At 57.7% G+C, this 56,087-nt stretch carries 57 protein-coding genes, 1 tRNA gene and 1 pseudogene (1 of these 59 running past the window's edge); 30 read left to right on the top strand and 29 right to left on the bottom strand.

Going from position 1 to position 56,087, the window contains the following annotated elements; genetic code table 11:
* The 5 genes in view from B9P63_RS07570 to trpE are tightly spaced (at most 54 nt apart) and all read left to right on the top strand, a layout consistent with a single transcriptional unit that may run on beyond the window.
* Window positions 1-332, top strand: the 3' portion of a protein-coding gene (locus tag B9P63_RS07570; RefSeq protein ID WP_085307966.1) for a LysE family translocator. It extends 271 nt beyond the left edge of the window; 332 of the gene's 603 nt are visible here — the last part of the coding sequence; its start codon lies beyond the left edge, outside the window; the stop codon is at window positions 330-332.
* Window positions 333-365: 33 nt separating this feature from the next.
* The gene (gene gpt, locus B9P63_RS07565) at window positions 366-884 is read left to right on the top strand and encodes a xanthine phosphoribosyltransferase (RefSeq protein WP_085307965.1); all 519 of its coding nucleotides are present in this window, start codon (window positions 366-368) and stop codon (window positions 882-884) included.
* Between the two features lie 4 nt (window positions 885-888).
* Window positions 889-2,088: an aminotransferase gene (locus B9P63_RS07560; RefSeq protein ID WP_085308302.1), complete on the top strand. Its 1,200-nt coding sequence runs from the start codon at window positions 889-891 to the stop codon at window positions 2,086-2,088.
* Window positions 2,089-2,142: 54 nt separating this feature from the next.
* A complete protein-coding gene (locus B9P63_RS07555; RefSeq protein ID WP_085307964.1) occupies window positions 2,143-3,990 on the top strand; it encodes a SurA N-terminal domain-containing protein in 1,848 nt (615 codons plus the stop codon).
* Window positions 3,991-4,002: 12 nt separating this feature from the next.
* Window positions 4,003-5,514 carry an anthranilate synthase component I gene (gene trpE, locus B9P63_RS07550; RefSeq protein ID WP_085307963.1) on the top strand — a complete coding sequence of 504 codons (1,512 nt, stop codon included), beginning with the start codon at window positions 4,003-4,005 and terminating at the stop codon, window positions 5,512-5,514.
* Between the two features lie 30 nt (window positions 5,515-5,544).
* On the opposite strand, the gene B9P63_RS07545 is transcribed toward trpE, so the two are convergent.
* A complete protein-coding gene (locus B9P63_RS07545) occupies window positions 5,545-5,913 on the bottom strand; it encodes a hypothetical protein (protein WP_217806499.1) in 369 nt (122 codons plus the stop codon).
* Window positions 5,914-6,173: 260 nt separating this feature from the next.
* On the opposite strand from B9P63_RS07545, the gene B9P63_RS07540 reads away from it, so the two are divergent.
* Window positions 6,174-7,094 (top strand): tetratricopeptide repeat protein, encoded by a 921-nt coding sequence (locus B9P63_RS07540; protein ID WP_176219119.1) that lies wholly within the window; start codon window positions 6,174-6,176, stop codon window positions 7,092-7,094.
* Window positions 7,095-7,106: 12 nt separating this feature from the next.
* Here the strand turns inward: B9P63_RS07540 and B9P63_RS07535 are convergent, their stop codons facing one another.
* Window positions 7,107-8,558: a divergent polysaccharide deacetylase family protein gene (locus B9P63_RS07535; RefSeq protein ID WP_085307960.1), complete on the bottom strand. Its 1,452-nt coding sequence runs from the start codon at window positions 8,556-8,558 to the stop codon at window positions 7,107-7,109.
* A gap of 123 nt (window positions 8,559-8,681) precedes the next feature.
* On the opposite strand from B9P63_RS07535, the gene B9P63_RS07530 reads away from it, so the two are divergent.
* The 6 genes from B9P63_RS07530 (at window position 8,682) to lexA (ending at window position 13,572) form a co-directional block, all read left to right on the top strand.
* Entirely contained in the window at window positions 8,682-9,263 is a 582-nt protein-coding gene (locus B9P63_RS07530) for an anthranilate synthase component II (RefSeq protein ID WP_085307959.1), read from the top strand.
* A complete protein-coding gene (gene trpD / locus B9P63_RS07525; RefSeq protein WP_085307958.1) occupies window positions 9,260-10,279 on the top strand; it encodes an anthranilate phosphoribosyltransferase in 1,020 nt (339 codons plus the stop codon). The genes B9P63_RS07530 and trpD overlap by 4 nt, the downstream gene beginning before the upstream one ends.
* 62 nt (window positions 10,280-10,341) lie before the next feature.
* Entirely contained in the window at window positions 10,342-11,160 is an 819-nt protein-coding gene (trpC, locus tag B9P63_RS07520; RefSeq protein WP_085307957.1) for an indole-3-glycerol phosphate synthase TrpC, read from the top strand.
* The gene (moaC, locus tag B9P63_RS07515; RefSeq protein ID WP_085307956.1) at window positions 11,157-11,633 is read left to right on the top strand and encodes a cyclic pyranopterin monophosphate synthase MoaC; all 477 of its coding nucleotides are present in this window, start codon (window positions 11,157-11,159) and stop codon (window positions 11,631-11,633) included. The genes trpC and moaC overlap by 4 nt, the downstream gene beginning before the upstream one ends.
* Entirely contained in the window at window positions 11,630-12,802 is a 1,173-nt protein-coding gene (locus B9P63_RS07510; RefSeq protein WP_085307955.1) for a molybdopterin molybdotransferase MoeA, read from the top strand. Before moaC ends, B9P63_RS07510 begins: the two co-directional genes overlap by 4 nt.
* Window positions 12,803-12,873: 71 nt before the next feature.
* Window positions 12,874-13,572 carry a transcriptional repressor LexA gene (gene lexA / locus B9P63_RS07505; RefSeq protein ID WP_085307954.1) on the top strand — a complete coding sequence of 233 codons (699 nt, stop codon included), beginning with the start codon at window positions 12,874-12,876 and terminating at the stop codon, window positions 13,570-13,572.
* On the opposite strand, the gene B9P63_RS07500 is transcribed toward lexA, so the two are convergent.
* Window positions 13,569-15,605 (bottom strand): ComEC/Rec2 family competence protein, encoded by a 2,037-nt coding sequence (locus B9P63_RS07500; protein ID WP_085307953.1) that lies wholly within the window; start codon window positions 15,603-15,605, stop codon window positions 13,569-13,571. The genes lexA and B9P63_RS07500 overlap by 4 nt on opposite strands.
* 84 nt (window positions 15,606-15,689) lie before the next feature.
* Between B9P63_RS07500 and gltX the strand changes: the two genes are divergently transcribed.
* On the top strand, window positions 15,690-17,099 hold the full coding sequence (gene gltX, locus B9P63_RS07495; RefSeq protein WP_085307952.1) for a glutamate--tRNA ligase: 1,410 nt from the start codon (window positions 15,690-15,692) through the stop codon (window positions 17,097-17,099).
* A gap of 75 nt (window positions 17,100-17,174) precedes the next feature.
* Window positions 17,175-18,473, top strand: a complete 1,299-nt coding sequence (gltA, locus tag B9P63_RS07490) for a citrate synthase (RefSeq protein ID WP_085307951.1) — start codon at window positions 17,175-17,177, stop codon at window positions 18,471-18,473.
* 77 nt (window positions 18,474-18,550) lie between these two features.
* On the opposite strand, the gene B9P63_RS07485 is transcribed toward gltA, so the two are convergent.
* Window positions 18,551-19,870, bottom strand: coding sequence for an ATP-binding protein (locus B9P63_RS07485; RefSeq protein ID WP_085307950.1), 1,320 nt, complete (start codon window positions 19,868-19,870; stop codon window positions 18,551-18,553).
* Between the two features lie 40 nt (window positions 19,871-19,910).
* Here B9P63_RS07485 and B9P63_RS07480 point away from each other — a divergent pair, with 40 nt between their 5' ends.
* Together B9P63_RS07480 and B9P63_RS07475 are read left to right on the top strand one after the other, a co-directional pair.
* Window positions 19,911-20,819, top strand: a complete 909-nt coding sequence (locus tag B9P63_RS07480; protein WP_085307949.1) for an MBL fold metallo-hydrolase — start codon at window positions 19,911-19,913, stop codon at window positions 20,817-20,819.
* A gap of 81 nt (window positions 20,820-20,900) precedes the next feature.
* A tRNA-Asn gene (locus B9P63_RS07475) sits at window positions 20,901-20,975 on the top strand.
* 108 nt (window positions 20,976-21,083) lie between these two features.
* Here the strand turns inward: B9P63_RS07475 and B9P63_RS07470 are convergent.
* The 8 genes from B9P63_RS07470 to B9P63_RS07430 all read right to left on the bottom strand — a co-directional run bounded on the left by B9P63_RS07470 (window position 21,084) and on the right by B9P63_RS07430 (window position 27,682).
* Window positions 21,084-21,431, bottom strand: a complete 348-nt coding sequence (locus tag B9P63_RS07470; RefSeq protein ID WP_085307948.1) for a hypothetical protein — start codon at window positions 21,429-21,431, stop codon at window positions 21,084-21,086.
* Window positions 21,432-21,912: 481 nt separating this feature from the next.
* Window positions 21,913-22,362: a hypothetical protein gene (locus B9P63_RS07460; RefSeq protein ID WP_139816221.1), complete on the bottom strand. Its 450-nt coding sequence runs from the start codon at window positions 22,360-22,362 to the stop codon at window positions 21,913-21,915.
* Between the two features lie 3 nt (window positions 22,363-22,365).
* Window positions 22,366-23,418, bottom strand: a complete 1,053-nt coding sequence (locus tag B9P63_RS07455) for a phage portal protein (RefSeq protein ID WP_085307945.1) — start codon at window positions 23,416-23,418, stop codon at window positions 22,366-22,368.
* Between the two features lie 2 nt (window positions 23,419-23,420).
* The gene (locus B9P63_RS07450) at window positions 23,421-23,954 is read right to left on the bottom strand and encodes a hypothetical protein (RefSeq protein ID WP_085307944.1); all 534 of its coding nucleotides are present in this window, start codon (window positions 23,952-23,954) and stop codon (window positions 23,421-23,423) included.
* Window position 23,955: 1 nt separating this feature from the next.
* Window positions 23,956-24,600, bottom strand: a complete 645-nt coding sequence (locus tag B9P63_RS07445) for an HK97 family phage prohead protease (protein ID WP_085307943.1) — start codon at window positions 24,598-24,600, stop codon at window positions 23,956-23,958.
* A gap of 1 nt (window position 24,601) precedes the next feature.
* Entirely contained in the window at window positions 24,602-25,855 is a 1,254-nt protein-coding gene (locus tag B9P63_RS07440) for a phage major capsid protein (protein ID WP_085307942.1), read from the bottom strand.
* On the bottom strand, window positions 25,842-26,177 hold the full coding sequence (locus B9P63_RS07435; RefSeq protein WP_085307941.1) for an HNH endonuclease: 336 nt from the start codon (window positions 26,175-26,177) through the stop codon (window positions 25,842-25,844). The genes B9P63_RS07440 and B9P63_RS07435 overlap by 14 nt, the downstream gene beginning before the upstream one ends.
* Complete coding sequence (locus B9P63_RS07430; protein WP_176219118.1) at window positions 26,168-27,682, bottom strand: terminase large subunit domain-containing protein; 1,515 nt, start codon at window positions 27,680-27,682, stop codon at window positions 26,168-26,170. The genes B9P63_RS07435 and B9P63_RS07430 overlap by 10 nt, the downstream gene beginning before the upstream one ends.
* A gap of 62 nt (window positions 27,683-27,744) precedes the next feature.
* On the opposite strand from B9P63_RS07430, the gene B9P63_RS07425 reads away from it, so the two are divergent.
* Window positions 27,745-28,215 carry a hypothetical protein gene (locus tag B9P63_RS07425; RefSeq protein ID WP_085307940.1) on the top strand — a complete coding sequence of 157 codons (471 nt, stop codon included), beginning with the start codon at window positions 27,745-27,747 and terminating at the stop codon, window positions 28,213-28,215.
* 92 nt (window positions 28,216-28,307) lie between these two features.
* On the opposite strand, the gene B9P63_RS07420 is transcribed toward B9P63_RS07425, so the two are convergent.
* The 9 genes and pseudogenes from B9P63_RS07420 to B9P63_RS07380 all read right to left on the bottom strand — a co-directional run bounded on the left by B9P63_RS07420 (window position 28,308) and on the right by B9P63_RS07380 (window position 38,338).
* Window positions 28,308-28,895, bottom strand: a complete 588-nt coding sequence (locus B9P63_RS07420; protein ID WP_085307939.1) for a hypothetical protein — start codon at window positions 28,893-28,895, stop codon at window positions 28,308-28,310.
* Between the two features lie 383 nt (window positions 28,896-29,278).
* Complete coding sequence (locus B9P63_RS07415; protein ID WP_085308300.1) at window positions 29,279-29,521, bottom strand: helix-turn-helix transcriptional regulator; 243 nt, start codon at window positions 29,519-29,521, stop codon at window positions 29,279-29,281.
* Between the two features lie 105 nt (window positions 29,522-29,626).
* Window positions 29,627-30,109, bottom strand: coding sequence for a hypothetical protein (locus B9P63_RS07410; RefSeq protein ID WP_085307938.1), 483 nt, complete (start codon window positions 30,107-30,109; stop codon window positions 29,627-29,629).
* Window positions 30,106-31,362: a tyrosine-type recombinase/integrase gene (locus tag B9P63_RS07405; RefSeq protein ID WP_085307937.1), complete on the bottom strand. Its 1,257-nt coding sequence runs from the start codon at window positions 31,360-31,362 to the stop codon at window positions 30,106-30,108. Before B9P63_RS07405 ends, B9P63_RS07410 begins: the two co-directional genes overlap by 4 nt.
* Window positions 31,363-31,900: 538 nt before the next feature.
* Window positions 31,901-33,208: an HlyD family type I secretion periplasmic adaptor subunit gene (locus B9P63_RS07400; protein ID WP_085307936.1), complete on the bottom strand. Its 1,308-nt coding sequence runs from the start codon at window positions 33,206-33,208 to the stop codon at window positions 31,901-31,903.
* Window positions 33,198-34,964, bottom strand: a complete 1,767-nt coding sequence (locus B9P63_RS07395) for a type I secretion system permease/ATPase (protein WP_085307935.1) — start codon at window positions 34,962-34,964, stop codon at window positions 33,198-33,200. Before B9P63_RS07395 ends, B9P63_RS07400 begins: the two co-directional genes overlap by 11 nt.
* A 110-nt stretch (window positions 34,965-35,074) precedes the next feature.
* Window positions 35,075-35,878: a cyclase family protein gene (locus B9P63_RS07390; protein WP_085308299.1), complete on the bottom strand. Its 804-nt coding sequence runs from the start codon at window positions 35,876-35,878 to the stop codon at window positions 35,075-35,077.
* Between the two features lie 174 nt (window positions 35,879-36,052).
* Window positions 36,053-37,027: pseudogene (locus tag B9P63_RS07385) on the bottom strand (aminotransferase class V-fold PLP-dependent enzyme); the annotation flags it as partial.
* Between the two features lie 129 nt (window positions 37,028-37,156).
* Window positions 37,157-38,338 (bottom strand): ABC transporter substrate-binding protein, encoded by a 1,182-nt coding sequence (locus tag B9P63_RS07380; RefSeq protein WP_085307934.1) that lies wholly within the window; start codon window positions 38,336-38,338, stop codon window positions 37,157-37,159.
* Between the two features lie 137 nt (window positions 38,339-38,475).
* Here B9P63_RS07380 and B9P63_RS07375 point away from each other — a divergent pair, with 137 nt between their 5' ends.
* Window positions 38,476-39,210 (top strand): SDR family NAD(P)-dependent oxidoreductase, encoded by a 735-nt coding sequence (locus B9P63_RS07375; RefSeq protein WP_085307933.1) that lies wholly within the window; start codon window positions 38,476-38,478, stop codon window positions 39,208-39,210.
* 18 nt (window positions 39,211-39,228) lie between these two features.
* On the opposite strand, the gene B9P63_RS07370 is transcribed toward B9P63_RS07375, so the two are convergent.
* A complete protein-coding gene (locus tag B9P63_RS07370) occupies window positions 39,229-39,987 on the bottom strand; it encodes an N-acyl homoserine lactonase family protein (protein WP_085307932.1) in 759 nt (252 codons plus the stop codon).
* 39 nt (window positions 39,988-40,026) lie between these two features.
* Between B9P63_RS07370 and B9P63_RS07365 the strand changes: the two genes are divergently transcribed.
* The 6 genes from B9P63_RS07365 to B9P63_RS07340 all read left to right on the top strand — a co-directional run bounded on the left by B9P63_RS07365 (window position 40,027) and on the right by B9P63_RS07340 (window position 45,781).
* Window positions 40,027-41,148, top strand: a complete 1,122-nt coding sequence (locus B9P63_RS07365) for an aminotransferase class I/II-fold pyridoxal phosphate-dependent enzyme (protein ID WP_085307931.1) — start codon at window positions 40,027-40,029, stop codon at window positions 41,146-41,148.
* A 169-nt stretch (window positions 41,149-41,317) separates the two neighbouring features.
* Window positions 41,318-42,382 carry a hypothetical protein gene (locus tag B9P63_RS07360; protein WP_085307930.1) on the top strand — a complete coding sequence of 355 codons (1,065 nt, stop codon included), beginning with the start codon at window positions 41,318-41,320 and terminating at the stop codon, window positions 42,380-42,382.
* A gap of 34 nt (window positions 42,383-42,416) precedes the next feature.
* A complete protein-coding gene (locus B9P63_RS07355) occupies window positions 42,417-43,808 on the top strand; it encodes a surface lipoprotein assembly modifier (RefSeq protein ID WP_139816220.1) in 1,392 nt (463 codons plus the stop codon).
* Between the two features lie 91 nt (window positions 43,809-43,899).
* Window positions 43,900-44,328, top strand: coding sequence for a VOC family protein (locus tag B9P63_RS07350; protein WP_085307928.1), 429 nt, complete (start codon window positions 43,900-43,902; stop codon window positions 44,326-44,328).
* Window positions 44,325-45,050, top strand: a complete 726-nt coding sequence (locus B9P63_RS07345) for a DUF1194 domain-containing protein (protein ID WP_342743570.1) — start codon at window positions 44,325-44,327, stop codon at window positions 45,048-45,050. The genes B9P63_RS07350 and B9P63_RS07345 overlap by 4 nt, the downstream gene beginning before the upstream one ends.
* Before the next feature lie 8 nt (window positions 45,051-45,058).
* Window positions 45,059-45,781, top strand: coding sequence for a DUF1194 domain-containing protein (locus B9P63_RS07340; RefSeq protein ID WP_245830581.1), 723 nt, complete (start codon window positions 45,059-45,061; stop codon window positions 45,779-45,781).
* Here the strand turns inward: B9P63_RS07340 and B9P63_RS07335 are convergent.
* From B9P63_RS07335 to B9P63_RS07325, 3 genes are all read right to left on the bottom strand, one after another.
* Window positions 45,775-46,284: a MarR family winged helix-turn-helix transcriptional regulator gene (locus B9P63_RS07335; protein ID WP_085307925.1), complete on the bottom strand. Its 510-nt coding sequence runs from the start codon at window positions 46,282-46,284 to the stop codon at window positions 45,775-45,777. The genes B9P63_RS07340 and B9P63_RS07335 overlap by 7 nt on opposite strands.
* A 73-nt stretch (window positions 46,285-46,357) precedes the next feature.
* The gene (locus tag B9P63_RS07330) at window positions 46,358-46,615 is read right to left on the bottom strand and encodes a succinate dehydrogenase assembly factor 2 (protein ID WP_085308298.1); all 258 of its coding nucleotides are present in this window, start codon (window positions 46,613-46,615) and stop codon (window positions 46,358-46,360) included.
* 13 nt (window positions 46,616-46,628) lie between these two features.
* Window positions 46,629-47,066, bottom strand: coding sequence for a helix-turn-helix domain-containing protein (locus tag B9P63_RS07325; protein ID WP_245830580.1), 438 nt, complete (start codon window positions 47,064-47,066; stop codon window positions 46,629-46,631).
* A 96-nt stretch (window positions 47,067-47,162) separates the two neighbouring features.
* Here B9P63_RS07325 and B9P63_RS07320 point away from each other — a divergent pair, with 96 nt between their 5' ends.
* On the top strand, window positions 47,163-48,365 hold the full coding sequence (locus tag B9P63_RS07320; protein ID WP_085307924.1) for a pyridoxal phosphate-dependent aminotransferase: 1,203 nt from the start codon (window positions 47,163-47,165) through the stop codon (window positions 48,363-48,365).
* Between the two features lie 24 nt (window positions 48,366-48,389).
* Complete coding sequence (locus B9P63_RS07315) at window positions 48,390-48,797, top strand: hypothetical protein (protein ID WP_085307923.1); 408 nt, start codon at window positions 48,390-48,392, stop codon at window positions 48,795-48,797.
* A 7-nt stretch (window positions 48,798-48,804) separates the two neighbouring features.
* Here B9P63_RS07315 and B9P63_RS07310 read toward each other — a convergent pair whose 3' ends face one another.
* From B9P63_RS07310 to B9P63_RS07300, 3 genes are read right to left on the bottom strand one after another with little or no spacing between them, the layout of a single operon-like run.
* Complete coding sequence (locus B9P63_RS07310; protein ID WP_245830579.1) at window positions 48,805-50,211, bottom strand: MATE family efflux transporter; 1,407 nt, start codon at window positions 50,209-50,211, stop codon at window positions 48,805-48,807.
* A gap of 21 nt (window positions 50,212-50,232) precedes the next feature.
* Window positions 50,233-51,105, bottom strand: a complete 873-nt coding sequence (locus tag B9P63_RS07305) for a nickel/cobalt transporter (protein WP_085307922.1) — start codon at window positions 51,103-51,105, stop codon at window positions 50,233-50,235.
* Entirely contained in the window at window positions 51,093-51,737 is a 645-nt protein-coding gene (locus B9P63_RS07300) for a DUF1007 family protein (RefSeq protein WP_085307921.1), read from the bottom strand. The genes B9P63_RS07305 and B9P63_RS07300 overlap by 13 nt, the downstream gene beginning before the upstream one ends.
* A gap of 49 nt (window positions 51,738-51,786) precedes the next feature.
* Between B9P63_RS07300 and B9P63_RS07295 the strand changes: the two genes are divergently transcribed.
* Window positions 51,787-52,437 (top strand): TIGR02453 family protein, encoded by a 651-nt coding sequence (locus B9P63_RS07295; RefSeq protein WP_085307920.1) that lies wholly within the window; start codon window positions 51,787-51,789, stop codon window positions 52,435-52,437.
* A gap of 67 nt (window positions 52,438-52,504) precedes the next feature.
* Here B9P63_RS07295 and ppk2 read toward each other — a convergent pair whose 3' ends face one another.
* Window positions 52,505-53,413, bottom strand: a complete 909-nt coding sequence (gene ppk2, locus B9P63_RS07290) for a polyphosphate kinase 2 (protein ID WP_425439734.1) — start codon at window positions 53,411-53,413, stop codon at window positions 52,505-52,507.
* Window positions 53,414-53,525: 112 nt separating this feature from the next.
* On the opposite strand from ppk2, the gene B9P63_RS07285 reads away from it, so the two are divergent.
* The 3 genes from B9P63_RS07285 to B9P63_RS07275 form a co-directional block, all read left to right on the top strand.
* Complete coding sequence (locus tag B9P63_RS07285; protein WP_085307918.1) at window positions 53,526-54,821, top strand: alpha/beta hydrolase family protein; 1,296 nt, start codon at window positions 53,526-53,528, stop codon at window positions 54,819-54,821.
* 20 nt (window positions 54,822-54,841) lie between these two features.
* Complete coding sequence (locus B9P63_RS07280) at window positions 54,842-55,711, top strand: alpha/beta fold hydrolase (protein WP_085307917.1); 870 nt, start codon at window positions 54,842-54,844, stop codon at window positions 55,709-55,711.
* Between the two features lie 122 nt (window positions 55,712-55,833).
* Window positions 55,834-56,087 (top strand): hypothetical protein (locus B9P63_RS07275; RefSeq protein ID WP_139816219.1); only part of this gene is annotated, 254 nt, incomplete at its 3' end.

Genomic DNA, 56,087 nt, shown 5'->3' with positions numbered 1-56,087 from the left:
GGCGTCATGCCCGCGCCCCCATGGGCGCAGCCCCGACGCCCCCCGCGCGCGCCTTTCTTGGGGGTGTTCTGGTCAATCTGAGCAATCCCAAGTCCGTCCTATTCGCAGCCGCCGTGATCATGGTGATCTTCCCACAGGGCATGCCCATTGCGGACAAAGCGCTGATCGTCGCCAATCATCTACTGATCGAGCTGATCTTCGGCTCCGTCCTTGTCCTCGCCTTTTCCACCAAACGCGTCAGCGCGGGCTATCTGCGCGCAAAACCACTGCTCGATCGCATCGCCGCTTCTGTTTTGGGCCTCCTTGGCCTAAGACTTCTGCTCAGCCGTTAATTTGCTCTTAACAACACCACCGGAGACCACCCCATGACCGACCGTTTGCCACACGAAAAAGGATTTCACGTCAGCTGGGACCAGATGCACCGCGATGCGCGCGCTCTGGCGTGGCGTCTCGACGGCAAAGGCCCTGACGATGGTGCTTGGAAAGCAGTTGTCGCGATTACGCGCGGCGGCATGGCACCCGCGATGATCGTCGCGCGCGAGCTTGATATCCGCACCGTGGATACAATTTCGGTGATGTCCTATCACTCTGGCGGCGGCGCTGCGGACGAGCGGCGCGAAGCCAAAGTGCTCAAAGCCCCCGACGCAGATATGATGGGCGATGGCACAGGTATTCTGGTGGTCGACGATCTGGTGGACAGCGGCAAGACCCTCGAACTGGTGCGCAGCCTTTATCCCAAGGCGCATTTCGCCTGCGTTTACGCCAAACCCTCGGGCGAGCCGCAGACAGACACGTTTATCACAGGCGTGTCGCAAGATACCTGGATTTTCTTCCCTTGGGATATGGCACTGCAATATGTGCAGCCCTACCGCGGGCAAGACTGAGCATATGAGCTCGGCCACGCAGAGCACCTTTGCACCTCCCGTCATGGAAGCGCGCCGTTGGCTGGAGGGCGTGCATTTCCCGGACGCGCGCCCTTTGATCAACGTCAGCCAAGCCGCGCCCGTGGACCTGCCACCCGAACCGATGCGACGCGCAATGGCCGATCTAGTGGTGAACGAGCCGCAGGCACATCTCTACGGGCCTGTGCTCGGCCTGCCCGCGCTGCGCGCAGAGGTGGCGCAGCAATGGAGCGCGGCTTACGCTGGCGCGATTGCCCCCCATCAGGTCGCGATCACTTCGGGCTGCAATCAGGCCTTTGCCGCAACCATCAGCGCCATCGCAAATGCGGGCGACGAAGTGCTTTTGCCAACGCCGTGGTACTTCAATCACAAAATGTGGCTCGATATGGCAGGCATTGCAGCGACGCCGGTCCCGACGGGCGCGAGCCTGTTGCCTGATCCGGACGTGGCGCGCCGCCTGATCACGCCGCACACACGCGCCATCGCGCTGGTCACGCCGAACAATCCCGCGGGCGTGGAATATCCAGCCGAACTGGTGCTGGCCTTCTTCAAGCTGGCGCAAGAGCACGGGATCAAGCTGATCGTCGATGAAACCTACCGCGATTTCCACAGCCAGTCCGGCGCGCCCCATGCCCTATTCCAGCAAGCCGACTGGCAAGGCACGCTGGTGCATCTATATTCCTTTTCCAAGGCCTTCCGCCTCACGGGGCACCGCGTTGGCGCGATCATTACCGCGCCCGCGCTTTTGGGCGAGTGCGAGAAATTCCTCGACACCGTCGCGATCTGCCCCAATCAATTGGGCCAGTTCTCTGCGCTTTGGGGCTTGCAGAACCTTCGCGACTGGCTTGCGGGCGAGCGGCTTGAAATCCTCGCGCGGCGCGCTGCGATCGAAACGCATATGCCGATGCTCGCGGTGCAAGGCTGGCGTTTGAGTGGCTGCGGTGCCTATTTCGCCTATCTCGAACATCCGTTTCACATGGCCTCGGATACCCTCGCGCAGGCATTGGTGGCAGAGGCGGGCATTCTCGCCCTGCCCGGCACTATGTTCACACCCGTGGCCGACCGCGACGGCGCGCGCCATTTGCGCATCGCCTTCGCCAATATCGACGCACAGGGCATCGCCGAGCTCTTTGCGCGCCTGGCTGCCTTGCGCTTCTCGCTTGCTCCGCCAAGCGCGGCCAAGTAAACCTCGGCAAACGCCGATCTTAGCGGCGAGTGGATCAACAGGATTGGGCGCATCATGGCCGCAGGCAGAAACACGATTTCGAAGACATTCATCTGGATTTTGCTGGGTCTTCTGATCATTGGCCTTGCCGGTTTCGGCGCGACGGGTCTTGGCGGCAACGTGCGTACCATCGGCGCGGTCGGGGACAAGAATATCTCTGTCGATCTGTATGCGCGCACCCTGCAAGAAGACCTGCGCGCCATTTCTGCGCAGGCGGGCCAGAACGTGCCTTTCTCTAGCGCGCAATCGCTGGGCCTGGACCGTCAGGCGCTGGCGCGCGTCGTCACGACCCGCGCGCTCGATCATGAAACCGCGCAGCTTGGTCTTTCGGTGGGCGATACCCAGCTACAACAGCAAATCCTGAGCATGTCTGCATTTCAAGGTCTCGATGGACAGTTCGATCGCGATTCCTATCGCTTCGCGCTTGAAAATGCCGGTCTGAGCGAAGCTGAATTTGAGGAAAGCCTGCGCGAGGAAGCCGCGCGCACGCTGGTGCAAGGCGCGATCCTTGCAGGCAACCGCATGCCCGATACCTACGCCGATACGCTGGTGCGCTACATAGGCGAGCGGCGCAGCGCCACGATTGCGCGTCTAAGCGGCAGTGATCTTGCCAAGCCAGTCGCCGCCCCGACGCAGGCAGAGCTCAAGACCTATTACGACGAGAATATCACGCAATACACCCTGCCCGAAACGAAGCAGATCACCTACGCCTGGCTCTCGCCCGACATGATCGCCGATACTGTAGTGGTCGATGAAACCGCCCTGCGCGCCGCCTATGATGAACGCAGCACAGAATTCAACAAGCCCGAACGCCGCTTGATCGAGCGTTTGGTCTATGGCTCCGAGGAAGCCGCCAGCACGGCCAAAGCCCAGATCGAAGCGGGCGGCGCGACCTTCGAAACGCTGGTGCAAGAACGCGGCCTGTCCCTTGTGGATGTGGACATGGGCGATTTGCCCAAGGGCGCGCTCGGCGATGCGGGTGATGCAATTTTCGCCGCTGAAACCGGCGATGTGCTTGGCCCGCTCCCCAGCGATCTGGGTCCGGCGCTGTTTCGCGTCAACGGCATTCTAAGCGCACAGGCTACCCCATTTGACGAGGCGCGCCCGCAGCTTCAGGATGAATTGGCAGCCGATCGTGCCCGCCGCGTCGTAGAGGCGCAAATGGGCGATATCGACGATCTGCTCGCGGCCGGTGCCACGCTTGAAGATCTGGTGCTGGAAACCGACATGCAGCTTGGCAGCATCGACTGGTCGAGCGAGGCCGAAGACGGGCTGGCCGCCTACGAGGCCTTCCGCGAGGCCGCCGCCGCGATCACCGTAGAGGATTTCCCGCAGGTCGATCTGCTTGAAGATGGCAGCATTTTCGCCGTGCGCCTTGACGGCGTGCTGGCTCCGCGCCCGCAGCCGATGAATGAAATAATCGAGCGTGTCAGCGCGGGCTGGAACACGCAGGCCACACGCACCGCGCTGCGCACCGAAGCCGAAGCGCTGGTTCCCCAAATCACTGCGATCAGCGATTTTGCCGAGGTTGATCTGCAGGCCGAAACCCTAAGCGATCTGACGCGCACGGGCTTCGTCGCAGGCCTGCCCGCCGCTGCGCTCAGCGCGCTGTTCGAGGCCGAGCCGGGCCAGAGCGTTATCGTCGAAGACGTGGCCGACGTGTTGATCCTGCGCCTTGATACAGTGTTGCCTGCGGATGAAAGTAGCGATGATATCAAAGCCTTGCGCGAACGCCTCAGCGATCAAGCCTCCAGCTCCGTTTCTCAAGACCTCTTCGAGGCCTTCGCGGCGGACATCCAGCAGCGCGCAGGCATCAGCCTTGATCAAAACGCGATCAACGCGGTGCATGCCAGCTTCAACTAAAGGCGGACATTCATGGCGCTGATCCCCTCCTTCGACGAGTTCAACAAGGCCTATGGCTCTGGGCGCAATCAGGTGGTCTACACGCGCCTTGCGGCTGATCTGGACACGCCCGTGTCGCTTATGCTCAAGCTGACGGGCGCGCAAAAGGATGCTTTTGTCCTCGAATCCGTGACCGGCGGCGAAGTGCGCGGGCGCTATTCGATCATCGGGATGAAGCCTGATCTGATCTGGCGCTCCGAGGGGGCCACATCTTCGCTCAACCGCATGGCGCGCTATGACAGCGATGCCTTCGAGGCGCAGGATTTGCCACCCCTCGATGCGCTGCGCGCCTTGATCGCAGAGAGCCACATTGATTTGCCAGAGGGTCTGCCGCAGGCCAGCGCAGGTCTCTTCGGCTACCTCGGCTACGACATGATCCGCCATGTGGAACACCTCCCGAATGTGAATCCTGATGTGCTCGGCGTGCCCGATGCGATCATGCTGCGCCCTTCCGTTGTCGCGGTGCTGGACGGCGTCAAAGGCGAGGTCACGGTGGTTTCACCCGCATGGGTGAGCGACGGGCAATCCGCGCGTGCGGCCTATGCACAGGCGGCCGAGCGGGTCATGGACGCGGTGCGCGATCTGGAGCGAGCGATGCCCGCTGCCACGCGCGATCTTGGCCAATCTCAGGATGCGCCGGAGCCGGTCAGTAATTTTACCCGCGAGGGCTACAAATCTGCGGTAGACAAGGCAAAAGACTACATCAAAGCCGGCGATATCTTTCAGGTCGTACCGTCCCAGCGCTGGTGCCAAGAGTTCAAGCAACCCCCCTTTGCGCTCTATCGCTCTTTGCGACGCACCAACCCATCGCCATTCATGTTCTACTTCAACTTTGGCAGTTTTCAGGTGGTCGGGGCCTCGCCAGAAATTTTGGTGCGCGTGTTTGGCCGCGAAATCACCATCCGCCCTATCGCAGGCACGCGCAAACGCGGCTCAACGCCCGAGGAAGACAACGACTTGGAGGCGGATCTCTTGGCGGATGAAAAAGAGCTGGCCGAGCACCTCATGCTGCTGGACTTGGGCCGCAATGACGTGGGCAAGGTCGCCAAAATCGGAACCGTGCGCCCCACCGAGGAATTCATCGTGGAGCGCTATTCACACGTCATGCACATCGTGTCCAACGTTGTGGGCGAATTGCACGAGGACCAAGACGCGCTCAGCGCCTTCTTTGCAGGCATGCCCGCTGGCACAGTCTCCGGCGCACCCAAAGTGCGCGCGATGCAGATCATTGACGAGTTGGAACCCGAAAAACGCGGCATCTACGGCGGCGGCTGCGGATACTTCTCGGCGGGCGGCGACATGGACATGTGCATCGCCCTGCGCACAGCGGTGGTGAAGGACGAAAAGCTCTACATCCAAGCTGGCGGCGGTGTGGTTTATGACAGCGACCCCGAGGCGGAGTATATGGAGACCGTGCATAAATCTGGCGCGATCCGAAAGGCGGCGGAGGATGCGAGCCGCTTTACTGGCAACGGCAATAGCTGAGCGCCAGAGGCTTCACATTCGACCCCGCTCTCAAAAATCCAGTATGTAGTTGATTTTGAGATAGCTTTTTTTCAAATCCATATCCATCGATACCCGCCCACCATTGTCCATCGACAGTGCGAAATCACCGATCTTACCGTCCTGACCTTTTTCGAGCATCAGGCGCGGTTTGGACGCAGGCGCATCAGGCAACGGCATCAAAGGTTCACTTTGAAAAACATAGGTGCGGGTATGTTTGATCTGACCACGCGTGGCGACAGTGTAGCGCAAGCGCTCTGCGCCTTTGGCCGCGCGTTGCGGCTCTGCCTGCAACACGCCAACATCCAAAAGTTGAAAGTTCTCAGGGGCAATGCAGCGTAAAAAGCGGCCTGAGCAGTCTTGTGCAGATGCAGCTCCCACAGACAAAGCTACTGAAATCAAAGAATAAAATAGAGCATCGCACAATGGGCGCTTGGGCATAGGACGCATAATTGATCCACCATATTTATAAAAATAGAAATATTAATCCGACGAGCGTGCGACAGCCTCGGGGGATTCGGCAAGGTAAACCCGCGCTCAGCACTCTGAGGTTGCAAATGCAAACTGAGCGAAACAGAGCTGGCTTTGCGAAGGCGCAGCTTTGCGCTAACTTATGCACATTTAGCCAAAAGGACATTTTCATGCGCTTGATTTCCATCGCATTGCTCACAGCCCTCGCCGCACCGCTGCCCACCTTTGCCGCACCAAGCCCGGAGCAGATCGCGGCGGCACGGCTTGCCTATATCGAGGGGGATTACCGCGCTGCGCTCGACACGATCCGTGCAGCGGCAGAGGCGGGCAATGCTATGGCGCTCAACATTCTCGGCGCGGCCTATGAGGACGGAAAAGGCGTGGAACAAAACGCAGCCAAGGCGATAGACCTATTCGAGCAAGCGGCCAAAGCAGGCGAAGTGCGCGCGCGTTATAATCTTGGCGCACTCTTCGCTTTCGGCTCCGGCACCGTTGCCGAGGATCGTGCACGGGCGACGCGCGAATTTCGCCTTGCGGCGGCAGCAGGCTATGCGCCAGCCATGACCGCGCTCGGGCAATTGCAGGAACGCGCCACGCCCCCCGATTACGGCGCGGCGACAGATTGGTATGAAAAGGCCCATGACAAGGGCGATGTAGTCGCAACCGCCAACCTTGGCCATGCCTATGTGAAGGGACAGGGGCGGCGCGAGGATTGGACCCGCGCACGGCTGCTATATACGGAGGCGGCCGCACGCGGATATCCACGTGCTTTCAATGATTTAGGGGTGATGCACGAACAAGGCTACGGCGTGCATGCAGACGCTATCACCGCTTTCAGCTTCTTCCTGCGCGGCGTCGAAACCGGTTATGCCAAGGCGGGAATTAACCTCGCCGAACTCATCGTGAAGGCGCGCTTTCCCTTTGCATCCAAAGACATGGCTCTCGGCTATTGTTTTTGGGGTCTTGACGGGGCGAGCGCGCTAGAACGGGCCGAGTTTCAAGCCGATTGCAGCGCACTCGAAGAAATTATCCAGCCCGACGACACCGCCCGCGCCCGTGCACGCGGCTTTGCCGACAGGCTACGCCGCTAGCGCGCTGGCCGCCTATTCAGCCGAAGCGCCTTGGGTCAGAACCGCGCTGACTGGCACGAGAGAGACGCGGCTGGCGCGATCCGCAAGGCCCCAGATCAGCAGCGCCGAAATTGTTTCGGCCTGCAAGCGCCCCATCATCACGACGCCGCCCTCCTGGCCTGCGCGAAACGCCGCTTGATCAAGGAAACGGCGCATGACGCTCGCAGATTGCCCATTGCCGTCGAAGTCGCGAAACACGGTGCCTGCGGGTATGCCCTCTCGCTCCGCAAGTTTGCGCGCAGTGTTCAGCCCACTGGCTTGCAAGAGCATGCCATGCCCGCTGTCCAGAATGATCTGGGTGAGTTGATCTGCCATTTCACGGCTGCTTTGCACGCCGCTTTGTACGCCCTCCAGAACGCCCACCACTTCGGGCAGAGCTGCGAAATATCCGCTCATTGCAACCTCGACGTCGCTAGCTGTCGCGCCGCGCGGCAGATCGACCAGGGCGAGCACTTCAAAGCCCTTTTCGCGGTAGATTTGCATCCGCTCCGCCGCGTTCGCGCCATTTGCGTCGACCGCGAAGGTCAAAGGATAGGGGAATGATTCAAGCGCTTCAACGCCGAGGGAACTGTCGCCTTCGTCGATCAGCACGATCGCCATCAGCGGCTTGCCCTCCTCCACAGTGAACTCGGCTGCGAACCGCTCGATGGGCGGCGGTGCCTGTGCGCTTTCGGCATCGGCCTCAACTGCGGCGTCCTGCCCGAGGGTAGGCAGGCGATTGGTGGTGACTTGCGGTGCAAGATTGCCGACGGTGCCTTCGGTCTGGGCCGGAAGGGCAGCAATGATTTCGTCAGTGATCCGTTCGGCCTGCACTTGTTCAGCGGGTTGTTCCGTTTTTTGTTCCTGCTCGGATTCCGCAGTCTCTGTGGCCTCTGGCACGTTATCCTCGGATGGCTCCGGTGCCACGTCTAATGGTGCGTCAGGTTCCATCACATCCAGGGCAGGCGCGTTTGATTCAGCTTCGCTTGTCTCGGACGCAGGCCCGTCAGGTGCGGGCAAGTCAGATGCTGGCAAGTCAGGTGCAGGCATGTCAACTATTGGCGTCTCAGCTTCAGACATGTCTGGTTCAGTAATATCCGGATCACGCACCAAGGCTGCCTCAGCATCGGCAGGCACGGCCTCTTCTTGCGGTGCTTCCTCGGCTACAACATCCGCCTGCACGACGGGCGCAGGCGCGGTCACTGGCGCAGGCACTGGCGCGGACTCGCCGGTTGGGTTCGCTTCAGGTATCTCAGGCTGAAGTGCCGCTTCACTCACCGCGCCCGGCGCATCCGTATTCGCGAGCCCGCCCCCCGGTTTGAAATCGGGATAGGCCAGCGAAAGCCCCCCTGCGCCCAAGCCAGCGACGACAACGCCCCAAACCAGTCCTGAAAACGCACCTTTTGCCACTGCACCACCACCTTCGACTGTCACCAGATATTTCACGCTAAGTTTGACCCTTTGCGCCCAGCAAGACAAGGGGCCTCTTGACCCTTGTGCGCAGTCCTGAGCATGTAGGACGCAACCGGGCCCCGCGTGCGGGACGCATTGAACAAGTTGAGACACCACATGCTGCTGCTGATCGATAATTACGACAGTTTTACCTATAATCTGGTGCATTATCTGGGCGAACTTGGCGCAGATGTTAAGGTTGTGCGCAATGACGCACTTAGCGCGCGCGACGCGATGGCGCTCAATCCGGCTGGGGTGATGCTCTCGCCCGGGCCTTGCGATCCGGATCAAGCGGGTATTTGCCTTGAGATGGTCGCGCTGGCGGCAGAGACGCGCACACCCCTGATCGGGGTTTGCCTTGGTCATCAGAGCATTGGCCAAGCCTTCGGCGGCAAGGTTGTGCGCTGCCACGAGATCGTCCACGGCAAGATGGGACAAATGCAGCATACGGGCGAAGGTCTGTTTGAAGGACTGCCAAGCCCGTTTGCAGCAACGCGTTACCATTCTCTTGTGGTGGACCGTAAGAGCCTGCCCGAGAGTTTGAAAATCACGGCAGAGCTGGAGGATGGCACGATAATGGGATTGCAGCACCGTGAATTGCCGATCCACGGCGTGCAGTTTCACCCCGAATCCATCCGATCCGAGCATGGCCATGCGATGCTCGGTAATTTTCTGAAGACAATGAAGGTTTCCGCATGAGCGACGCGCTAAAGCCCCTGATCGATGCCGCCGCCGAGCGCGCACTGACCCGCCTAGAAGCGGAAGCAGCCTTTGAAATCCTGTTTACCGGGGAAGCGACGCCAAGCCAGATTGGCGGATTGCTCATGGCGCTGCGCACGCGCGGCGAAACGGTGGATGAGTATGCCGCCGCCGCCTATGTGATGCGCGCCAAATGCAACGCTGTGCGCGCGCCCGAGGGTGCCATGGATATCGTCGGCACGGGGGGGGATGGCAAAGGCACGCTCAATATTTCCACCGCCACTGCCTTTGTGGTTGCTGGCGCAGGGGTAACGGTGGCCAAACACGGCAATCGCAATCTCAGCTCCAAATCCGGCGCCGCGGATGCGCTGGGGCAAATGGGCATCGACGTCATGGTTGGTGTCGACGTGGTCGAAGCGGCGCTGGAGAGCTGCGGCATCGCTTTCATGATGGCCCCCATGCACCACCCTGCCACGCGCCATGTGATGCCCACGCGCGCCGAACTTGGCACGCGCACGATCTTCAACATTCTTGGCCCTCTGACCAACCCCGCAGGCGTGAAACGCCAACTCACAGGGGCCTACAGGCGCGATCTAATCCGGCCTATGGCAGAGACGTTGGGCCAGCTTGGCTCTGATGTGGCTTGGCTGGTACACGGTAGTGACGGCACGGACGAGCTGAGCATTGCGGGCCTGTCTTGGGTCGCCGCGCTGGAAAACGGTGCAGTGCGGGAGCTCGAAGTGCACCCCGAAGACGCGGGCCTACCAGTGCATCCCTTCGAGGACATTCAGGGCGGCACGCCACAAGATAACGCAAAAGCGTTTCATGCCATTCTCGGCGGCGCGCATAACGCCTACCGCGATGCCGTCTTGCTGAATAGCGCTGCTGGACTGGTTGTTGCGGGCAAGGCTGATGATCTCAAAACCGGTGCAGCTCTGGCGCGCGAGAGCATCGACAGCGGCGCGGCAAAGGCCAAAGTGGACGCTCTTGCGCGCGCTACGAAAGGCAAGGGCTAGTCCAATTTTTGAAAAAACTGGACCCCGATTTTTACAAAATCGCCCCGAAATAGGATACCGACATGACCCAGACTGCCCTAGATCGCATCAAAGCCTATAAGCTGGACGAAATTGCCGCAGATAAAGCGGCCAAACCTCTTGAGGACGTAGAGGCCGAAGCGCGCGCCGCAAGCCCGCCGCGCGGTTTCGCGAACGCGCTCATGCGCGCCTCGCGCGAGGGCTACGGCCTTATCGCAGAAATTAAGAAGGCCTCTCCTTCCAAAGGTCTGATCCGCGAAGATTTCGAACCTGCCGCACTGGCCGCCGCTTACGAGCGCGGCGGTGCGAGCTGCTTGTCCGTTCTCACCGACACGCCCAGCTTTCAAGGTGCCAAGCACTTCCTGAGCGATGCGCGCGCGGCCGTCGATCTGCCTGCGCTGCGCAAAGATTTCATGTATGACACCTATCAAGTGGCAGAGGCCCGCGCGCTCGGAGCAGACTGCATCTTGATCATTCTCGCCTCGGTTTCTGACAGCCAAGCGGCCGAGCTTGAAGCCGCTGCATTCGAGTGGGGCATGGACGTTCTGCTCGAAGTGCATGACGCCGCCGAGCTTGAGCGCGCAACCGCACTCAAATCGCCCCTGATGGGGATCAACAACCGCAACCTCAAGACCTTTGAGACCTCGCTTGATACCACCCGCCAACTAAGCCGCATGGTGCCCGAAGATCGTCTGATCATTTCAGAGAGCGGCTTGTTTACCCCCGCCGATCTGGCCGATATGGCGCGTTACGGCGCGCGCACTTTCCTCATTGGCGAGAGCCTGATGCGTCAAGACGATGTAGAGAGCGCAACACGCGATCTGCTGCGCAATCCAGCGGGCAGCGCAGGTATGGGCGCATGAGCGGTCTGACGCATTTCAACGCCAAGGGCGAAGCACATATGGTGGATGTCTCCGAGAAAGAGATAACCGCCCGCGTCGCCACCGCCGCGGGCTGGGTACGCATGAGCCAAGAGGCGTTTGACATCATTTCAGGCGGCACCGCCAAGAAGGGCGATGTGCTCGCCGTGGCGCAGCTTGCAGGCATCATGGGGGCCAAGAAAACCCCCGAATTGATCCCGCTTTGCCACCCTCTACCCATTGCCAAAGTCGCGCTTGAACTGGAACTTGATCCAGAACTTCCGGGCGTGCAGATCAGCGCCACGGTGAAAACCACGGGGCAGACAGGCGTTGAAATGGAAGCGCTCACCGCGGTCAGTACCGCCGCCTTGACCGTCTATGACATGATCAAAGCTGTGGACAAAACCATGGAAATCGGCGGCGTCCGCGTCACCTTGAAAGACGGCGGTAAGTCGGGCCGCTACAGCGCAACATGATCTCTGTCGAGGCGGCCCTTGCGCAGCTTTTCACGCTGATCGCGCCGCTGGAGAGCGAAGCGGTCCCCCTTGGCGAGGCCGCAGGCCGCGTGCTCGCAAAAAGCGTCACGGCCAAGCGCGATCAACCGCCCTTTCCTGCCTCCGCGATGGATGGCTATGCAATTCAAAGTGCTGACTTCAAAGTCGGCACCCGGTTGAGCGTGCTTGGCGAGGCGGCGGCCGGAGCGCGCTTCGACGGCTCTGTCGGCGCGGGCCAGGCCGTGCGCATTTTCACCGGTGCGCCCGTACCACAAGGTGCCGACTGGATCGCGATTCAGGAAGATGTCGACGCGGCGGGTACGCAGATCACCATCCGCGCTGTTACAGAAACCAGCGCCTATGTACGCCCCGCCGGAACCGATTTCAAAGCGGGCCAAACGCTGCAAGCACCGCTGATCCTGACGCCGCAGCGCATCGCGCTGCTCGCGTCCATGAATATCAGCGAAGTGCCCGTGACGCGCCGCCCTGACGTGGCGCTCATCTCGACAGGATCAGAGCTTGTGATGCCCGGCGAAACGCCCGGCCCTGATCAGATCATCGCCTCCAACACTTTCGGTCTCAAAGCGATGCTGGAGCAACTGGGAGCCACCGTGCGCCTGCTGCCCATAGCCCATGATACACTGCCCGCACTGCGCACCGCCTTTGATCTGGCGCGCGGCGCCGATCTGATCGTGACCATCGGCGGTGCCTCTGTGGGGGATCATGATCTGGTCGGCGATGTGGCGCAGGAATTGGGGATGCAGCGCGCCTTTTACAAAGTCGCCATGCGCCCCGGCAAGCCGCTCATGGCGGGCCGCATAGGTAACGCAGCAATGATTGGCCTGCCCGGAAATCCGGTTTCTGCCATGGTTTGCGGCACGGTTTTCGTCGCCCCCATGGTGCGTGCGATGATGGGCCTTGGCCAACACCCCGCCCCGCACCAAAATGCAGTGCTGGCTCAGGATATCCCGGCCAACGGGCCGCGCGCGCACTATATGCGCGCAGTTCTGAAAGGCGGGCAAATCACGCCTTTCAAGCGGCAGGACAGCGCGCTTTTGTCGGTGCTGGCCGAAGCCAACGCGTTGCTGCTGCGCACGCCGCATGACTGCGCGCGCAAAGCAGGAGAACAGGTGAGCTATGTTCCGCTGTGATCGGAACATGTTGACACAAAACAAGAACATGCCTAGAACAAAAGAAAACTGCACAGCAGGAGGTTGCAGGTATGTTGACTAAGAAACAGCTCGATTTGCTCGAATTCATCAACAAACGGATGCAAAAGGACGGTGTTCCCCCTTCGTTTGACGAGATGAAAGAAGCGCTGGACCTACGGTCCAAATCCGGCATTCACCGCCTGATCACCGCTCTGGAAGAGCGCGGCTTTATCCGCCGCCTTGCCCACCGCGCGCGCGCCATCGAAATCGTCAAGCTGCCCGACAGCATGGGCATGACCCCCGCAGGCTTTGTGCCGCGCGTCGTGGAGGGCGGCAAACCCGACGCCCCTGCCCCGCGCGAAGCCCGTCCCGTCGAGCCGGTTCGTGCGATTGAATTGCCAGTTATGGGACAGATCGCTGCTGGTGTGCCAATCGAGGCGATCAGCCATGCCTCGCACAATGTCGCAGTTCCCAGTCAGATGCTTTCTGGCCCCGGCGAGCATTACGCCCTTGAAGTTAAAGGCGATTCGATGATCGACGCAGGTATCAACGATGGCGACACAGTTGTGATCCGCGAAACGAATACCGCCGATAACGGCGATATCGTCGTAGCGCTGGTCGAGGATCAGGAAGCGACGCTAAAGCGGTTCCATCGCAACGGCACCACCATCGCGCTCGAAGCTGCGAACCCAGCTTATGAGACACGGTTTTTCTCGCATGAGCAGGTCAAGGTTCAAGGTCGCCTTGTCGGGTTGATCCGCAGCTATTAATGCCCCAGCCGCGCTTTGCGCAGGGCTTTGTCGTTCCAGTATCTTCGGCCCGCGACGTCGCGGGCCGTGGTTATTTTCAAAGCGCCCGAAGCGTCCCATCTCAACGCCACGCTTCCGACATTGCGCAGGCGCTTCTGATCGAACACCGTGCAAGGCGCATCGCCCTCATATATCTCTGAGAACACGGCAATATCCTTGGCACTGCAGCCTGAAAACTCTGTCAGCCCCCGCTTGCCGGACGCCGCAAATATCCGCGCCTGCCCGATCTGCGCGCCTTGCCAATCTGCACCTGCCTGCGACTGCGCGCGCGCATCGCCGTCGTTCTCCAGCCAGACGCCCGCGACGAAACCTGCCCCCTTCTCCTTGCTCAAAACCCGCTGCGTTCCTTGCATCACGCCCACCAGAGTGCCCGTGTCGGAAATAAGCACGTCCGGCCGCTCGACCGTGACCCAGCCCAGCAGCGCCGCCGCAATTGGCGCAAGCCCGATGAACCGCACACGCGTGACCATCAATGCGACGATCAGCAGCCCCAAGCAGAGCGCGAAAAACGCCCAATCCGGGGGCGCGGGTATCTTGCTGACCGCACCCGGCCAGCCCGACACTTCGCCTGCAACGCTCAATATCCAATCCAGCCCGAGACCCATGATTTTTAAAGGAATCCAGTCAAGGCCAAGCGGGATCAAACAGACCGCCAGCACCGCGAGGGGGATCACCATCACCCCCATCAGCGGCACAGAGACAAGATTGGCAATCAAACCATAGTGCGAGATCAGGTTGAAATGCGCCGCCGCGATCGGCAAGGTCGCCAGCCCCGCTACGCCCGAGGACACGACGGTGCCGAACACCAGATTGAACACCGGACTGCTAGGTTTGCGCCCCATGTTTCGTGCACTCAGGGTCGTGAAAATCACCACCAGCGCCGTGGTCGCTGCGAAGGACATTTGAAAACCCGGGCCCGTTACCGCTTCTGGGCGACGCAGCAGGATGATAAGTGCCGCCACCGCGACGGAGCGCAGGCTGATTGCACGCCGCTCGAGCATGACTGCGCCAAGCGTAACGGCCGCCATCACGAAGGCGCGTTCCGTCGCGACAGAGCCGCCCGAAAGGCCCAGATATCCCGCCGCCGCCGCAAGCGCGCCAAGCGCCGCGAGTTTCTTAACCGCCCCTCCTACTGCGAGCGCGGGGATGAACGATAACCCGATACGCAGAGCGCCAAAGACGAAGCCCGCGAGCAGCCCCATATGCAGGCCCGAAATCGCGAGCAAATGCGCCAGATTACTGTGGCGCAGGTTTTGCAAGGTCTCTTGCGACAGCCCGCTGCGATCGCCGGTCATCAGGGCAGCGGCGAAAGCGCCTGTTTGCCCGCTCAAATGGCGCTGCACCCGCTCCGAAAGCGCAAGGCGGATGGAGAAGAAATTCACCCCTGCCTCTGGCGGCGTAGCCAGCAAAAGGGGAACGCGCGCATATCCCACGCCGCCGAGCTGGCCGAACCACGCGTGGCGCTGGAAATCAAAGCCATGCGGCTCGGCAGGGCCGGAAGGGGGCGACAGATGCGCGGTGGTCATCACGCGCGCGCCCGCACGCGGGCGCGCCTCCGCATCCGAGCCAAACAGGGACAAGCGCACGCGCTCGGGCGTGCGCGCAGCGCCGCGCCGCCCTAGCGTGACCTGATCCAGCGTCACCCGCAGCGCGCCCGAGCCGGAGCGGTCAAGCCCGATCACCCGCCCCTCCACAGGGCCGTAATAGCGCCAATCGAGCACTGGAGCGGCAATGGATTGCGTACGCCACCCCGCAACGGAAAAACCCAGTGCGAGCAATGCGATACACCAGAAGATCGGGCGCAGCACATAGGGCGCGCGCAGCAGGCCCGCCCCAGCAAGCAAAGCCAAAGCGAAACCGCCCAAGACCTCGCGAAACGCAGGCTCCACAGGCATCTGAAAATAGAGCAAAACCCCGAGTGCAAGCACCACAGGCGAACAGATAAATCCCTGCGCCATCTGCGCGCTCAATTGATCCAGCAGGCGGTGACCCATGCTTGTCCTTGTCCTTGCGCTTTGGGGTAGCTATCACGAGCTAGAATCTAGCCAAATTATGCTTACCGAAAGGTTAACCACGCCATGTCCGCTGCTGTCGTCACACGTTTCGCCCCCTCGCCCACGGGCTATCTTCATATCGGGGGCGCGCGCACCGCGCTGTTCAACTGGCTCTATGCGCGCGGACGCGGGGGTAAATTCCTGCTGCGCATCGAGGACACGGATCGCGCGCGCTCCAGCCCCGAAGCGAGCGCAGCAATCTTGCAAGGCATGGCCTGGCTTGGGCTGGATCACGATGGCGATGTGATCAGCCAGTTCGAGCGCGCAGATCGTCACGCCGAAGTCGCAAATGAATTGCTCGCCGCTGGCAAGGCCTTCAAATGTTTTGCAACGCAAGACGAGATCGAGGCGTTTCGCGAGGCGGCTCGCGCAGAGGGCAAATCAACGCTTTACCGCAGCCCTTGGCGCGATTCCGACGCGGCAAGCCACCCCGATGCCCCCTATGTGATCCGCATAAAAGCGCCCTCAGGCGGGACAATGGTGATCAAGGACGAAGTGCAAGGCGACGTGCGCATTGCCCATGAGCAGCTTGATGACATGATCTTGCTGCGCTCGGATGGCACGCCTGTCTATATGCTTGCCGTCGTGGTGGATGATCACGACATGGGCGTCACCCACGTCATTCGCGGCGATGATCACCTAAGCAATGCCGCGCGACAGATGATGATCTACGAAGCCATGGAGTGGCCCCTACCCGTCTATGCGCATATTCCGCTGATCCATGGGCCTGACGGTAAGAAGCTATCCAAGCGCCATGGCGCGCTCGGAGCGCAGGAATATCAACTTATGGGCTACCCTGCCGCAGGTATGCGCAACTATCTTGCGCGCCTTGGCTGGAGCCATGGGGACGATGAATTTTTCAGTGATGCACAGGCGCGTGAATGGTTTGACCTTGCGGGAATCGGTAAATCCCCCGCACGCTTCGACACCAAAAAACTGGAGCATCTGTGCGGGCAGCATATTGCTACCAGCGAAAATGCTGCTTTGCAGCAAGAATTGCTCGCTTTTCGGACTGCCATTGGCGAGAATAACTTGCCTGATGTCAAATTGGCGCTTTTGTCCGATGCGATGAATTGCCTCAAGGAACGGGCCAAAACTTTCCCTGAACTCCTTGAAAAAGCAGAGTTTCTCTTGGTGGATCGCCCTATTGAGCCTGACGAGAAAGCGCTCAAGTCACTGGATCCGGTATCCCGTGGTATACTGTCCACATTGACGCCGCATCTGCAAAATGCTAGCTGGACGCGAGACGCTTTAGAGGCGGCCACTGCTGACTATGCCGATTCAAACGGTCTCAAATTCGGCAAGATGGCCGGACCTTTGCGCGCTGCGCTCGCCGGGCGCTCCGTGACTCCAAGCGTATTCGATATGCTATTGGTTCTGGGCCGTGATGAAGCACTGGCCCGCATCAAAGACGCGGCACAAGAACATGGGTAAGACTTTGGTAAGACCCAACGAATAAACGAGCCTTCACGCGGTCCGCGCGGATGGGCAGATTTGAAAGGGAACGGAATGTCAGACACCGCCAAACGCAGCGCAACGCTGAGCTTTGATGATACATCGATCGAACTGCCGATCTACACGCCGACCGCGGGCCCCGATGTGCTCGACATCCGCAAGCTCTATGCGCAGGCGGGCGTGTTCACCTATGATCCCGGCTTTACCTCAACGGCAAGCTGCGACAGCACCATCACCTTCATTGACGGTGGCAAGGGCGAGCTTTTGCATCGCGGCTACCCCATTGATCAGCTCGCGGAAAAATCTCATTTCCTCGAAGTCTGCTACCTGTTGATGTATGGCGAATTGCCCACAGGCACAGAGCTTGAGGACTTCGAATTGCGCGTTACCCGTCACACGATGGTGCACGAGCAGATGATCAATTTCTTCCGGGGCTTCCGGCGCGATGCACATCCTATGGCGATCATGGTCGGCGTCATCGGCGCGATGTCCGCCTTCTACCCCGACAGCACCGATGTAAATGATCCGTGGCAGCGCGAAGTCGCCTCGATCCGGATGATCGCAAAGATGCCGACGATCGCGGCGATGGCCTATAAATACACGATCGGCCAGCCCTTCATCTATCCGCGCAACGATCTGGATTATGCCTCCAACTTCCTGCGCATGTGCTTTGCTGTGCCGTGCGAAGAATACGAAGTGAATCCGATCCTCGCCCGCGCAATGGACCGCATCTTCACACTGCACGCGGATCACGAGCAAAACGCATCGACTTCCACGGTGCGCCTTGCGTCATCCTCCGGCGCGAACCCGTTTGCCTGCATCGCCGCCGGCGTTGCATGCCTCTGGGGTCCGGCGCACGGCGGTGCGAATCAGGCCTGTCTCGAGATGCTGCGCGAAATTGGTACAGTGGATCGCATCCCCGAGTTCATCGCCCGCGCGAAAGACAAGGATGACCCCTTCCGCCTCATGGGCTTTGGCCACCGCGTCTACAAGAACTTCGATCCGCGCGCCAAGGTTATGAAACAATCGGCAGACGAAGTTCTCGAACTGCTCGGCATCGAAAACAACCCGACACTTCAGGTTGCCAAGGAGTTGGAAAAAGCCGCGTTGGCCGATCCCTATTTCGCCGAAAAGAAGCTGTTCCCGAACGTCGATTTCTATTCGGGCATCATTCTAGAAGCGATGGGATTCCCGACATCTATGTTCACCCCCATTTTCGCGCTCTCGCGCACGGTGGGTTGGGTCAGCCAGTGGAAGGAAATGATTGCGGACCCACAGGCCAAAATCGGCCGTCCCCGCCAGCTTTACCTCGGTGAAACAGCGCGCGATTACACGGATATCGAAAACCGCTAAAGGCTGTCTGCTCTCCAAATTTGAAACGCCCTGCCCTCGTCGGTAGGGCGTTTTGCGTTTTCGTGCCGGATAGCGCGTCAGGCGCCTATCACCACATCCGCGCGCAGCCCGCCAAGGCTTGTGCTTTTGCCAAACCGCAGCGTGCCGCCGTGAGCACGTGCGATGTCATTTGTGATCGCAAGGCCAAGCCCCACGCCAGAACCCTTGTCCTGATTGCGTGCCGGATCAAGGCGCACAAAGGGTTTTACAGCCGCGCCGTAAAGGTCTTCGGGCAGGCCCGGACCATCATCTTCAACGCGAAACACCACCGTCTTTTCCGTACGCAAAACAGAGATTTGCGCGCGGGTGCCATAACGAACTGCATTACCGATCAGGTTTTCGAGAGCGCGGCGAATCGACAACTCATTGAGCATCACCGCGCCGCCCCCATCACATTGCGCCATCGACGCCGCCGTGCCCATGCGCTGCGCATCGTCCACCACCGCACGCGCCAAGGCCAATGGATCGCAAGGCTCCTGCTCACCCTCATAACTGCCACGCGCGAAATTCAGAAATTCGTCCAGCAGGCGCTGCATGTCCTCAACGTCCCGCTCCAGCGGTTCACGTTCGCTGTCTTCCAGCATCGACAGGCCCAGCTTCAACCGTGTCAACGGCGTGCGCAGATCATGGCTCACCCCGGAGAGCATCATCGTGCGCTGCTCGATCTGCCGCTCGATTCGCGCGCGCATGGACAAGAACGCATTGCCCGCCGCACGCACCTCCACAGCGCCAGACGCATGATAAGGTAGCGTTTGCCCTCGCCCAAAGGCCTCTGCGACGCGCCCGAGGCGGGTTATTGGCCGCAATTGGTTGCGCAGGTAAATATAGGCGATCAACGTCATCAAGACGCCGAAAAACAGCATGTTAACCAACAATTGATGGGGGTTGGACGCAGATACGCGCGGTCGATCAAACCCGATGCGCAACACGCCAAGCCGCGTGTCCACATATGCAAAAATGCGCCAGTCATCGGGCATTTCAACCACCTGAACTTCGTCCAGCCGCGCTTTCAACGTGCGCTCGACGACGATGCCGGAAAAATCATACCAGCGGCGCAACGTCGTTTCCGGCACGCTCTGCTCGGAAACAAAGCTCAGATCGTATTGTAAGCTGCGCGCCAGCCCACGCACAGTGTCGAGCGCGCTTGCCTGTGTCGGTAGCCCTTGCATTTCATCCAGCAAATAGCGCAATTCAAGCGATACCCCGCTGCTCATCTGCTTGGTCACGCCCTCGAAGTGACGCTGGATGAACACGACGGAAACCACCAGTTGCAAGGTCACGACCGGCAAAACCAGAATAAGCGCCGCACGCCCGTACAGCGAGCGCGGCATATAGCGTTTGAGCCATGTAAAAGTCATGTCATAACGTAGCCAACGCGAGAGCCAGAGGAAAGAGCCGATGCCACCTGATGATTTCAATCCCCCCGTTGGTGTGGCACAGCCCCTCGCACCAGCACTGCGCCGAATCCTTGCGCCAAACCCCTCACCCATGACCTATCGCGGCACCAATACCTACCTGCTCGGAACACGCGATATCGCGGTGATCGATCCCGGCCCCGAGAGCGAGGCACATCTGACGGCAATCCTGAACGCTTGCGACGCGGCTCAACGCATCACCCATATTCTGGTCACACATTCGCATGTAGATCACTCCCCCCTTGCCTCCGCGCTTTCGCGCCGCACGGGCGCGCCGGTTTTCGCATTCGGGCCGAGCGATGCAGGCCGCAGCGCCGCGATGCAGGCCTGCCTCATCACGGGTATGAAGGGCGGCGGCGAAGGTATCGATCTCGCGTTTGCACCTGATGTTCATTTGAGCGACGGCAGCGCATTGCAGGCTGGCGATCAAAACGTGATCGCTTGGCACACGCCCGGCCACATGGGCAATCACATGTGTTTTCAGTGGGGCGATGCCGTCTTTTGCGGTGATCTTGTGATGGGCTGGGCAAGTTCGCTCGTCTCACCGCCTGACGGTGATCTGACGGATTTCATGCGCTCTTGCTCTAAATTGCGTGCGTTGAACGCTGCCGTGCTGCATTCCGGTCATGGCGCACCAATCAGCGATCCCGCTGCGCGGATTGACTGGCTCATCGCACATCGCCAAAGCCGTGAAGCGCAGATTTTGGAGGCGCTGAGCACAGGCCCTGCCGCTGCGCATAGTTTGGCCGCAGCAATCTACACCGAGACGCCTGTCGCACTGCTAGGGGCTGCCACGCGCAACGTCTTTGCCCATCTCATTGATCTGGAGGGCAAAAACCAAGTTGCGCGCTGCGACGCCCCAACAGAAAGTGCGCTGTTTCACCGACTTTAGACCGTGCGCAAAGAAAAACGCGTTTTGTGGGCAAATGCCTCTGGACGCCGCAAACCCGCATTGCTATATCGCCCGCAGTGTTCCGACGTAGCTCAGCGGTAGAGCAGTTGACTGTTAATCAATTGGTCGTAGGTTCGATCCCTACCGTCGGAGCCAAAACTTCCCTTTAGTTTTGGTAACTTACTTGAAAATCCCCTGAGCATTGAGAATCCACCGCTTCTCAGGGGTAACATTTCGGGTAACGGAATTTCTTGGAATTTCACGTCAGTTCGCAGTTCTGATCCGTATGCATTTATAGAGCCGTTCCAATCTGGGTTTATCGTTTCGTTCGACTGCTGCATTCAATGCCGTCCCCCAAAACATAGTTTCTGAGTTGGCGCAGATCCCTCTGATTCGTTGAACCAAGCCAATGTCGATCTCTGACGGTTCGCACGTTGCGCTCTTCGGTTGCGGCTCAGCAACTTCAGACAATGCCTGGACCAAGCGCATGTCACCTCGTTCCAAGGCCATCACGCACAGGGCAGTAATTGCAAAAGCTTCATCATCCAAAGCGGACGTCACTTCTCTGATCTCGTTCGCAATTTCCTTTTGGCGTTCTTTGACGTAGTTCATTTTGTACTCCCAATTTTGTGCTCTTTGATTTTATCGATTCGTGAAGACTTTGCCAAATTCCTAATAGCGATATTTCGTTGTCGCTCTCGGAATCTACGAGTTGCCTCTAATTGCGCTTTAGCCTGACAGCTTTTCCCGCAATAAAGAGTTCTGAAATTTAGCTCGGCAGGGATTTCACCATCACAAATCTTACAGAGCCTGCCCCTACGTGCCTTGATCAAGCGAGCACCTGCGCCGCGACGGTAGCAAGCCTTGGCCATGCACGACTTACTGCAAAATTCCGCAGCAAGGTTACGAGAGACAGGAATGACCTTTTCGCACTCCTTGCATGGTCTACCTGTCCGGGCGTTCCGATTGGCTTCATACTCATGACGTGCAAGATCCAATTGGAAACACTCGCGACTACAGAAAATGCGAATTTCTGCATAGCGATCATCTGGCAATTGCTTACTACAATTTTGACAGTACGTGTTTAGGTCCATCACCATTTGCTCCTTATTGCCAGATCCGCAGCATAAAGCTCGGACGCATGTCGAAGATTGAACAAGACAGAATGATAAGACTTGCGGCAAACATCCCCGCAAAATTTGTAGTGGTTCTCAGGAAGCTTTTTGTGACAACGTTTGCAACGCGTCCTCTCGATCAGAACACCCTCAGCGATCACATATTCTGGCTGTCCTTCGTACCAGTCCGGACGCTTTGCACCGAGCAAGCTATGCGCACCTGAAACAATGTCACGGGCAGCTTGATCCGCATCCAGCCAACGCCAACCTCTGAGACAAAGATCAGCACGTAAAGAGGCGCGCATCACACCTTCCAAGCCAAATATGCTACTGATCTGCCCGTCAGCAAATGCCAAACGAATGACATCTGCAATCTGACCAGCCATACCTAGCTTACGACGCTTGGAAAAACTCGCGTGAGCGCTCATCGATCATGTTTCCCAATCAACAAGTTTTAACGCTTGATCAGGATCGACGCCCGCCTCTTTCGCGAGCGCTAAGGTCTGCACGATAGCACCAAGCGCGCGCGCTCTACCTCCAGCATCGAATGCCTGTAGAGGTCGCATCACGTCCAGCTTGATTTCGTTGCCCAGCTTTTCCGATGCCTCTTGAGCAATCATTACCGCGACAGGCTGCAAGGACCATTGCGCAAGGTGACGTTGTGCCTCGCGTACCATCGGCCCGGTGGTGCTGGGATTAGCAAGCCCCGGCAAAACTCCAAATACCATCTCGATCCCAGACTTTGCCGATGCCAGCGATTCCTTGGTCATTGCCTTGGATAGGTCAGGCGAAACATCGCTTGGCTTCAAATCCGTTTGCGGTGCAGGACCGCCCGCCGCCGTCACGTTGACAGATTCACGAACAAGAACCTTGCCGCGAAAGCCACGAAAACCGCGCGCTAGATCGCTCATATCTTGATCCGGCGCTTCTGGGAATGGAATGACAGATGAGCCAAGTGGTGCGTTTGAATAGACTTCACTCAGAGCCGTTTCTAGCGTTTGCAACAGGCCAGCCGTGAGGCGTGCGCGACGCAATGGCGATTGTCCGACGTAAGGCATGTTTACTTCGGAGCCGATCCGAAAGTGTAACACTTCGCCAGCCAATGCGGTTTCGCTCTTGCCGCCGCCCGTGTCAGCGATGCCGACCCGATACGCGGTTGGCTTAGAAAAGCGCGTCGTCAGATCCCAATCCGAGCAAGGCAACAGCCCGTCGTCGCGGATCACGAATACCGCCTCGCCACGCAGAGCGAGAGCGCGCGCCGCAAGTGCCAGATTGCGCGGTGTCAGCAAATCGGTGCCGTCCACATCAGCCAGGCTTAGACCACCCTCCCAGAGCGACACAGCGCCTTGCACGGTGCCCGTGAGTTCTGCAATGCCTTCTGTGCCCGTGATATACGCCTCTCGCGCAGCCATGACTTGCGTCGTGTATCCGGTGCCACTTGAGCGGGTTTCGTTCTCAGGTTCTTTTTTCTTAAACGGCCACATGATCAAGCCCTCCGATATGAGCGCAGCAGATCGCCAGCGCCACTTTGTTGCATCGCCCGCGCCATCCAATTTGGAGAGCGCGTTACGGATTCTTCGAGGGGACCGATACTCGAAACAAATGAGCTTGACCCAGAAGGCCCGTCCTCTTCAGACATGTATTCAACCAAGCGTCGGAAAGCCTCGGAGACGGGTGCAGGGACCAGACCCGCACCAACTTGCGCAGTTATGCGGTAAGTGCCGTCAAAGGGCAGAACGAAACCAAGCGGGCCGCTTTGAAGGGTCACGGCGTCCCATTCATCGCCCCAATGGTGCGCAAAACTCGACACGACAGGTGCAAGGCGCGGGTGAAATTGATCACCAGCATCGCCAAGCAAAGTCCAGACCACCTCTCTCGCCGTGAAGCGATGCGCGGTGTACGCCTCGATCCTTGCCCAGATAAGATTTGCGTCCATTGCCGCCGCCGCCGTTGATAGGCCGTCAGGCGCATCAGGATAAACCGCTGGAACGTCCTCAAACTGTTTAATCAGGTCAATCATTTCACGCCCTCCAACGGTTCAAGGTTCGTTGCAGGCCATTGCCAAGCCCATCTAGCGGCAAATTCGGTGTCCAGTTGCGCGCCTCAATCTGAGTTGTGGGATATGCTGGCCTTGTCACAATCGACATTTCATAAAGAAGTGCCTGCAATACCGTGCGGATAATCGCGTTATGCGCTCCGTTCTCAGGGTCCATTCCCTCGTCTTCAACCTTCTCAGGCTCAGGAACCGCGCGCTTAGGTGGCAATCGAAAGCCCGGTGAAATGCCAACAGCCAAGCCAGCAGAAACAGCCGCAAGCACGTCTTTGACATAGGACACTTCTTGCATTTCTTCCGTGATGGTTGCGGTGAAAGTTACCGCGTCGTCACTGTCTGTAATGTCCAAAGTACCTGAGCGAACGGACGCAATCGGCTTGCCAAAGTCGTGACCAGAAAGCAGGTGAATGTCCTTTTTGCCGCCATGCTCTGAAGGTGTTTCGATCCTGTAAGAAAATGCCTTTGATGCGATTACTTCCTTGCGCGGCCGGCCTGTACGGCCCCCATCACTGAGGACCGCACGTTGATTGTATGGAAAGCGGCCTTGCAGTGCTAACGCACCGGACGCTCTCTTGCGTAATTCCAGACCGCCGCCTGCAAAGCCTTCCAACATCTTACTGGACGCCTGTAAGAACGCGAGTTTGCACCGCGCGGCTAATTGTGGTGTCCATCGTGGAAAGCGCCGTCAAACGCAGCCCGCCACTTTGTGCATCGCTAAATGGATCCCTAATTAAATCCACAGCGCCCCACAATCCGACAAAGACAGGTGCAACACCGCCCGCCGTTGTTGTCAGCAAAGCCTTGCTTGCCAGAGGATCGCCCGTCGGTGCTGGCAAAGCATTGTGAGACATTGCAATCGTGCCAACGGCCTCGCGCAAACGGTCCCATTCAGTGACCGCCGTGCCAGAGATATATGCGCCGTCCATCGTGTCCCAAACTTCGGGACGGATAAGCAAGCGCACAGCATCCGGCCCGTTCGCCGCGTTCGCCGTCATAAACGCCACTACCTCAGAACGGATAGCTGCCCACGTTGCCGCCGCGCTCAAATCCGCTTCATTGATCCCCCACGCAGCCGCGCCCGTAAATACGCCCGTAGGTTCACCAGATGCGCCGGAACCGTTAAAGATTGCACGGTCCATTTCTTGAGCCATAGCGCCGTTCATATCGCGGCGAATTGCTTGCTCAAGAGCCGATCCAGATTGCAACAACGTCTTGCGTGTGATGCGCATTTGAATGCCCAAAGTGTGATCAGGCTTCAAAGGACGGTCCAGCGTCGTGTAAGCGCTCGGACCCGGTACGTTGCCCGCCTCAGTCGCTTGCCAGCCCGCAGTGATTGCCGACGTTGTGACGGGTGTTTCCTGCCCGCCCGTGCCGATATTGATCATCTGGACGCCCATTTGAGCCGCGACAGATGCCGGGAAAAGACGCTCGATCAAAGGACGGGTTGCAATCGGATCAGGTGCACCGCTTGCGACGGTTTCACCAGCGCGGGTTTCAAGTGCAGCATATGGCACGGGAATGCCGCGATAGCCGCCTTGGCTGCGCAGTTCGGTGACAATCTCAGCCGTTTTACCATCAAGCGCGCGGCCTTCATCCAAAGACAAAGCGACTTGGCGCATTTCAAAGCCCGCCATGATCTCGGTCCATTCCTTTTCGGAACGGGTTTCCAGTTCGCCTTTGGCCTCGGTGCGTTGCTCGTCCTCAGAGATAAGCGCCGCGCGATATTGCGTTTCCTTGGTGCGATACTCTTGATCCAGTTCGCCCATTTTGCGGGTTTCATCCGCAGAGGGTGTTTCGATGTTTGCCAGTTCTGACAATTCTTGACGGATTTCAGAGCGACGTAGTTCCAGTTTTTTAGATGTCAGCATTTTGTTTACCTTTTGTTCCACTTACTAAATCGCGCCATTCTTGACGCTTTGGACTGAGGGGCTTGTGACCGACCTCAATGCGAGTTTTTTGGGAATGATGAAATGAGCAAAGCATTTGCAAATTCGCCAAAGAATAGGAAAGTTCAGGGTGTGTTTTGACGGGTAGAATATGATCACACTCAAGCTGGCGCCGTTCGCCACATTTGACACACTGCCAATCGTCGCGTTCCAAGGCCTGCATCCGCAAAGCCTTCCAACGCGGACCGCGCGTGACTTTGGCAGAGTGGCGCTTGTAGTCGTCGCGCTTGCGATTCAGCCCCATGCAATGCGCCCTCCACGTCCAGAAGGTCGGCCCATCATGCGCGCGCCTTCAGCTACCGCGATAACCGTTGCCGATGCCGTATCAATGCGCCCCATCGATCGCGCCTTAGCCAGTTTCAAATTGTTCGCCGGATCGCGCAGCGTCACAGCATCCGCAAACGCAGAGCGCAAAAGCAAAGAAGGTGAAGTCTGCACTTTGCCGTCAAACGCCGCGCGTCGGAACCGTTCACAATCTTCACCGCCGTCTTTGAAACCGAAGCCTCGCCAGATAATTGGAGCTCGAATGCCTGCCCTATCGATGGCCTCGCCAAGTTCTGATTGCTTGTATCTGTCAGACACAAGCGCCGCTACTGGTTCCCCCTCGATGTGTGCCATAACCTCTAAGAGCCAAGGCGCGATTGGTACGGTTTGATCACCCAGCGTTGACAACTCACCTCGCTCGTTCATTTCAACGTAGCGGCCTTGCACGCCGTCATTTGCACCACGATCCGCAAGGTTTGGTTTGCTCGGGAACGTGCCAAGGCATTCAAGCCGCCCCGTTTCAGGCCAGTAGAAAGCCGCCGCCGTCATAGACGCAGAGCCGCCTAGATCGATCCCGACGACAACTTGACCTTGCCGCGCTGGAACCTCAGAAACTTCGCAGGATAACCATTCGTCAACCGTCAAAAGAACGTCGCGGGTTTCGCCGCTCACACGCTCATTGCGATTGTAGAGCCGGAATGTCGTGAGTGTTGAGCCACCCCTCGCAATTGCCCGCCGTGCCTGCCCTTGCAACCATTCCAGAGACGAGCCAATGCCCGCTATCGCCCCGGGGTTTGCTTCCTTTAAGCTTTCCAGATCATCCGCTGGCAAGCCTTCAGGCGGTCTATGCTCTTGGCGGTAAACACCGTCCGAATCCTCATCAAGCCAGACTGAAAACGGGTGTGAATCATCCGCAGCCGAGGTCGAAATAATCAAGGCGCGCCCTCCGCGCTTACCCATGCCAGAAAGCAAAGCATGTTCCAGAGCGTCACCTTGATCAGCCGCCCAATGTCCTCGTTCGTCCATCAGGATCAACGTAGGTGCGGAGCCAAGGGCAGACTTTCCATCCGCTGCAATCGCTCGGATAAAATGCCCGCCGCCGTCGCCTTCATATTCAATCTCTAAACGCGGTGAACGTCTCACAGTGAATTTGGCTTGTTCATCCTCGGGCAAAGACCGAATGAATCCGACGACAAAATCAAAGGCAATGCGAGCTTGATCCCGAGTTCTTGCAGCAATCAAGATTTCGCGACGGGGTTGGTTATCCCATTTCCCCATGCACGAACCTAAAGCGATGCCCGCAGAAAGTGCTGTCTTGGCATTGCCGCGTCCAATCGACAAGACCGCTACATTTATACCGTCAGCAAGCGTGCCTTTGACAAATTTCTTCTGAAAAGGTGCCAGCTTGATCAGTTCGCCAGCTTTTGGACCCTCAGGAATTGCCAAAGATTCAAGGAAACGGATTGCCTTGGTAGAAGCCTTCATGCCAACTTCCCCACAATAAAATTTTGATCCAATATTTGAATACATTTGAGAGGGAATTTACGTTGCAAAATTTTGACATTGCCAAGCGCATGCTTGTAGTTTTGGTCATAGTTGGCTGGGTTGTTGTCGCGTTGGCTGTTTTGGGTTTCTTGTCCAGTTTGTTTGGCTCGGCAAAAGAAACTGCTGAAATAGGGTTTGCTATCGCGTTGCTTGCTTCCGGCGCGTTGGCTTTGTTTGGCCTTGTGATAATAGCCATTGCTCAAATGGGACTGACGCAAATCGCTACGGCCGAAAACACTGGGGAAATGCTGCGCATAATGCGCAAACAAACCCAGTCCGTATCGACAGCGACAGCCCCTGTAATGTCCGCACCCTCCAGTGGTTTGAAAAAAACCAAAGAAGTCGGATCCGCTATCAAGACCTACAAAGGTTACTTGATTACGAAAGCAAAGAACGGCGTTGAGGTTTCGGGTAATGAATTTTCTAACGTGCTTGCTGCAGAAAAGTGGGTCAATCAAAATCCAAAGACGTAAGGCCCGCATTTTACCACACAGCGCGAACGCGTAACCCACACCCGCGGTGACGCCCCTCTTTAAAAGTTGGGGCATTGGGACCATCACATCACTCATCCGATCACCTCAAGGATTTCAGCGCCGGTTGAGCAAAAATTCGTTGGTGAGATCAAGTTGTCCAGCTTTACCGATGCGTCTTGCAAGAGGATGAATGGACGTAAGGCTGTTGGATCGACAAGTATTGAGCCGCTTGGCTTCACTCGGTAGGTGCATCCAACTGTTCCCCTGTCTTCTCTCGCGAGCCTTGCAGCATATGAAGCAGCCACCCACTTATTCGAACTGAAGAATACATATTCTTGGCGGCATGGGTCGATGTTGCCGATTTCACGAGGGTCGAGCCATGTCACCTTTGATGGCTTGAGTAGATCTCCAACGGATAAGCCATTGCTGCCACCATGGTAAAAATCTCGACCTGTGATCTGCTCGACTAACTCGTTGGAAATTTCCAATTCTTCCGCTGACAACTCTGGTGAAAACTCGATCATGCAAACTACTTCGAAGAAAAAACGCTTTCTGTGGTTCGATAAATCCTTGGCCTGCTCCACCAACTCTTTGCGCGCATCATCATCGAATGAAATTCGCTTTTTACCATTTGAAGCGAGAGCGCGATCAATCAACTTCGCTTTTACTATGCTATCCATGTGTCTCTCTCATCATTCTCAACGTTGCTCTCTTAACCCTATCTCAATCAGTTCAGACCTCGGTGGACGGTCAGAAAGCGGGTTACTGTAGCGGGGTTGAAAACCCGCATCCCGCCCCGACCGCCGCCATGTTGCCATCTCAATTCAGACGAGCCCCAGCATCAGGTCAGACCTGCCTTTCACTCGGCACAGTCCGCTCTCCCATGTTCTCCGCCGCAGAGGGTGGCAGAGGGGCCTTAGGGCGTGGAGAGACCGCACAACGCGGAATAGCTGCCCTTGTGCTTTGGCCCGTTTCCCGGTAGCACCATCAGAACGTCAGCCCCGGCTAACCCGTGAAAGCCGGCTGACATTCAAGCCCGCCGATGCAACGGCGGGCTTTCTTTTCATTCTGCCAATTCACGAGGGCGATTGTTGATCCATTCAATCAATTCAGCCTCTCGCCAGAAACGACGACGCTGCATGTAGATTGGTTTGGGGAAATTCAGTTTAGTGTCTTTGAGCCAACGCCAAAGTGTCATGTCTGACACGCCGTCAAACATGGCCCTGACAGTCGATGCACCTATCAAACGATGCTGACTTTCAATTTTGGAAAGATTGTCACTGGGTAGGTTTTCGACAGCGGTCATGACAGACACCTTGGTTGGTTCTCTGCCTAACTATTCATCTCAAAAATCTTGCTGACGCAAAAGAATTGCGGTCCGGATTTTGAATGCTGAAATCCGGACCACTCCCTAACCATTTGTTTTATCTTTATTTTTCTCATCGCTCATCGCCAAAAGAAATCGTAAGTACCATAGTTCGGTTTGAATAAATCCGATCTTATGACTTTTCCTGAGCTTATCGAAGATTGTCGAACGTCCCTGACCATAAACTTCTCGGAGCTCAGCAACAGTGGCCTCTTTTCCCCAACCAACGACATTGGTATAAAAAAATTCTGAAAGCGCGAGAGAACTCATTTCTTCCAATTTAGTTTGATCTTTCCTGACCTTGACTTGACCTTTCAATATGTCCGAAATCATTGCTTGTTCAGCATCATTTAGAGCTAATTCTCCTTCATAGAGGCCTACAAGCTCCCTAGTATCACCCCCTACCGCCGATTTAACTGCGGAGATCCTGTATTTTGCAAGGATTTCATCAAATGGCAAACCTTCACCTTTTACCCACAACAGTAAATCTTCCTTAAATTCAGCTTTTCGACTTGGATCAAAAATCATCGCACGAACTCTCGAAGGCGCAACACATTGTCATCAAAATCGTCGATCAGTCGATCAACATAATCCGCCCACGCATCCAAAGCCTGACGCTTCTCATCAGCAAAGTCGTGCCTCTGGTAAACCGCTACAATCCCCCCGCCAGTGCCGGAAACATGGTTTAGCACCGCCTCAGTTATCCTGACGGGAATACCAATTCGAGCCATGCCAGTCGCAGCCGTGCGGCGCAGATCATGGAAAGTCCAATGTGGTATCTCGACCACTTCATTCCTTTCAACCCGAGCGACCTCAATCATCCTGTTAGAAATGCGGTTTCGACCTTTGTCAAATCCACTCATAGGCGTTTGACCAGTGGTCGTGTGATACAGCCCTGCCGTTCCTTCAACTCGTGACATACCGCTCAACAGTTCCACGACAGAGCGAGACAATGGAACGTCATGTGGGCGGCCATTTTTAGTCCGAACACTTGGCAATTGCCACAGATCGCCTTGGAGCTCGCTGTCATTGACACCGACGACTTCCCCTAAGCGTTGTCCAGTCAGCAACAACATTTGCACCAATGGCCCCCAAGGTTGCCCTTCAATCTCACACGCACTCCAAAGCCAACGTATTTCGTCGTCACTTAGAACTCGATCACGACTTTTCTCTTTCGCAACTGGCTTTACGCCGTTCGCAGGGCTCACTTGAATAATATCTCGATCGATGCACCAACCGAAAAAAGTATTTAGGTAGGCTCTCACTCTATTGGCGCTGACGACACGTCCTGACTCTGCAATCGTATCAAGCAGATCAATGACGTCGCGACGTTGAATATCATAAACGTTCCGATCTCCCCAAACCGAAACGACATGTCGATCTAGTTCACGGCGCACAGTCCGACCACTCTTGAGCGTCGCAAGGTGGCGTAAGTCATATTGAGCGACCAATGTCTTGATCTTGTCTCTCTCCGAAAGCTGTGCCGCCTCACGCGCCGCTCTTGTGGCTTTCTTTTCAGACGAAGGGTCTAGTCCATGCTCGACCTTGTCCAATGCCTCTGAAGCTGCCGCTCTCGCATCCGCAAGGCCCATAATGGGCCACTTGCCCAAAGTAAGCTTCTTTGGCTTTCCACTGTAGCGATATCGCAGTGCCCAAGATTTCGCGCCGCTGGGCTGCACTACTAGATAGAGGCCAGATAAAGCGGGGTCTGGGATTTCTTGGCGTCGTTTGGGATCTGCTTTCGTGGCTTCTACAGACTTAGATGTAAACGCTCTTGGCATGCTCAATTGGTCTCCAAGGGTAACACACGGGTAACACTTTCATGTGTTATAGCGTGTTATCTGGAGATAACAAAGGTTAGTCAAAACTCCTCAAACCTCTGACTATCATCATGTTTTTATGAGAAATGTGTTTCGCAGTGTTATTTAGCGTTTGCTACAGAATTTTGACTGTTAATCAATTGGTCGCAGGTTCGATCCCTACCGTCGGAGCCAAAGAATTCAAGGGGTTAGCCTGCGCTAGCCCCTTTTTCTCTGACTTGCCTTAATCTGCGATTTATACAAATCAGGCACTTCGACAGGTATTGCCGTTTCACTCGCACCCGCAAGCCAACATACTCTGCGCAAGAATCATTGTAGCAGCGCGCGCTCAAACGGATGCGGGTTCAACACATGGATTCGTGATGACCAAATTGGCCACTTAGCGGATGATTTACCGGGCGAGAAATATCTGTCTCACGAGTAATCAGTGACGGTGCCAGCGTTCATCAATGATCCACGCAGCTCGCGCCCAGTGCGGATTACACCGGCATTTCTGCGCTCAGGCATCGCGAAACGCTTTGTTGAAATATTCGATTATAGGCCCCATCAAATAGCTGAGCGGTGAGCGTTCATAGGTCTTGATAAAAGCACTCACCGGCATGCCGGGGACAAGTTTCTGGCCGCGTAATTTCCCCAATTCCGCAGGGCTTAGTTGCACATCGACTTGATAGTACGACCGACCCGACGCCACATCTTTTATCGCATCAGCCGAAATACGCTGCACATGCCCGACTATTTCAAGGGCCTCGCGAGGATCAAGAGCACTAAAGCGTAAACTGACGTTCTGCCCCTCAAAAACCTGATCGATATCCACCGTTTCGATCCGCGCGGATACAAGCATGGCGCGATCCTGCGGAATAATGAACATGATCGGAGCAGCGGGGGAGAGCACCGATTGCAGCGCAAAAATTGTGCTGCCATGGATCACCCCGGACACCGGTGCCCGCACGTGCATTTTCGACAACAGGTCCTGCAGCGCAATCGCGCGTTGCGCCAACTCATTTTCTCGCGTGTTAAGCTCTTGAAGCGCCGCAATCGCAGATTCGCGGCGCTGTGTGCCCAGACGAAGTTTTTCAATGTTCAAACCGGCAATATCGCCCCTGAGCTGCGCCATTTGCGCAGAAAGCTGTCCAAGTGAGCCTCTAAGGCGCGCCTCCTCGCGGCGCAGCGAGGAGACGCGAGAGGCTGGTATCAAGCCTTTAGCAAACAGACCTCGTGCATTTTCCAATTCAGTGACGATCAAACTGATTTGTCCTTCGTTCGCCCTTGATTGCGCTTTGACCCCCTTTATCCGCTCGCCCACTTGATCAATCTGGTTTTGCACTTGTTCGTTTTCTTGCTTAAGCGCATCGCGGCGGGTTTCGAATAAGCGGGTCTGGCTTTGCACTAGCAACGCGATCTTTGGCTGCGTGCGCGCAAGCAAAAGGAAATCAGCACTGAACGCAATTTGCGCCAAACCATCGCGCTCTGCGCTCAATCTTCCTTTGCGCGCTCGTATTTCGTAGAGTTGAGTGTTGACCATGCTCAACTCCGAGCGTGCCCTGGAATCGTCCAACCGGAGCAACACATCACCCGCGCTTACCCTATCGCCATCCCGCACCAGCAATGCGCTGACAACACCGCCTTGAGGATGCTGAACGACCTGGCGCTTGTGCTCCACCTCAATAATCCCCGGCGCAATAAGCGCACCCGAAATGCTTGCCTGTACACTCCAGAACCAAGTGATACCGATCAAAAGCGCTAGCGAAAAATAGCCAAGCAAAAGCGATTTTCGCGTGTTTGCCAATACCCCGCTGTTACGCAGCATTGCATTTCCCAACAGCGTCATCGCCTTGCTGCGCGCGCACTATTTCACGCCCGACTTGAGCACTGTTTATCAGCGTTGCGCTCAAGACTTCGTCGCGCAGCCCATCGGCCCTGATCCGCCCGTTACCAAGCACGATCAAACGATCGCATTGGCCAATCGTTTGCGGGCGGTGGCTCATGACAATCACTGAGCGCGCAGACTTTCTAAAATCACGCAATGTTTGGTCTAAAGCGTCAATCCCGGCTTGGTCCAAAGCAGAACTCGGCTCGTCCAGAACCAATAAAACAGGATGCCCAAACAGCGCTCGGGCCAACGCAATGCGTTGTTTTTGCCCTCCAGAGAGCAGGTCATTCTCGCAGTTCAGAACCGTTTCATAGCCCTGCGGCAAGGCGAGAATCATGTCATGAGCATTGGCCCGCTGCGCGGCAGCAAACACCTCTTTCAGATCAATTTCCTCAGACATCCGCGCAATGTTCTCTGCGACGGTTCCATTAAATAATGTGATATTTTGAGGCAGGTATCCAACGAGTCGGCCCAATTGGTCGGGTCCGTATTGATCAAGGCTCGCCCCGCCAAAACGGATTTCCCCCAAGGCAGGAGGCAAGAGCGCGATGACCGCCTTGGCCAGAGTGGATTTGCCGCTACCACTGCTGCCAATCACCCCGAGTATTTGCCCCGGCTCGAGTGCGAAAGTGATCCCAGACAGGAGCGGCTGGCGTGTGCCCGGTGCCAACACGCTAACTCCATGAAACATCAGATGGGCCGGTGGATCGGGTAATGTGATCCTCGCGCTACACGCTGGAAACGCCTGTAGCAAAGCGCCAAGGCCATGCCATGCCTGCGCAGCGCGCTGAATATGCGGCCACTGGCCCACCGATTGCTCGATCGGGGCCAGTGCGCGCCCGAGAAGGATCGAGCTGGCAATCATCGCCCCTGCACTCAGCTCACCTTGCAAGGTCAAAAATGCCCCCAGCGCAAGCATCGCAGATTGCAGGAAAAGCCGAAAAGCCTTGATTGCGGCAGCAAAGCTACCCGAGCGATCACTGGCGTAGACCGTTTGCATCAGAGCCGTGTTCTGAAGCGCTTGCCAACGGTGCTCTATCGCCGTGCCCATCCCCTGCGAGCGCACGATCTCGTCTGAGCTGCGGGCTTTTGCGGCAAGGTTATGAGCAGCATTGGATTCGCCCTGCGCTGCAAGCGTCAGGCGGTTTGTCACAAGGTTGCCCAGCAGCGCGGCGAGGACAAGAGCACCGCCGCCAAAGAACGCAAGCCACCCAAGCATCGGATGAAACATGAAGAGCGCGAAGATAAAAAACGGTGTCCACAGAATATCAAAAGCGGCCAACATTACCGGCGATATAACGAAGGCCTGAATCGCATCTAGCTGGCGCAGCCCTACCGCGGCCCGCGCGCCGGTCTCCTCCTCCAATGCCCGATGCTGCAAACTTGCACGAAATACCCGCGAATCGAGCGCTTCGCGAAAACGCACTGCGAAGCGTGCAAGAAGGCGGGCGCGCACATGTTCAAACACCCCCATAAAGAGGTAAAGCGCCCCAACCAACAGGATGAGCGCAACAAGCGTTTCTTCAGAGCGGGAGCCAAGCACACGCTCATACACTTGCATTGCAAATATTGGCCCCGTCAGGATCAACAGGTTCACGAAAACCGAAAACACGAAGACATGCACCAATAGGTCAGCCCCCGCGCGCCGCGCCGCGCGTAATTCAGCTAGACCTGTGATCTCTCGTTTGCCCATAGGCAAGTGAAGTAACTGAAAGGTATAAATATTTTACGAACGTTGTCCGTAAAATCCACGCAATTCCTTTAACAATTTCTTGACCCATACCTGCTAGGTAACTTGGAAAATCAGCCCTTGGGCACCAGCGCCAATGCCCTGATTGGTGATCCCGTGCCGTGTTCGATTTTAAGCGGTGCAGCGATCAGCATTGCGCCCTTGGGCGGGAGTTGATCAAGGTTGCAAAGGCTGGCGAGGCCGAAACAATTGTCGCGGTGCAGGTAATTATGCGCAGGATACGGCGGACTGAATTTACCCGCCATGCCCGCGTCCGTTCCGATGCACTGCGTGCCCCAACCGACGATCCCCTTGCTTAAAAGGTAGTCAATACAATCGGTTGTCGGGCCAGGGCTGTGGCTGCCGTCCTCATGGGGATCGGGATCGTCATTCAGAAACAGCGCCGCATCATGGGCGCGCTTGTCCCAATCAGTGCGCATCACCACCCATTCACCGGGGTTGATTTCGCCGTGAGTGCTCTCCCAGATTTTGACGTGCTCGGCAGTCAGCAGGAAATCATTGTCCGCCGCCGATTCCGCAGAGCAATCAATCACATTGACAGGCGCCATGATGCGCTGGACATCCAACGTATCAGTATAGCCATCGGCATGATCTTTGCCGGAAATCCAGTGGTGCGGCGCATCGAAATGCGTGCCCGAATGCTCGCCCAGTTTCATCCAGTTCCACGCAAAGAACGGCCCATCCGCATCATATTCGCTGATCTTGTGAATTTCGACCTTCGGCGTGTTTTTGGCGAAGTCTTCGGGCAAATGCAGGATTGGTGTATCGGGTCCAAGCTGCGCGGTACAATCGACGATTTTAATGTCACCGCTCAGCAGCATCGCACCCAGAGCGCCCAGAACATCGTTAGAGGACATATCGCTTCCCTTCATATTGATCGACGCGCCCGCGCCGCCCTGCCCCGCAAAGCGGCGGCGACGGCGCGCCATGACTTCGCCCGTGAGATCGAACACATCGTTAATTGTTTCTTTGGAGGTCACATTCCCCGGCGAGAGCCGCAGCAATTGCCCGCGAAAATCAACCGATAGCCCCTCGACGCCCAGCGCGCCAACCAGCGCCGCTGGCTCTGCCTTGTCGGGAAAGCGCAGCATGACCGAGCCGCCGCGCCGGTCCGCATCGCGCGGCGAGTGCAGCGTGAGGTCCAGCGCATCGGCGCGTTTGATGATCAGATCGACCAATTCGCGGTTCCACGCGGCCAGCTCTGCGTGGTCCTGCCCCGCGTGCCATTTAAGCGCGGGCAAAGACGCAAGCGCCGCCATCGACCCCGGCGTGCCGCTGTCAAAGCGGCGAATATCGGGGGCGTATTCGAACTTATCAAGGTCCCATGAAAACGGGTTGTTCTGCGAGAACCATCCGCGCGCTTCGGGCTGGAGTTCTTGCGCCAGCGCCTTGTCCACATAGAGCATGCCTGCACCCGGTGTGCCGCACATCCATTTGAGCGAGGTCGAGAGGACGAAATCCACTTTCGGCTTCATCGCATCGAACGGGATCAGACCAGCGGCCTGCGTGATATCCACACCGATCATGCTGCCCATTTTGCGCCCATGCGCCACCAATGGCTCCAGATCAACGCGTGCGCTTGCGGTTGATGTGACCCAAGTCAGCAGCGCAAGGCCGACATCCGTGCCCCATTGCTCCATGAAATCATCCGGTTCGACCCATGAGGCACCTGCGCGCTTGGGAACCGTGTCGAGGGTAAAGCCCATCTTTGGTGCAAGTCCCGCCAGCAAGAAGTGCATTGACGGGAAACAATCCTCAGCCACCAACACCCGCTTGCCGCGCAATTGGCCGTCGGGCAGCGCGCGCATGAGTTTGTGCATGCCATCCGTAACGCTCTCACAGGTCGTCGTGGATCCCTTTGGCACATTGATAATGCGGCGCCAGTAATCGATGAAATCCTGCCGCTTCAGCAGCACATAGCCCCATTGCTTGTCATCGGGCGCGGCCCATATTTCGGCAAACTCGGCCGTCGCAGCGGCCAGTTCTTCCTCCTTGCCGGGATACATCCCGATGGAGTGATAAAGAAAATATCCGGCGTGTTTGGTGTTGCTGCGCATGGGCTGGGTCCAGTGAGTAGGCTTTAAAGGAAGAAAGCCCCGGCAGTGCCGGGGCTTTCATATCTTGTCGCATCGCGTTTAGCGGAAACGGATGGTCTCGAACTTGCCGTCCACGACTTTCAGCTGGCGGTAGCTACCGGCAGATTCGCCGTTGCCGATAAGTTCAACCGCGGATGCGCCGACGTAATCGATATCGCCGCCATCCTTGATGATCTGCAGACCTTTCGCCAATTCACCAGGATAGATTTTTTCGCCCGGTGCATTCGCCACGTGGAAAATGTGATCCTTGAGGTCCGCGCTTGCGGAAGAGCCCGCCGCCTGCATCGCCAGCATCACCAGCGCTGCCGCATCATAGCTTTCAGGTGTGAACGGTGATGTGCCGTCAAAGCCTTCAGCTGCGGCCATTTCCGAATAGGTCGCCGTACCGGGGCTGTCAGATCCTGCGATCTGACCGAACGAGCCGTTCAGCCCTTCGCCGATAGTCAGGATGTTGTCCCCGATCATCCCGCCCGGAAGCACGAAACGATCCCATGCGCCTGTGTCGAGCGATCCCTCGATGATACCGCGTCCACCCTGATCAAGGTAGCCTGCAACGACCAGAATATCGCCACCCGCAGATGCCAGCGTGCCAACTTCGGAGGAATAATCCGCCTTGCCGTCTTCATGGCTGATGTTGACCGTGATTTCGCCGCCTGCCGCTTCGAATGACGATATAAACGCATCCGCAAGGCCCTTGCCGTAATCGTTGTTGGTATATGTCAGAGCGACGGATTTGATGCCCTCTTCCATCAGAATGTCGGTCATGACCTGACCTTCACGTGCATCCGATGGCGCCGTGCGGAAGAACAGACCATCGTCCTCGGCCGTGGAAAGCGCAGGCGAAGTCGCGGATGGCGAGACCATCACGATACCGTTGGCGCGCGCCACGTTCTGAAGGACTGCGCCCGTTACGCCGGAGCAGTCCGCGCCGATAATCGCGTTAACCTTGTCGGATGTGACGAGGCGCTCGGCCGCAGCGGTTGCCGCCGCAGAGTCGATGCAGGTGGAATCCGCGCGCACAGATGTGACCGAGGAGCCGTCCAGAAGCAGGCCGGATTCGGTGACTTCGCGCATCGCCAGTTCCGCGCCTGCCGCCATATTGCCGGTCAGTGATTCAATCGGGCCGGTAAAGCCGAAAATCACGCCCAGTTTGATATCTTCGGCAAAGGCCGCTGAGCACATCAGGGCCGATACAGCCGTTGCTGTCATAAGTTTTTTCATGTGTAGTTCTCCCAGGGGACATATTCGTGCACGTACCATGCCCTCAGCTTTTGCAAGTGGCAAGCGCTCGTGCGCAATCTACATCGCGCAATTGCAAAACACTGTGTTGCGCACGGTTAACGAAGAAGGACGCGTATATGAGCGGAAAAGTTGCGATCATCACAGGTGCCGCAGGCGGCATGGGGCAAGCCTTTGTGCAAGCGCTTCTGGCCGACGGAATGAAGGTGGCGGGTTTCGATATCGCTAAAGACGGGCTTGAGGCGCTTGACGCAGCGCATGGCGCAGATTTTCTGGGCATCACAGTCGATCTGACCGATCCGGACGCGGTGGCGCAGGCCTTTGGCGAGGTCGAGGCGCGCTTTGGCGGCGTGGACATCTTGGTGAACAACGCAGGCACATGTTTTATGTCCGAATTCCCGAACATTCCCGCCGATGAGTTCCAGCAGCAAATGGCACTCAACTTTTCGACCGCCTTTTATTGTTGCCAGAACGCGGTGCCGATGATGCTCAAGCGCGGCGGCGTGAAGAAGATCATCAATATTTCCTCCAACGGGGCCTATAATTTTGACGTGTTCGATCCGCCCCCCTACCGCGCCAGCAAGGCCGCGCTCGACACGCTCACAAAGGACCTCGCGCGCCGCTATGCCACCGACAAGATTTGCGTCAATTCAATTGCGCCCGCGATGACGCAAACGCCCTTGTTCGGCGTGCTGAGCGAAGAAGTTCTGGCCAAGGCCATCGCCCAGATGCCCCATGGGGAAGCGATGCAGCCCGCGCAGATCGCGGGTTGGGTGTCCTTTCTCGCGGGGCCGATGGGCGATGTGTCCAGCGGCAACGTGTTTATCCTCAATCAAGGACGAGACGTCCGCTAGGATCAACAGGTCCTGAACTTAGGTGAAGTGCTCGGGCGTTTTGCGCAAATTCGGCCATTGCTCCGGGCAGTGGCCGTAAATCACTTGTGCGCCCGTCTCTCTGGCCAAAGCCATCAGACGTGCGCCATTCACTATCGCCAGCGCGTCGTCCCATGAACCTGCAAACTTCTCGTCGATCTCGGCCGGCCGCGAGATCGCATCGCTCACCAAAAGCATCGGCCCGCTGTCGGGCATGTCCAGCAAAACCGCCAGTTGCCCCGGCGCGTGGCCCGGAACCAGCAAGATGCGCAGCCCTGGCCCCAGATCGAAATCCTGAGTGACCAGCATATAGTCGCGCACGGGCCAGTCCATCGGCTGCGCGCCGCGCCAATAAAGCGGCTTTGGCAAATCACGCTCCGCTTTAGCGATCAGGATAGGCGCGCCTGGGAAATCAGCAAGGCCGCCAACGTGATCAATATGGGTATGGGTCATAATCAACAGGTCTATATCGCCGGGCAAAACCCCTGATTTAGCCAGTTGCGGCGCTGGTAAATTGCCCGCTGACAATGCCAGAACTTCCCCGAATTCCCCAAGATTATCCTCTTTTGAGGCACGAGCCGCGTCCCGCGCGTATTTTGCGGGAAAACCGGTGTCGATCAAGATACGCTCGCCCACGTCGGTGACGATCAAAAAGCCGCAAATGCCGATCACGCGCCCGTTGGCATGAACCTTGAACAGGCCGAAATCCAGCACATGCAATTGCGCAGGACGCCCCTTGATGAAACCTTTTGAAACCACGATGCTCCCCTTTATGTCGCAACTAGGTCAGGCGGGTTTATGAAAGTCAAGATTCACACATTGTTCGAATATCTGCTCGACACGACCGAGGCGGAGCCGGAAGCCTTTGTCGGGTTTTCCCTGTCCAAATCCCCCGTACTTGGTGATTTTCTCGATGCGCTTGATCCCGCTTTACCGCTGGATTGGAACCAGAAATCCTTTCGTGGCCTGCCCGAGCTGCGCGCCCATGTGCTGCGCACGGCGGCTCTGCAGGAAAACTGCGCGCTTGACGATGTGCTGATCACCGCCGGCGCGGCGGAAGCCAATTACCTTGCGATCCGCCAGCTTTTGGAACCAGGCGACGAGATCGTCATCGAAAAACCCGGCTGGCCGCAGGCCGAAGTGATGGCAAAGGCTATCGGTGCGCACATCAAAGTGGTGAACCGGCGCGAACAGGATGCCTGGGCACTGCCACTCGATGATCTGCGCACTGCGGTTACCGAGAAAACCAAGCTGATTTTTCTCACCAATCCCAACAACCCCACAGGCCGTTTGCTGCGCCCTGACGAGTTGCGTGATATCACCGATATCGCGCAGCGTGTCGGTGCTTGGCTGATCGTTGACGAGGTCTACGCTGGGCTCGAATGGAACGAAGAACGCGCGCCCTCAATCGCTGGCCTTTATGAGCGCGGCATCACTACTGGCAGCGTGTCCAAGGCGCTTGGCTTGCAAGGCTTGCGCACAGGATGGATGATCTGTTGCAACGCAGAGCTGATCATGGATGCCATAATCTTGCGCGAAAATTCCAGCGAAATCATGAATGTCATGGGCGAAGTTATCGCTGAAATCGCCCTACGCGAAGAACGCTACGCCCCCGCACTGAGCGCGGCCCGCGACGCCGGGCGCGCCAATCTCGCGCTACTGGATGAATTCGTGCAAGGCCAACCCCTGCTGAGTTGGACGCCGCCCGAAGCCGGTTTGATCGGCCTCGCACGCCTTGGCGGCGACCTCGATGGCGATACGCTAGCCAAAGCGCTGCTGGCTGCGCCCTACCGCACCTTCCTGCTGCCCGGCTCCGCCTATGATGCGCCGCGCCATATCCGCCTTGGGGTGGGCGGCGGCGCAGAGGCGAATCTGAACCTCGGGCTGGAGAGGCTCGGTGCTTTGCTCGGCACACTTTAAGCTTATTGGGGCCCACATCTATGGGCACAGAATGGCAAGCCCCCCAGATACTGTGGTTCAATTTGGCGACGATCTTCACTTTTATTAAGGAAAACCACCCTAAGCTGCGTTGACTTTCGCAACGCCAGCGCGGACCTTACAACCTGACCGCTTTGAAGGCCCTTTTTTAATGATACGTTTTACTGTTCTCTGCACCATTTTGATGAGTGTGAGCGCCTGCAACGGCACCAATCCGTTCATGGTTGACGAAGCAACCAGCACGAGCACTCAAAGCGGCACAGCGGCTGAAGAGGACACCACCACCTCTGCACCGATCGTGACCGAGACCACAACCAATAGCGGTGATCCGATTTCATCCGATCGCACGATCCTGCCTGGCACGACCAACCCCTCGCCCAACAACACAATTTTCCGGCGCGAAGCCCAAGCAGGTGAAACCGGCAACGGTTTTGCCGAAGGTTTTGCCTATAACAGCGTCAATGACACCTTTACTGTCGATAACCTCGCATTTGACGGCGAAGGCCCCTACACTGCCGTGCGCGACAATCTAGGCAATCGCATCGGCATCGGCCCATTCAACGTGTTCGAAAACGAGGCGACCGTCGTGGACGGTTTGACCTTGGCAAATATCAACCAGTTAACCTATCGCGCGCTTTATAGCGTTGGGCCGGACGGCAATACATCAATCGCAATTATCCGCACCGGTGCGTATATGGACTACGGTTTTGGTGGATATATTTATCAACGCAACGGCGGCGTGACCCTGCCCACGTCTGGGCAGGCAAATTATTCTGGAACCAACAATTATGGCGGTCTGCGGGATTTCATTGGTCAAGGTGGCCTTGAATATGTGCGCGGCGATATCGAAGTGAACATCGATTTCAACGACTTCAATGCAGGTTCTGGCGTGATTGGCGTCGTGAGCAATCGGCGCGTATTCGATCTTGCAAACAATGATGTGACCTCCACAATCCTGAGCGCACAAGGCGGCACGCAATTGCCAACCCTGTTCTTCGACATCGAGCCCGGTGTGCTGGACAGCAATGGTGAACTTTCGGGCACGATCCAATCAAGTTTTGGTGGCGAAGTGTTTGAGGAAGGCAGTTATTACGCCATTCTATCCGGCGACAATGCTGAAACAATTACCGGCATTATCGTAGTCACGGGGGATGATCCGCGCAACAGCAACGTGACCTTCCGCGAGACAGCAGGATTTTTTGCCGTTAGACAGTAGTATTTATGAGTGCCTAGTGCTGCCGGAGTTCAAAATGTCCCTATCCATTTCTCGGTTGCGAAACCTGTGTGCAGTTGCAGTTCTCAGCCTCGGCGCGATGGGTACATCTCTGCAGGCCCAGAGCGCGGGCACCGCTGAGCTCTCGCCGCTGCAAATGCGCAATCTGGCTGCCAATGCGGTGGTCAACGGCGATCCTCGCATGGGATATCAAGTCGCCACAGCGCTGCTGCAACGCGATCCAGAGGATACGGAAGCGTTGATCATCCGCGCGCGTGCTGCGCGTGATCTGGGTCGCCTGCCCGAAGCCATCGCCACCGCACAGCGCGCCTGGGGGCTGGCTGGAAATGCCTCCGAGCGGTTTGGCGCATCCATGGTCATGGCGCAATCGCTCTCGACGTCAGGCGCGAAAACACGCGCACAAATTTGGCTCCGCCGTGCAGCGCAAAACGCGCCAAACGATGAGTTCAAATCCATAGCGATCCGTGATTTTCGCTACGTACAGCGCACGAACCCTTGGGCAACCGAGTTCAGCTTTTCCGCCTCACCCAATTCCAACATCAACAACGGCAGCGCGCGCAGCACGACGCGATTATTCGATCTTCCGTTTGAATTTCAACTGAGCGGCGCCGCCCGCGCCCTATCCGGAGTGGAATACAGCACTGGCGTCGCCACGCGCTACCGCCTTTTGGAAACCGCGCGCGCGCAGAACGATCTACTGCTGCGCCTAGATCACAAGACCTACACATTGAGCGAAGAGGCCAAACAGCTTGCGCCCACCACCGAGGGCTCGGAGTTTGCTTTTTCCTCAGCCTCGCTCAGCTATGTCCGGCGCGGTTTCAGCGGCGCAGACAACATGCTCCCCAACCAGTTCGAAATCACCGGCGGGCGCACGTGGTACGGGCATGACCCCTTCATGGAATACCTGCGCATTGGTTTTACGCAGAATTACGTGATCGCGCCGGGCAGCTTCATGTTCACCGGGATCAACCGCGAATACCAACGTTCGCTGTCCAACCGGCAAGACGTAGACAGTTGGGGCCTTAGCACAGGAATGCGCGTGACGCTGCCCAACCGCGACCGCCTGACGTTGAGCCTGTTCGCCACCAACAGCAATTCAATCGATTCCAGTCTCGATTACCGGCAAGTCAGGCTAAGCACCCGCTATGCGATTGCGCGCCCGATTGCAGGTGTATCTGTCGATTTTGGGGTCGAAATCAGCCAGAAAGTTCATGAAATCTCCCGATTTTCACGTTTTGGGCAACAGGACAAAACGCTGGCGCTCGATGTGACGGGGGTATTCAACAACCTTGAATACTTCGGGTTTTCCCCCTCGCTCACGCTGACGGCGCGCAAGACCAATTCGAACATCGGGCTCTATGAAAGTCAGGGGCTCGGGCTGCGGGTCGGCATTCAATCCGCGTTCTAATGCGCAGCTTTTACGGACTGATCTACGCTAGGCTCTCGACACTTTCGATTTGACCGCTACTCTCCCGAAATAATGAAAAGAGGAGAGATCAATGGCGTTGAAGTATCTGCACACGATGGTGCGCGTGAAGGATCTAGAGGCCTCAATAGCCTTTTACCGCTTGCTCGGCATGCAAGAAACGCGGCGCATGGATCATGAAAAGGGCCGCTTTTCGCTGGTGTTCATGGCCCCCCCCGATCAGCCGGAATGCCCGGTCGAGCTAACGTATAACTGGGACGGCGACGACGCTTTGCCCTCGGACAGTCGCCATTTCGGCCATCTGGCCTATTCGGTCAGCGACATCTATGCGACCTGCCAACATCTGATCGATAACGGCGTAACGCTGAACCGGCCGCCGCGCGACGGGCGGATGGCCTTTGTACGCTCGCCTGACAATATCTCGATCGAATTGCTGCAAGAGGGCAACGCGCTCGCACCCGCCGAGCCGTGGAGCAGCATGGAGAGCATAGGTCACTGGTGAGCCTGCGCGCCTCCCTTACTTGGGCGCTTGCGCTGATCGCCTCGGGCTTTGCCGCATCGGCAGAGGCAGCTTGCCGCCTTGCGCTGGTGCTGGCGATGGATGTGTCTTCTTCCGTGTCGCAAGAAGAATACGCGTTGCAGCAAAATGGCCTCGCCGCCGCGCTTTTGTCCGAGGATGTGAGCCGCGCGATATTGCAAGGCTCGGACGGTTATGTGGCATTGAGCGTTTATGAGTGGAGCGGGCGCTATCAGCAAAGTGTGATCGTCGACTGGCTAATCCTCGACAGCCGCGCCGCCATAGCGCAGGCCGCCGCGCGGATCGCACAGAGCGAGCGCAGTTATTCGCGATTTCCTACAGCAATGGGGTTTTCGCTTGGCTATGGCGCAGGGTTGTTCAAATCCGCGCCAAACTGCGATCGCCGCGTGATGGACGTGTCTGGCGACGGCATCAACAATGACGGCTTTGGCCCTTTGATCGCCTATCGCCATTTTCCCTTTCAAGGCGTCACGGTCAACGGTCTTGTGATCACCGGAAGCGATCCTGATGTGGAGTGGTTTTACGAAAGCGAAGTCCTGCACGGCCCGCAATCGTTCCTCGAGATCGCCGATGGTTTTGAAGATTTCGAGCGGGTGATGACGCGCAAACTGTTTCGCGAAATCAGCAATCTGATGATCGGCGAAGCCCCGACGAGCAGACCAAGCCTGCGACCCTCGCGGCTATGAGGCGCGCGATGCTGACGGTTCTCGCGTTCGCACTGATGACGGGGCCTGCGCTGGCGCAAGAGCGGTGCAGGCAGGCGCTGGCGCTTGGGCTTGACGTGTCGGGATCGGTGGATAGCCGCGAGTACCGTTTGCAACTTGACGGGGTGCTCGCCGCGCTGCTGGAGCCAAGCGTGCAAGGCGCGCTGCTCTCAATGCCGGGCAATCCCGTGCGCATCGCGGTTTATGAATGGAGCGGACCTGCAGATCAAACACTGCTACTGCCTTGGAGCGCAATTACCGATGCCGCAGCCCTGAACGCGATCGCGGCGCGCCTTGGCGCGGCGCAGCGCACCGCCCCCTCGGAGCAATCCACGGGGCTTGGCACCGCGTTGCTCTACGGTGCCGCCCTTTTGGCGCAGCAGCCCGATTGCTGGACCCGCACTTTGGACATTTCGGGCGATGGCAAGAACAACTCCGGCCCGCAGCCCCAGGATATCGATGATCGCCGCTTTGACGGAATGACAATCAACGCGCTAGTGATCGGAGCCGATGCGCTGGATCATGGGGACAACCGCCAAGCACAGATTGGCGAGCTGTCCTCCTATTTCAACGCCTACGTCATACACGGCCCCCTGAGCTTTGTCGAAGTCGCGCTTGGATTTGAAGACTATGAAAGCGCGATGGTGCGCAAGCTAAAACGCGAATTGCAGGGCATGATCCTGTCGGAGCAAACCCCGCTGCAGGGTCAATAGATATAGCGGATCTGGTCTGTCCAGTATCGCTCCATCCGCTTCAGCGCGCCAGTGATTTCAATCAACCCTTCGGGACCAAGCACACCCTTGCCTTGCAGACCATCCGCGTGGCGTTCGAACAATTGCGCGATGCCATCGCGAATATCGCGCCCTTTCCGCGTCAGCTTGACCCGCACGGAGCGGCGGTCGATCTCGCAGCGCTGATGGTGCATAAAGCCCATTTCCACCAACTTCTTGAGGTTATAACTGACGTTGGAGCCTTGATAGTAGCCACGCGATTTCAACTCCCCCGCCGTGACTTCGTTATCGCCAATGTTGAACAACAAAAGTCCCTGAACCGCGTTGATTTCAAGCACGTTGATCCGCTCGAACTCGTCCTTGATCACGTCGAGCAGCAAACGATGCAGCCGCTCCACCAGTGCAAGCGCTTCTAGATATCCTGTAATAAAACCTTTGTCCGCACCCGTCTTAAGATCGGTATGCACTACGCTGTGAATGCTCATTCTTTTCTCCGCTGAACTGCTCGCGGATCACAATGGGGCAAATTTGCAAATATTCGGTTAAACTGAAAAAGGGCTATTTTTGAAAGGTTTGTGCAATATTAGCCAGCAAATCCCGAAACTGGGGCGGCGCCATTGTCTGCCCCGTGACCCAAGAATAGAGGTCCTGGTCGTTCTCGTCGAGCAGCGCATCATAGAGCGTAATCTGCGCGTCATCCATACGCTCGAGTTCGCGTCCGGCATAGGCGGAGAGGATGATATCCATCTCTTTGATGCCCCGCCGCATCGAACGCATTTTCAAACGCTTGATGCGATTTTCAGGTTTTTCAGACATATTACCCATCAGATCAGGCTTCTTTCAATGCTGTACGCAGGCGCTTTTCTAGCCGCGCAAGATGATCGGCGGATTGGCTGATGACAACCCGGAGATCACGCACATCGCGCAGAATTGCCGCGACATCCGCGTCGATTGGCGTTTCATCCGCGATCGGCGCATCAAGGCCTTCGCCCTCGCCGTTCAGCAACCACATCATCGACACGTTGAGCAGGCCCGCCATCATCGACAGCCGGTTCGCACGCGGCTCCGAGAGGTCCTGCTCCCATGATTTCAACGTGCTCGCTTTCACCCCGAGACGGCGCGCAAGCTGTGCTTGCGTCATTTTCGCGTGATCGCGCGCCGCGGCGAGGCGATCGCCGAAGGTCGCCGCGTCAGGCCCGTACCAATCCTCGGAGGGCATGTCTTGCGTGGTCATCGGGGTCGCGTTCAGGGCATCGATATCGTTCATTTCAGTGTCTCCGGTTCATCCGAGAAGCAGAACGCTTGATTGCGTGCGGTGCTAACCCTAAGAGGGACGAGGTAAGAATACAATTCGGAGCGCCCCATGACCTTCCTTTCTGCGACACTTACGCGCGTTAAGCCGTCGCCAACGATCGCCGTGACCACAAAAGCGCAGGCGCTCAAAGCCGCCGGGCGCGACGTGATCGGCCTTGGCGCGGGCGAGCCGGATTTCGACACGCCCGAGCACATCAAGGACGCGGGCCTTGCTGCGATCACAGCGGGCAAAACGAAATACACCGCTGTGGACGGGATCGCAGAGTTGAAGCAAGCGATTTGCGACAAGTTCGCGCGCGAGAATGATTTGCGCTACACCCCCGATCAGGTCAGCGTCGGATCGGGTGGCAAGCAGATCCTCTACAATGCGCTGATGGCGACGATGAACCCGGGCGACGAAGTTCTGATTCCCGCCCCCTATTGGGTCAGCTATCCCGATATGGTGCTGCTTGCGGGGGGCGAGCCGCGCATCGTGTCCGCCTCGCCCGAGAGCAAATACAAGATCACCGCAGAGCAGCTTGATGCGGCGATCACCCCCAAGACCAAATGGTTCATCTTCAACTCTCCTTCCAACCCTACCGGCGCGGGCTATACCCACAGCGAGCTGAAGAAATTGACCGACGTGTTGCTGCGCCATCCCCATGTCTGGGTGATGACCGATGATATGTATGAACACCTGAGCTATGACGGGTTCGAATTCGCGACCCCCGCACAGGTGGAACCCGCCCTTTATGAGCGCACGCTGACCTGCAATGGCGTGTCCAAGGCCTATGCGATGACCGGCTGGCGCATCGGCTATGCGGCAGGCCCGAAGATGCTTATCGACGCAATGCGCAAGATCCAGAGCCAGAGCACCTCAAACCCTTGCACGATCAGCCAGTGGGCCGCCGTAGAGGCGCTGAATGGCCCACAGGATTTTCTGGCAGAAAACAACAAGATATTCGTGCGCCGCCGCGATCTGGTGGTGCACATGCTGAGCGCGATCGACGGTATCACCTGCCCGGTGCCCGAGGGGGCCTTCTATGTCTATCCCTCGATCAAAGGGTTGATTGGAAAAACCACACAAAACGGCACCGTGATTGAAAACGACGAGGTCTTTGCAACCCAATTGCTAGAGCAAACTGGCGTTGCTGTGGTCTTCGGCGCTGCCTTCGGGCTATCGCCAAACTTCCGTGTCAGCTACGCTACGTCGGACGAAGCCCTCACCGAGGCCTGCACGCGCATCCAGACGTTCTGTGCATCGCTGGTTTGAGGCATAAAACAATAAGGATCGAGCATGTCCGGTCATCTGCCTGATTACTACTTTCGCGTGCGCGAAAATGGTGCTTTTGTATTCCGCGTTGATACGGAAAACCGTCAGCGCCGGATCGAAATGGATCAAATCGCGACCGTCAACATCCGCAATGGCGAGATCAAGCCACAGGGCGATCGCGAATTGAGCGAGCGTGATCTGGAGGTGATTCAGGACTGGATGGCCGAGCGCACGGCGCTTCTGGCCGAGCGTGACATCGACGACATTCACCGCGCTGTAGATTACCTCAACCTCACGACGCAGTGGGCGCAGGCCAAAGCCACCGATGCCCAGCTAGAGGCGGTGACGGACGATCTGCTTCTGGCAATGCACGATCTGCGCTCGGTTCTGGTGCGCAAAAAAGCGGATCGCTTACTGCAAGATCGCAGCTAACAACCGCTCAAGCCCCGCGCGTAACAATCATAGGGCTTAGACGCCAGAAGCGCACCATCATGAGAACTGCCGCAAACGCGAGTCCTATGGCAAGGCCGCCCCAAATCCCTGCTCCACCAAATCCGAACGTGAAGCCAAGAAGGTACGAACACGGCGCGCCGATCACCCAATAGCTGAAGACCGCGTAGCTCATCGGGACTTTTGTGTCGCGCAGGCCACGAAGCAAGCCCAGCGCCATGACTTGCGCAGCATCGACAAGTTGGAACACGCCCGCCATCACCAAAAGGATCGTGCCCACCGCGATAATCGCACCTTTGTTCGGCTCGTCGCTATCCAAAAACAGTGATATCAGCGGCTCGGGGAAGGCCACGAAGACTGCAATCGTTGCCAGCGCCATGATCATCGACAGCGCGATGATAACCTTGGCGCCGCGCGCCAGATGCTCACCGTCGCGCCGCCCAAGCGCATTGCCCGCACGCACGGTCGCCGCGTTTGAAAGGCCAAGATGCACCATGAACGTCAGGCTCGCCAATTGTAGCGCGACGCCGTGCGCCGCAAGCGCAATCGTGCCAAGCCAGCCCATCATCAGTGTCGATGCGGCGAACAGGCCGACCTCCGCGAGCATGGTGAACCCGATGGGCACGCCAAGGCGGCCCACCAGAAAGAACGCCTCCCAATCGGGGCGCCAAATGCGGGCAAAAAGCTGCTGCTGCGGCAGCGCGCGCATCACGTAGCCCACGATTACCGCAAGCGAGAGGATTTGGACGATCACCGATGCAATCGCAGAGCCGCGCAGCCCAAGCTCGGGCATGCCCCAATGGCCAAAAATCAGCGCGTAATTCAAAAACGCGTTGGCCACGGCGGCGATGATCGTCACCCAAAGCACCACCTTGGTGCGCTCCATCGCGGCAAGGTGGGATTTGAGCACCATCACGCCCAGCGCAGGAATGATGCCCCAGCCCGCAATGCGCAAATAGCTCTGCGCCTCTGCCGCGAGCGCATCGGTTTGTCCCAGCGCGCGCAAAACAGGGTCCGAAAAGAAGAACAGCGGCATGACCCCAAGCGCAAAAACAAACGACATCCACAGGCCCATGCGCGTGGTGCGGCGCATTTGCACATCATCCCCATTCGCGAACTGGCTCGCGACCAACGGCATAACCGCTTGCGCAAAGCCCGATCCGAAAATGAACAAAACGAAAAAGAAAGTACCCGCCAGCGTCACTGCCGCCAGCCCTTCGACCGAGTACCAACCCATCATCACCGTATCGGTCAGCGTGATTGAAAACTGCGCCAAATGCCCGCCAATGAGCGGCAGGCCCAGCGTCGCAATCGCACGTACATGGCCGGAGTTGCTCATCGGCAGCGGGGTCGTACTCGGGGCTGTGGTCGGGGCGGTGTTCTTTGGATCACTCATGCCCCAGCTTTGGCCTAAGCCTTAAAGCGCGGCAAGTGTCATTTGCATAGCGACCGCCGCGATGGCGAGGCCGATGGTAATTTGCAGCGCCATGGATACGCTGAAAACCCGTGCATCCGTAGCCAGTGATGTAAGAATGCCAGAGCGCAGGCTAACAGAGGCAAGCGCGACCAGAACCGTCACACTTGCAGTGCCCAGCCCCATCACCAAAGCGCCTGCGATACCAGCGGCGAAAATCCCCATGCTCCATGTGATAATCAGCAAGAAAAGCGCGCCTGTACAAGGCCTTAGTGCCACCGCACCGATCACCGCCAGCGCGTCGCGCAGGCCATTCACTTCGCTTGCTTGCTGCGGCGTCGGCCCATGGGAATGGCCGCAACTGGCGCAGGTCTCGCTTGTGGGTTTACGGCGCAATGCCTGTATTCCACGCCACGCCAGCCAAAGCCCCACCAGCGCAATCGCACCGCTGCTGAGCGGTGCCAGCCATTGATCCGCCGCCGCGCTCATCTGCGTGCGCCCCCAACCAAAGGCGAGGACACCAACCCCCACCAAGAGCACCGCCGTGCCTGCCTGCGCAAGGCTCGACGCCAGCGCCAGCGCGGACAAGCGCAGCGCAGAAACCTTTGCAGCAACGCCGTAACCGCCGATTACCAATTTGCCATGCCCCGGCCCCGCCGCGTGGAAAAACCCGTAGGCAAAGCATAGCCCCATCAGGCCCACGAACGCCCCTGCCTCACCGCGCTTGAGTGCGCGCAAATAGCTGGCCATGGCCTGCTGCACGTCGCGCTGCCCTTCTGCGGCCCAGCGCGCGATGCTCTCGGCCCCGCCATAGCCCCAAAGCCAAAGCGCCAGCGCAGCGAGCGCGAGGACCACCGCCCCGCCTAGCCAGCGCATGAAATCACCGCGCGGCTGGCATAGAGATGGCCCAGCTTTACCTCCATAAACACATCTCCTGACAGGCTCTGCTCAGTCAGTTTCGCAACTTCCGCTTCTGCTGCGGCCATGTCCGGCGGCTCGATGCGCACGGCGCAGGGCGCGGGCACTTCAATACCGCCACTTAGATCATAGGACACATAGTAGGTCGGATCATATTGCCGGATTTCGAGCCCCTCTGCCGCAACATTCGGGATCGCGCGCTTTTGCGTCGCGACAATCTTGCCACCGCGCACCGCGATATCATGCGGCACAGGGCGCGGCATTTCGATCTTGCGCCCCTCGGAGGCGAGATAAAGGTCACCCTCAAAGCCTTCGGGCCACTCGATCAGATCGAACCCCATCAGGCGATCCAGCTCCGCTTCGCTCAGCGCGCCGTCCGCGTCCTTGTCCAGCCCCATATCCTCGAAGATCAAAAGCGTGAAAAAGTCATCGTATTCCCAGGTCATCTTCACGCCCGTGACCTGCTGCGCCTCGTTCATCTCCACGACGATACGCGTGGTGACGAAAATATGGGGATGCGCGCGCGCCAGCGGCGCGATCAGCCCGGCAATCAGGGCGGCAGTGAAAAGAATGCGGGACAGTGCGCTCATATAGTCTAAGTAGGGAAAATCACATCATTCACAAGCCCAAAGGCGCCCCATGCAAGATGCATTTTCGACCCTGATCTCCGAAACGCGCGCCTTTCTCGGCGAACTTTCGCACAATAACACGCGCGCCTGGTTCACCGAGAACAAATCGCGCTACGAGAGCGAGCTGAAGAAACCCGCGAAACAACTGCTTGAGACGATCGAGGGGCGCCTTGCCGTGCGGCTCGATCAACCCGTCACGACCAAGCTGTTTCGCGCCAACCGCGATGTGCGCTTTTCCAAGGACAAAACGCCCTATTCGCTTCACCTGCACTTGCTTTGGACGCCGCAAGGCAATGGCGCGCAGCCGGCCTATTTCTTCGGCATTGCCGAGGATTACGTGAAGGCGGGTGCAGGCCTCACGGGCATGGACAAGGCCCGCCAAAGCGCTTGGCGCGCATGGGTAAGCGAGCGCGAGGGCGACGCGCTGCAAGCCAAGCTAGACGCCGCGCTGAGCGGCGGCGCGACCCTTGGCAAGCCCGAACTCAAACGCGTGCCCAGCCCGTTCGAGCAAGATCACCCGCGCGGCGATCTGCTGCGCCGCCAATCGCTCACGCTCTGGAAAGACATCGAAGCCGAGGCGGAAAACGGGCTGACACATGCCATCACCGCGACATTTGAAGGGTTCGAGTCGATCATGGATGACCTTCGCACTTTCCTCTAAGCGCTTCCTCTTTCCAAAAATATCGCGGGGGAGCGCGCAGCGCGGGGGCAGCGCCCCCTCCACGCCCCTACCCTTTGCGCGTTTCGGGATGCAAAGCCGCGCCCAAAATGTGATTGGACGCATGGATCACATGCGCCGCGCCTCCCACGATCTGTGGGTCGGGGTGCGTCACCAATGAGGTATTCTTGCCCGGATACTCCAGCGAATTGAGGAAATGCAGCATGCACGCCAGCCGCGCGCGCTTCTTGTCGTTCGATTTTACCACGGTCCAAGGCGCATCGGCGGTGTCCGTGTAAAAGAACATCGCCTCTTTCGCTTCTGTATAATCATCCCATTTGCCAAGCGACGCCTTGTCTATCGGTGAGAGCTTCCAGCGCTTCAATGGATCCGTGGCGCGGCTGTCGAAACGCTCTTTCTGTTCATCCTGCGTGACCGAGAACCAGTATTTATAAAGGCGAATGCCCGAGCGCGTCAGCATCCGCTCCAATTCTGGCGTTTGGCGCATGAATTCAAGATATTCCCCCGGCTCGCAAAATCCCATGACCCGCTCCACACCCGCACGATTATACCAACTGCGATCATAGAGCACCATTTCGCCGGACGTGGGCAAATGATTGATATAGCGCTGGAAATACCACTGGCCTTGCTCGGCTTCAGTGGGTTTGTTCAACGCCACGACGCGCGCCGCGCGCGGGTTCAAATGCTCGGTAAAGCGTTTGATCGTACCGCCCTTGCCCGCCGCATCCCGTCCCTCGAAGAGCAGCACAAACTTCTCGCCCATCCCCTGCGCCCAATGCTGCACTTTCAACAATTCCGCCTGCAATTCGGCCTTGAGCGCCTCGTACTCCTTGCGTGGCATCTTGTCGGTGTAGGGATATGCGCCCTGCTCGAACGTGCGGCGGGCCTCGCTGGCGTTTTGCGCAAGCGGTTCATGCGGGGTCGCGCCGTTTTGGGTGGTTTGGATCGTCATGGGCATCCTCCGTACAATTTTTCCCCTTTGCAATGACACAGTGCCGCTGCGTAGTCCTTGATCCGTATCAAACCTGCGTCATTCTGGCGGGCACAAGAAGAAACAGGGAGAAAACCACATGAAACATGTATTGGCGGCCGCAGCGCTCGGCCTTATGGTGACGCCTGCCATGGCAGAAAACCGCATCGACACGATCCGCCCCGACGCCCCCGCACTTGCCGCCTATGGCGAACATGTGGTCGGCGTGCGCACGTTCGAGCTATCCAACCCCGGTCAGATCGACATCGTGAACACCACGGCCGAGAATGCCCCGACATATGATCGCCCTTTGACGGTCGAAGTCTGGTATCCAGCGGCGCAGGGCGTCGAGGCTGGCGGCACTTATGAAGGCGTCAACCTGCGCGCGGCCTCGGTCCAGGTTGCGCTTGAGGGTCAAGCGGTGCGCGACGCTGCGCCAGCGGCTTCCGGCAGTTTCCCGTTGATCGTGATTTCGCATGGTTATCCGGGCAACCGTCACTTGATGGCGCATCTTGGCGAAAACCTTGCGTCCAAGGGCTATGTCACGGTGTCGATTGATCACACAGACAGCACCTATGCGGATCAGAACGCCTTTGGCTCAACCCTTCTAAACCGCCCCCTCGATCAGGATTTCGTTGTCGAGACCTTTGCTGATTTCTCCGGCACATCCCCTGAACTCGCCGCTATCATCGACGGCGACACAGTCGGCATTCTCGGTTATTCCATGGGCGGTTATGGCGCGCTGATCTATGGCGGCGCAGGCGTCACGCAAGCCTCTACCGAGTATCCTTGGGGCACGCCAAACGGCCTTCTGGCGCGGCACTTGGAGGGGTCCGTGAGCCACGCCACCATGCCGAATGAGCGCGTCAAAGCGATCATCGCAATCGCACCATGGGGCAAGAACACCGGCTTCTGGTCTGCGGAAGGTCTCGCTGGCTTTGAGAAACCACTGATGCTTATGGCGGGCTCCGTCGATGATGTGTCGATCTACTCAGCCCTGCGCTCCATCTTCACCGAGACGACAGGCACCAAGCGTCACCTGCTCACTTTCGAGAACGCGAACCACAACGCAGCCGCACCGATGCCATCGCCGATCGAGGGCTATCAGATGGTCGAGGGCATGGATTTCGCGCCTTTCGAGCATTACGCGGACGCGGTCTGGGACAACGTGCGCATGAACAATATCGCCCAGCACTTCGCGACCGCGTTTATGGACCTGCACCTTAAGGGCGACGACAGCAAAGCCGCCTTCCTTGAACTGGTTCCAAACGCCAAAGACGGCGTGACAGCGATGGGCGAAGACGGCAAGCCAACCGAGGAGCACACCTATTGGGAAGGTTTCCCCGCGCGCACAGCCACCGGGTTAATGTTCGAAACTCTGGACGCTGGTAAGTAATCAAAACAAAGGATCGCCCCATGCAGACGCGTTGGTTTACCTTGAACGGCCAAAAATTCTTCGCGCGCACATGGGGCGATCCATCCTTGCCACCCTTGCTGATGCTGCATGGTTTCCCAGAATATTCAGGCGCTTGGGCGGAATTGGCGACAGAGCTCCAAGACACATTCTACTGCGTTGCCCCCGATCAACGCGGCTATGGGCAAAGCTACTGTCCGAGCGGTGTCGAGGCTTATCGCACAGGCGTTCTCGCCTCTGACATGGCCGCTTTAATGAGTGAGTTGGGTGGTCCTGCGATAGTCATGGGCCACGATTGGGGGGCCTCTGTGGCCTACGGATTGGCCATGTTCCACCCCGATCTCGTGTCTCGCCTGATCATTGCCAACGGCGTGCACCCCGTCCCCTTCCAGCGCGCAATGGCCGCTGGCGGCGCGCAATCAACCGCCTCGCAATACATCAACGTGCTGCGCGAAACAGGTTCCGAAGTGCGCTTTGCCGCCAATGATTTCGCCAAACTTATGCAACTCTTCTCAGCAAACATGGACCTCAGTTGGCTCACCGGTGAAAAACTGGCCGCATACAAGACCGAGTGGTCCCGCGCGGGCCGTTTGGAAGCGATGATAAACTGGTATCGCGCCTCGCCTTTGGTGGTCGCAGCTCCAGGCAGGCCTTTGGAGTTGCCCGCAATGGACCCTGCCCGCCTGCAAGTGCGCTGCCCGCATTTGTTGATCTGGGGGATGGACGATACGGCGCTACTGCCTGAAACGCGGGAAGGCTTGGGGGAGTTTGCAGCGGATTTGACCTTACGCGAGATTAAAGGCGCAGATCATTGGGTGCTGCATCAGAAGGCAAGTGAGGTTGCTGGGGTTGTGAAGGATTGGATAAAATGACAACCCTTGCGCGATTTCCTAAATCATGACGAACCAAGGACCTCGTGTAACGGGTTTTATGTGATGCACGTTTGAGGGGAACTAGGGTACAGTCTTAGTCTTTAGCTGAAGGGTGCAGTGAGATGACTGATCAAGCGGAAATCAAGAAGGGCTGGCGTGAACGATGGTTAAGCAGCATCGAAGAGTTTGCAAACTTTGAGACGCAGAGGCAGACGTGGCTAGATAACGAGAACACAAATCTCCACTATACATTCGTGGAATATATGTGCTGCTATTTTGACGATCTCAATCTATCTGATGGCGGCTACGCGTGGGCGCTTAAAGAAGGGCTCGTTAGCAAGGAAGAGCATGACGCAAGGGAGTATCCGAAACTCTG

The sequence above is a fragment of the Planktotalea arctica genome (assembly GCF_002105285.1).
In the GTDB taxonomy this organism is placed as follows: Bacteria; Pseudomonadota; Alphaproteobacteria; order Rhodobacterales; family Rhodobacteraceae; genus Planktotalea; species Planktotalea arctica.
The sequence above is the reverse complement of the archived record's forward strand: the minus strand, read 5'-3'. Positions and strand labels throughout refer to the sequence as shown.

Bases quoted from the DNA above. Each gene is read 5' to 3' on its own strand.
- gpt (WP_085307965.1), top strand. From the start codon at position 366: ATGACCGACCGTTTGCCACACGAAAAAGGATTTCACGTCAGCTGGGAC.
- B9P63_RS07560 (WP_085308302.1), top strand. From the start codon at position 889: ATGAGCTCGGCCACGCAGAGCACCTTTGCACCTCCCGTCATGGAAGCG.
- B9P63_RS07555 (WP_085307964.1), top strand. From the start codon at position 2,143: ATGGCCGCAGGCAGAAACACGATTTCGAAGACATTCATCTGGATTTTG.
- trpE (WP_085307963.1), top strand. From the start codon at position 4,003: ATGGCGCTGATCCCCTCCTTCGACGAGTTCAACAAGGCCTATGGCTCT.
- B9P63_RS07540 (WP_176219119.1), top strand. From the start codon at position 6,174: ATGCGCTTGATTTCCATCGCATTGCTCACAGCCCTCGCCGCACCGCTG.
- B9P63_RS07530 (WP_085307959.1), top strand. From the start codon at position 8,682: ATGCTGCTGCTGATCGATAATTACGACAGTTTTACCTATAATCTGGTG.
- trpD (WP_085307958.1), top strand. From the start codon at position 9,260: ATGAGCGACGCGCTAAAGCCCCTGATCGATGCCGCCGCCGAGCGCGCA.
- trpC (WP_085307957.1), top strand. From the start codon at position 10,342: ATGACCCAGACTGCCCTAGATCGCATCAAAGCCTATAAGCTGGACGAA.
- moaC (WP_085307956.1), top strand. From the start codon at position 11,157: ATGAGCGGTCTGACGCATTTCAACGCCAAGGGCGAAGCACATATGGTG.
- B9P63_RS07510 (WP_085307955.1), top strand. From the start codon at position 11,630: ATGATCTCTGTCGAGGCGGCCCTTGCGCAGCTTTTCACGCTGATCGCG.
- lexA (WP_085307954.1), top strand. From the start codon at position 12,874: ATGTTGACTAAGAAACAGCTCGATTTGCTCGAATTCATCAACAAACGG.
- B9P63_RS07500 (WP_085307953.1), bottom strand. From the start codon at position 15,605: ATGGGTCACCGCCTGCTGGATCAATTGAGCGCGCAGATGGCGCAGGGA.
- gltX (WP_085307952.1), top strand. From the start codon at position 15,690: ATGTCCGCTGCTGTCGTCACACGTTTCGCCCCCTCGCCCACGGGCTAT.
- gltA (WP_085307951.1), top strand. From the start codon at position 17,175: ATGTCAGACACCGCCAAACGCAGCGCAACGCTGAGCTTTGATGATACA.
- B9P63_RS07485 (WP_085307950.1), bottom strand. From the start codon at position 19,870: ATGACTTTTACATGGCTCAAACGCTATATGCCGCGCTCGCTGTACGGG.
- B9P63_RS07480 (WP_085307949.1), top strand. From the start codon at position 19,911: ATGCCACCTGATGATTTCAATCCCCCCGTTGGTGTGGCACAGCCCCTC.
- B9P63_RS07470 (WP_085307948.1), bottom strand. From the start codon at position 21,431: ATGAACTACGTCAAAGAACGCCAAAAGGAAATTGCGAACGAGATCAGA.
- B9P63_RS07460 (WP_139816221.1), bottom strand. From the start codon at position 22,362: ATGAGCGCTCACGCGAGTTTTTCCAAGCGTCGTAAGCTAGGTATGGCT.
- B9P63_RS07455 (WP_085307945.1), bottom strand. From the start codon at position 23,418: ATGTGGCCGTTTAAGAAAAAAGAACCTGAGAACGAAACCCGCTCAAGT.
- B9P63_RS07450 (WP_085307944.1), bottom strand. From the start codon at position 23,954: ATGATTGACCTGATTAAACAGTTTGAGGACGTTCCAGCGGTTTATCCT.
- B9P63_RS07445 (WP_085307943.1), bottom strand. From the start codon at position 24,600: ATGTTGGAAGGCTTTGCAGGCGGCGGTCTGGAATTACGCAAGAGAGCG.
- B9P63_RS07440 (WP_085307942.1), bottom strand. From the start codon at position 25,855: ATGCTGACATCTAAAAAACTGGAACTACGTCGCTCTGAAATCCGTCAA.
- B9P63_RS07435 (WP_085307941.1), bottom strand. From the start codon at position 26,177: ATGGGGCTGAATCGCAAGCGCGACGACTACAAGCGCCACTCTGCCAAA.
- B9P63_RS07430 (WP_176219118.1), bottom strand. From the start codon at position 27,682: ATGAAGGCTTCTACCAAGGCAATCCGTTTCCTTGAATCTTTGGCAATT.
- B9P63_RS07420 (WP_085307939.1), bottom strand. From the start codon at position 28,895: ATGGATAGCATAGTAAAAGCGAAGTTGATTGATCGCGCTCTCGCTTCA.
- B9P63_RS07415 (WP_085308300.1), bottom strand. From the start codon at position 29,521: ATGACCGCTGTCGAAAACCTACCCAGTGACAATCTTTCCAAAATTGAA.
- B9P63_RS07410 (WP_085307938.1), bottom strand. From the start codon at position 30,109: ATGATTTTTGATCCAAGTCGAAAAGCTGAATTTAAGGAAGATTTACTG.
- B9P63_RS07405 (WP_085307937.1), bottom strand. From the start codon at position 31,362: ATGCCAAGAGCGTTTACATCTAAGTCTGTAGAAGCCACGAAAGCAGAT.
- B9P63_RS07400 (WP_085307936.1), bottom strand. From the start codon at position 33,208: ATGCTGCGTAACAGCGGGGTATTGGCAAACACGCGAAAATCGCTTTTG.
- B9P63_RS07395 (WP_085307935.1), bottom strand. From the start codon at position 34,964: ATGGGCAAACGAGAGATCACAGGTCTAGCTGAATTACGCGCGGCGCGG.
- B9P63_RS07390 (WP_085308299.1), bottom strand. From the start codon at position 35,878: ATGTCCTCTAACGATGTTCTGGGCGCTCTGGGTGCGATGCTGCTGAGC.
- B9P63_RS07380 (WP_085307934.1), bottom strand. From the start codon at position 38,338: ATGAAAAAACTTATGACAGCAACGGCTGTATCGGCCCTGATGTGCTCA.
- B9P63_RS07375 (WP_085307933.1), top strand. From the start codon at position 38,476: ATGAGCGGAAAAGTTGCGATCATCACAGGTGCCGCAGGCGGCATGGGG.
- B9P63_RS07365 (WP_085307931.1), top strand. From the start codon at position 40,027: ATGAAAGTCAAGATTCACACATTGTTCGAATATCTGCTCGACACGACC.
- B9P63_RS07360 (WP_085307930.1), top strand. From the start codon at position 41,318: ATGATACGTTTTACTGTTCTCTGCACCATTTTGATGAGTGTGAGCGCC.
- B9P63_RS07355 (WP_139816220.1), top strand. From the start codon at position 42,417: ATGTCCCTATCCATTTCTCGGTTGCGAAACCTGTGTGCAGTTGCAGTT.
- B9P63_RS07350 (WP_085307928.1), top strand. From the start codon at position 43,900: ATGGCGTTGAAGTATCTGCACACGATGGTGCGCGTGAAGGATCTAGAG.
- B9P63_RS07340 (WP_245830581.1), top strand. From the start codon at position 45,059: ATGCTGACGGTTCTCGCGTTCGCACTGATGACGGGGCCTGCGCTGGCG.
- B9P63_RS07335 (WP_085307925.1), bottom strand. From the start codon at position 46,284: ATGAGCATTCACAGCGTAGTGCATACCGATCTTAAGACGGGTGCGGAC.
- B9P63_RS07330 (WP_085308298.1), bottom strand. From the start codon at position 46,615: ATGTCTGAAAAACCTGAAAATCGCATCAAGCGTTTGAAAATGCGTTCG.
- B9P63_RS07325 (WP_245830580.1), bottom strand. From the start codon at position 47,066: ATGAACGATATCGATGCCCTGAACGCGACCCCGATGACCACGCAAGAC.
- B9P63_RS07320 (WP_085307924.1), top strand. From the start codon at position 47,163: ATGACCTTCCTTTCTGCGACACTTACGCGCGTTAAGCCGTCGCCAACG.
- B9P63_RS07315 (WP_085307923.1), top strand. From the start codon at position 48,390: ATGTCCGGTCATCTGCCTGATTACTACTTTCGCGTGCGCGAAAATGGT.
- B9P63_RS07310 (WP_245830579.1), bottom strand. From the start codon at position 50,211: ATGAGTGATCCAAAGAACACCGCCCCGACCACAGCCCCGAGTACGACC.
- B9P63_RS07305 (WP_085307922.1), bottom strand. From the start codon at position 51,105: ATGCGCTGGCTAGGCGGGGCGGTGGTCCTCGCGCTCGCTGCGCTGGCG.
- B9P63_RS07300 (WP_085307921.1), bottom strand. From the start codon at position 51,737: ATGAGCGCACTGTCCCGCATTCTTTTCACTGCCGCCCTGATTGCCGGG.
- B9P63_RS07295 (WP_085307920.1), top strand. From the start codon at position 51,787: ATGCAAGATGCATTTTCGACCCTGATCTCCGAAACGCGCGCCTTTCTC.
- ppk2 (WP_425439734.1), bottom strand. From the start codon at position 53,413: ATGCCCATGACGATCCAAACCACCCAAAACGGCGCGACCCCGCATGAA.
- B9P63_RS07285 (WP_085307918.1), top strand. From the start codon at position 53,526: ATGAAACATGTATTGGCGGCCGCAGCGCTCGGCCTTATGGTGACGCCT.
- B9P63_RS07280 (WP_085307917.1), top strand. From the start codon at position 54,842: ATGCAGACGCGTTGGTTTACCTTGAACGGCCAAAAATTCTTCGCGCGC.